This window comes from Dactylosporangium salmoneum (genome assembly GCF_039532525.1).
In the GTDB taxonomy this organism is placed as follows: Bacteria; Actinomycetota; Actinomycetes; order Mycobacteriales; family Micromonosporaceae; genus Dactylosporangium; species Dactylosporangium salmoneum.
Genome location: NZ_BAAARV010000033.1, coordinates 128,838 through 185,787, shown reverse-complemented (window position 1 = coordinate 185,787; position 56,950 = coordinate 128,838). Strand labels below are relative to the sequence as shown.

The window sequence follows — 56,950 nt, the reverse complement described above, 5'->3', positions numbered from 1 at the left end:
CGCTGGTCATCGCCGGCGCCGCCTGGCCGCTGCTGCGCGGCCCGCGCATCGTCTTCACCCCGTCGGGCCTGAGCATCCGCGCGGGCGGCCGCCGCCGCCTCGCCTGGGACGACCTGGTGCCCGTCCCGATCACGCCGCTGCCGCTGACCGTCCGCGGCCCGAAGCTCGCCCTGAGCATCCGCCGCCCGGACCGCCCCGAGCCGGGCTGGCTCCTGGTCCCCCTGGACCTGCTGGCCGTGGAGCCCGTCTTCCTGGGCACGGTCGTGGAGCACTACGTGGAGCACCCGGACCGCCGCCGGGCCATCGGCACGCCGGAGGAGTACGCCCGCTTGACCGGCGCCGCCTGACCCCGCCGGGCCGCCCGGCGACTGTCCCGCTCGCGACACCAAGCCCGAAGCGCAAGCCTTTTGCAAGCGCGGCGGTGGATGCTCGATCCCGTGACCGCTCTGCTGTTGGTGCGCCGGGTGCCCCCGGGCCGCCTGGACCTCACCCGCGCCACGGCGCTGCGGTGGAACGACGCCCTCGCCCGCGACGCCACGCTGCAGTGGTGGGAACTGGTCGACCCGGCCGCCGAGGACGGGCACCCCGCGGCCGCGCTGGCCGCAGTACGACCGGGGGACGCCGCGGTCCGGCTGGCTGGCCTGGCCATCCCGCCCGGCCGGCGCGACCGCGCCGTTCAGGTGCTGCTCGCCCTGGTGGACGCCCTGCGCGCGACCACTGCCCGTACGCTCGAAGCAGCGCCGTCCACCGACCCCCTCGGCCTCGAACTGCAGGACATCCTGCGCGAGGCGGGCTTCCGCCCGGGTCCGGACGGCCGGGAGGTCGTCGAGCTGTAGAGGTGGTACGGCGGGTTGGAGCTGCGCATCCTGGGTCCCCTGGAGGCGATCCGGCCCGACGGCACCGAGGTCGACCTCGGCACCCCGAAGCAGCGCGCCGTCCTCGCCATGCTGGCCACCCATCCCGGCCGGGTGGTCCCGGTGCAGCGCCTGATCGACGAGCTGTGGGCCGACGAGCCGCCGGAGCGCGCGCTGGCGTCCCTGCAGGCCTACGTCTCCCGCGTGCGCCGCGCCCTGGAGCCCGGCCGGTCCTCCCGCGACCGTTCGGCCCTGGTGGTGACCCGCGCCCCGGGGTACCTGTTGGCCCTGCCCGGTGTGCAGGTCGACGCGGCCCGGCTCGCCGCCGCCGTGGAGTCCTACCGGCCGGGCGACGACCCGGCCGCCCTGAACGCCGCGCTGGCGCTGTGGCGCGGCGATCCGCTGCCGGAGCTGGGCGACTCGCCGCTGGCCCAGGCGGAGCGGGCCCGGCTGCAGGAGCTGCGCTTCACGGCGATCGAGTCCCGCGCGGAGGCGCTGCTGGCGCTGGGCCGGGAGGCGGAGGTCGTCTACGTCGGTGAGGCCGCCCTGGCCGAGTTCCCCTATCGCGAGCGCCTCTGGTTCCAGCTCATCCTCGCGCTGTACCGCACCGGCCGCCGGGCCGACGCGCTGGCCGCCTACGCGCGGGCCCGCGGGCTGCTGATCGACGACCTGGGCATCGAGCCGGGCCCGGCGCTGCAACGCCTGGAATCGGACATCCTCCGCGACTCCCCCGCCCTGGGCGGCCCCGCCAGCCCGTCCGGGATGCCGGCTCCGGCGCCCGCGTCGGCCGAGGTCCGGGCCCCTGAGCGAACCGGGCTGGTCGGCCGGGATCGGGAGCTGGCCGCCGTCGACCGGATCCTCGACGCGCCGGGTGGGCGCATCCTCCTCGTCTCCGGCGGCGCGGGCATCGGCAAGTCGGCGCTGCTGCGCGAGGCCGCCGCCCGGGCCGCGGACCGCGGCTACGCGGTCGGCACGGGCAGCGGCGTGGAGGGGCCGCGGCCGCCGGTCTTCCTCCCGTGGGCCCAGGCCCTGCGGGGCATCGCGCGGAGCGCGGACGAGGGCGCCGTCGTGGGGGCGTTCGCGCCCTACGGGAACCTGCCGGCGGTCCTCGACCCGGCGCTCGCCGAGGTGCTGCCGCTGCCCGCCCCCGAGCGCCTGGCCGACGCCGAGCTGGCGCGGTCCCGGCTCTACCGGGGGATCGTCGACGGACTGGTGCGGCTGTCGGCCGCTGTGCCGCTGCTGCTGATCCTCGACGACGCCCACCTCCTCGACGACCCGTCCACCACGCTGCTCACGCTCTGCGCCCGCGCCGTCACCGAGTCGCGGATCACGCTGGCCGTCGGGTTCCGCGCCGCCGGGGCGCCGGACGCGGTGGCCGGGCTGGCGGGGGAGGCTCATGCCGTACACCTGCGGCTCGAAGCCCTGACGGCGGCCGACGTCGCGACGCTGGCCGCGCGGACCACCACGACGCCGGTGGCCGCCGAGACCGTCGGCGTGCTCATGGACCGCACCGGCGGGAACCCGTTCTTCGTCGAGGAGCTGCTGCAGGTGCTCGTGGCCGAGCACGCCCTCGACGCCGAGGCGGCGCGCCGGCACGTGCCGGCCAAGGTGCAGGAGGTGCTGCGGCGGCGGCTCGCGCGGCTGCCCGAGCAGAGCCAGGCGGTGCTCGCGGTGGCGGCGGTGCTCGGGCGGGAGTTCGACGTGCCGGTGCTGCGCGAGATGACCCGGATCGACGAGCTGGAGCTGTACGACACGCTGGACACCGCCGTGGCCACCGGCATCCTCGCGGCCACCGACGACCCGGGCCGGCTGCGGTTCGCCCACGACCTGCTGCGCCAGGCCGCGTACCTCGACCAGGGCCCCCTGCGCCGCGCCCGCCTGCACGCCCGGGCCGCCCAGGCGGTGCGCCGCACCGGCGGGTCGGCGACCGCGATGGCCGCGCACCTGCGCCCGGCGCTGGCGGTGGTGGCGCCGCTGGAGGTCGCGCCCGTGTTCGCGGCGGCGGCCGGGGAGGCCTACGAGCGGACCGCGCACGCCGAGGCCGCCTCGCTGCTGGCGGAGGCATTGGCGGTACTGCTGGGCGCCCCGCAGTCGCAGGAGCGCGACGTGCTGGAGCTGGACCTGCGCGTCCGCCTCGCCTACGTGCACCAGGCCACCGCCGATTACCTGGCCGCGCCGGTCGCCGAGCAGTACGACCTCATGGAGCCGGTGCTGCGCAGGGTGCGGCCGGTGCCGCAGATCGTGCCCGCGCTGTGGGGATACGCGTCGTACCACACCGCGGCCGGCAACCCGGGACGGGTCGCGGACATGGCGCCGCCCGGCGCCGAGGAGCCCTGGGCCCGGATCGTGGCCGACGTGCACGCCGGCTACGCGGCCATGGCCGCCGCCGACCTGGCCGGGGCGCGCCGGCTGTTCGACGCGGCGCTGGCCGCACTGCCGGGCACCGGCCTGCCGGTGTTCCCGATCATCGGCTGGGACCCGATCGCCGGCATCCTGGGGCCGGCCGCCGCCACCGAGAGCCTCATGGGCGACCCGGCGGCGGCCGAGGCGCACCTGCGGGCGGCGCGCAGCCGGCGCGGGGAGCCGTTCCAGGAGATGTACGTCAGCTACTACTCGGCGATCGTGGCGGCCGACCGCCTCGACCCGGCGGCGGTGGAGGCGGCCGCGGCGGCGACCCTGGAGCTGGCCGAGCGGGGCGGGCACCCGGAGTACCGCGGCATGGCCCGCGTGCTGCTCGGCTGGGCGCGCGCCGACGAGCCCGTGCTGGCCCTCGGCGAAGAGGAGCTGGGTTCGACGCTGTGGCGCTACCCGCGGCTGCTGCCGCTGCGCCCGGCCCTGCTGCTGGCCCTCGGGCGGCGGGCGGAGGCCGCCGCGCTGGCCACCGAGCGGCTCGCCACGCCGCTGGACGGGCTGAACCGCTTCGCGGAGCCCGACCTGCGTCGCATCCTGGGAGAGGCGACCGGGGACCGCGGGCAGTTGACGACGGCCCTGCGGCTTGCCCGAGCACTGGGACACGTCCCGGCCGCCGAGCGCGCCGAGGCGGCCCTGGCGGCATACTAGAGCTTGCCTTTTAAACAAGACGGACGTACGGTTTTCTTGAAAAGCCGCTACCCCGCGACCTCGCGCCGCCGAACGCTCGGGAAGACTGGCGCGTGGAAACACGACTTGACGGAAGAGGAGCACACGCCGTGGCGAGCCTCGACTCCTTCGGAGCAAAGAGCCAGCTGAGCGTCGGCGACGCCAGCTACGACATTTACCGGATCGGCCAGGTCGAGGGCGCCGGGCGGCTGCCGTACAGCCTGAAGATCCTGCTGGAGAACCTGCTGCGCACCGAGGACGGCGCGAACATCACCGCCGAGCACATCCGGGCGCTGGGCGGGTGGGAGGCCTCGGCCGAGCCGAGCGTCGAGATCCAGTTCACCCCGGCCCGGGTGCTGATGCAGGACTTCACCGGCGTGCCGTGCGTGGTCGACCTCGCCACCATGCGCGAGGCCGTCGTCGAGCTGGGCGGCGACCCGAAGCGGGTCAACCCGCTCGCCCCGGCCGAGCTCGTCATCGACCACTCCGTCATCGCCGACCTGTTCGGCCGCCCCGACGCCTTCGAGCGCAACGTGGAGCTGGAGTACGGGCGCAACAAGGAGCGGTACCAGTTCCTGCGCTGGGGCCAGACCGCGTTCAACGAGTTCAAGGTCGTCCCGCCGGGCACCGGCATCGTGCACCAGGTCAACATCGAGTACCTGGCCCGGGTGATCATGGCCCGCGGCGGCCAGGCCTACCCCGACACGGTGGTCGGCACCGACTCGCACACCACGATGGTCAACGGCCTGGGCGTGCTCGGCTGGGGCGTCGGCGGCATCGAGGCCGAGGCGGCCATGCTCGGCCAGCCGGTGTCGATGCTCATCCCGCGGGTGGTCGGCTTCAAGCTCTCGGGCGAGCTGCCGGAGGGCACCACCGCCACCGACCTGGTGCTGGTCATCACCGAGATGCTGCGCAAGCACGGCGTGGTCGGCAAGTTCGTCGAGTTCTACGGCCCCGGCGTGAGCGCGGTGCCGCTGGCCAACCGGGCCACGATCGGCAACATGAGCCCGGAGTACGGCTCGACCTGCGCGATCTTCCCGATCGACGACGAGACCATCAAGTACCTGCGGCTCACCGGCCGCGACGAGGCCCAGGTGGCGCTGGTCGAGGCCTACGCCAAGGAGCAGGGCCTGTGGCACGACCCGGCCGCCGAGCCGGACTACTCCGAGCGCCTCGAGCTCGACCTCGGCACCATCGAGCCCTCCCTCGCCGGCCCCAAGCGGCCGCAGGACCGGGTGCCGCTGTCCAGCGCCAAGCCGATCTTCCGAACGGTGCTGAAGGACTACGTCGGCGACGGCGTCGAGGGCCCGGCGGACGAGGCCAGCGCCGAGTCCTTCCCGGCCAGCGACTCCCCCGCCAACCACATCACCGCCAACGGCGACCGCCCGCACGACCTCGTGTCGGCCGCGGCCGGCTCGAACGGCCGCCCCTCCAAGCCGGTCCGGGTCGAGGACTACGAGCTCGACCACGGCGCCGTCGTCATCGCCGCGATCACGTCGTGCACCAACACCTCCAACCCGCAGGTCATGATCGGCGCGGCCCTGCTGGCCCGCAACGCGGTGGAGAAGGGCCTGGCCCGCAAGCCGTGGGTGAAGACCACCCTCGCGCCGGGCTCGAAGGTGGTCACCGACTACTACGCGCGGGCCGGCCTCACGCCGTACCTGGACAAGCTCGGCTTCAACCTCGTCGGCTACGGCTGCACCACCTGCATCGGCAACTCCGGCCCGCTGCCGGAGCCGATCAGCGCGGCCGTCAACGAGCACGACCTGACCGTCGTGTCGGTGCTGTCCGGCAACCGCAACTTCGAGGGCCGGATCAACCCGGACGTGAAGATGAACTACCTGGCCTCGCCGCCGCTGGTGGTCGCCTACGCCCTCGCGGGCACCATGGACATCGACCTGACCAGCGACCCGCTGGGCACGGGCTCCGACGGCCAGCCGGTGTACCTGCGCGACATCTGGCCCAACCCGAAGGAGATCGAGGACACCATCGCCGCCGCGATCGGCGCCGACCTGTTCTCGACCCGCTACGCCGACGTCTTCGCCGGCGACGAGCAGTGGCGCTCGCTGCCGACCCCGACCGGCGACACCTTCGACTGGGCCGGGGACTCCACCTACGTGCGCAAGCCCCCGTACTTCGAGGGCATGGCCACCGAGCCGTCCCCCGTCCGCGACATCGCGGGCGCCCGGGTGCTGGCCAAGCTCGGCGACTCGGTCACCACCGACCACATCTCGCCGGCCGGCTCGATCAAGGCCGACTCGCCCGCCGGCAAGTACCTCGCCGAGCACGGGGTGGAGCGCAAGGACTTCAACTCGTACGGCTCCCGGCGCGGCAACCACGAGGTGATGATCCGCGGCACGTTCGCCAACATCCGCCTGCGCAACCAGCTCGCGCCGGGCACCGAGGGCGGCGTGACGGTCAACCACCTCAACGGCGAGCAGACCACCATCTACGACGCCTCGGTGGCCTACGCCGAGGCCGGCGTGCCCCTGGTGATCCTGGCCGGCAAGGAGTACGGCTCCGGCTCGTCGCGTGACTGGGCCGCCAAGGGCACCATGCTGCTGGGCGTGCGGACCGTCATCGCCGAGTCGTACGAGCGCATCCACCGCTCGAACCTCATCGGCATGGGCGTGCTCCCGCTGCAGTTCCCGGCCGGCCAGTCGGCCGACTCGCTGGGCCTGAACGGCACCGAGACGTTCACCGTCACCGGCGTCGAGCAGCTCAACGACGGCTCCACCCCGCGCACGGTCAAGGTGAGCACCGACACCGGCGTGGAGTTCGACGCGGTCGTGCGCATCGACACCCCCGGCGAGGCGGACTACTACCGCCACGGCGGCATCCTGCAGTACGTCCTGCGCAAGATGATCGAGGCCTAAGGGTCCCGCTCGAAGGCGGCGGGCGTCCACACCGGACGCCCGCCGCTTCGCTATCTGGCGCCGGGGATGGCGTAGCGGTACACCTTCGACTGATCGGCGTGCAGGACGACGAGCGTGTCGCCGCTCATCGACACGTCCTGCAGCAGCGTCGGCAGCTCGGCCGAGCCCACGATCTTGCCATCCAGGCCCACGACGTACGCGCAGAACGTGCCGGTGCCGGGCTTGACGCTCTCGATGACGACCTTGTCGCCGTACCCCGCGTAGACGGTCTGCTGGGCGAGGCCCTCGCCGAGCTGCTTCTGCACGTTGCCCGTGGCCGGGTCGGTGATGGCCGCGTTCTCGACCGAGGTGAACGTGCCCTGGCCGGCGACGAGCTTGCCGTCGCCCATGACGTACCAGTTCGGCTTCTCGGTGCCGGCCGAGGTCCCGTTGATCTGGCGGTTCGACGGGCGGGTCCACTTCGCCGTGCCGTTGGTCGTGTCGACGCCGATGAACGCGTCCTTGGAGCCGGACTGCTTGGCCGCGACGCAGACCACCTTCGGCCCGCACGGGCGCAGGTCCTCGACGGTCGTGCCGGCGACCGCCTTGTACTCCCACGCCTTCGACCAGTCGGCGAGGCGGTAGGCGACGATGGCCCCGTCGTTGTCCGGCTTGAACATGGCCAGGTCGTCGAAGACGAGCCAGGCGTCCTCGCCGCCCTTGTCCACCGTGCCGCTGGCCTTGGCCTTGCCGGTGTTGAGGTCGATGGTCTCGGCCTTCTTCTCGCCGATCATCTGCACCGCGACGCCCGAGTCGGCGACCAGCGACTCCTGGAACGGCACCCGCCTGCTGAAGTCCAGCTCGTAGCTGGACGCGCGCCCGTCGCCCGCGCCATTGCCGGGCCAGTGCATCGACGGGCGGGCGCCGCGCTCGCCCAGCATGTTGGTGGCGGACGGATCGCCGGGGGAGCTCCACTTGGTCGACCCGTCGAGCAGGTTGATCCGCTCGACCCGGGCCTTGCTCCAGTCCCGGATCTCGACGATGGCGTCGGTGCCGAGATACTGGAGGTCGACCCGCGACTCGTCCCACTCCTTCGTCCATTTGTTGGTGTGGGTGCCGATGTCGATGACCGAGCGGGAGTCCTTCTTGCCGTCCCCGCCGAGCTTCGCGTCGTCCTCGCCGTCGACGATGAGCAGGTTGCCCACGACCGCCATGGCGACCTTGGCCGGCTCGGCCTGCAGCTGCACGGTCCAGGACTGGTTGCCGGTCGTCTCGTAGGCGCTGATGAGGGTGGTGCCGGTGCTCACCTGCGCCGTGTACACGGCCCCGGACCCGGCCACCGCGGCGCTCGCGCCGTCGGAGTTGAGCTGGATCGGGGCGCCGGCCTGGAGCCCGTCGACGTTGCCGGGGCCACCGGTGCCGTCGCCGAGGCCGGGCAGGCCCTGCTTGATCGAGTCGACCTGGTCGCCGAACCAGCTGAAGACCTTGGTGCCGCCGTAGAAGCAGCCGGCGATGAGCGCGACCACCACGAGCAGCGCGATCCACGGCCCGGTCCTGCGCCGCGGCGGCGCGACCAGCTGATGCCCGGGCGGGGCCATCACCGGCGGCTGGACCATCCCCGGCGGCGGAGTCATCCCCGGCGGCGAAGTCATCACCGACGGCGGGGTCACCGGGGCGGAGACGGGACGCTGAGGTGCCACCGGGGGCGAGACGGGCGAGCCGACCGGGAACGTCTGCGACGGCGACGTCGGGAACGCGGCGGAGATCGGGAACGCCGCCGAGGCCCCCGGGGACACGGGCACGCCGGAGACCGGCGGCTGCGGGCGCGGCGGCGGCTGCGGGGCGTTGAACTGCGGCTGCTGGGGCTGCGGGCCCGGCTGGGCGCCGACGGCCAGCATGCCGCCATAGGCCACCGGGAGCTCCGGCTGCTCCGGCACCACCGGGGCCACGCCGAAGCGGGCGTGCAGGCGGCTGGCGACCAGCGGGATGCGGCTGGAGCCGCCGACGAGGAAGATGCCGGCGAGCTGACGCACGTCGACGCCGGCCCGCTCGAGCACCCGGCGGGTCTCGTCCACGGCGCGGTCGATGAGCGGGCCGGCCACCCGCTCGAGCTCCTCGCGGGTGAGGTGCAGCGCCTCGTCGGTGCCGGGCACGTGGACCGGGGCGGAGGCGGCCCGCGAGAGCATCTCCTTGGCCGCGCGGACCTCGCTCCACAGCTCGCGGCGGTCGCGGTGCGCGGCGGTGCTGTCCGGGTTGGCCAGGCGCTGCCACAGGTCGGGATGGCGCAGGTTGATGAGCTGCCCGAGGTGGCCGACCAGGGCCGCGTCGATGTCCACGCCGCCGAGGTCGTCGAGGCCGCCCAGGCCGAGCACGCGCAGGCCGCCGTCGAACTCGCGGCGGACCACCGACACGTCCAGCGTGCCGCCGCCGAAGTCGAAGACGGCGAGGGACTGCAGCGGGGCCACCTGCTGGCCGAGGACGCGCAGGCAGTAGGTGCCCGCGGCGATCGGCTCGTCGACGAGCACGACCGGGCCGAGGTTGGCCCGGCGCGCCGCCTCCAGCAGCACGCCGCGGCGCTGGCCGCCCCAGTCGGCCGGGCAGGTGAGCACGGTCGAGCCGACCGGGTTGACGCCCGCCTGCAGCGACTCCTCGGCCGCCCGGCGCAGCAGCGCGGCGAGCATCTCCACGACGGGGACCTCGACGGCGCCGAGCAGCACGGCACCCTCGTCGACGCTGCGCTTCGGGTAGGGCTCGAAGCGCTCGGGGGCCAGGCCGGAGAGGCGCTCGGCGTCCCGGCCGACGGTGAGCCGGCCCTGCTCGTCGGCGTAGATGCCCGACGGCATGACGGGCGAGCCGTCGAACAGCAGCGCCCGGGGTGCCTCGTCGCCGCGGTGCACGACCGCGACGGTGTGGCAGGTGCCCAGATCGATCGCGAGACGATGGGTCGGGGTCGGCCCCACGCGCGCTCACCTCCAAAGACCCCCGGATGCTACGGCAGCGGTACGACATTTCCGATCGGCGGATTGGGGTAGACAAGAAGCCGACAACCCGAGGAGGCAACCCGATGCGCGCGGTGGTGTTCGACGAGTTCGGCGATCGATCGGTACTGCGGGTGCAGGACCGCCCCGACCCCTCCCCCGGCCCGGGCCAGGCGCTCGTGCTGGTCGGCGCGAGCGGGGTCAACTTCATGGACGTGTACCAGCGCACCGGGACCTACCAGGTGCCCCTGCCGGGCGTGCTGGGCAGCGAGGGCGCGGGCACGGTGCTGGAGCTGGGCGACGGCGTGCAGGGCCTGTCCCCGGGCGACCGGGTGGCCTGGACGGCCGTCCCGGGCAGCCACGCCGAGCAGGCGCTGGTGCCGGCCGAACGGCTCGTGCCGGTACCTGAGGACATCACCACCGAACAGGCGGCCGCGGTCATGCTGCAGGGCCTCACCGCCCACTACCTGACCCACGACTCGTTCGCGGTGCGCCCGGGGGCGACGGTCCTCGTGCACGCCGCCGCCGGGGGCATGGGCCAGCTGCTCACCCGGATCGTGACGCACCTCGGCGGGCGGGTCATCGCGACCGCGTCCACGCCGCAGAAGCGGGAGACGGCCGAGGCGAACGGGGCGGTACGGGCCGTGGACTACGCCGGGGCGCTGGACGCGGTGCGCGATCTCACCGGGGGCGCCGGCGTGGACGCGGTCTACGACGGGGTCGGCGCCGACACGTTCGACGCCAGCCTGCAGGCGCTGCGCCCGCGCGGCACGCTGGTGCTCTTCGGGGCGGCCAGCGGAAAGGTGCCACCGTTCGACCCGCTGCGCCTGATGGCCGGTTCCTATTTCCTCACCCGGCCCACCCTCAACCATTTCATCGCCACCCGGCAGGAATTGCGGGAACGCGCGGAAACCCTCTTCCGATGGGTCGCCGAGGGTGTGGTGGACGCCACAATCACCGGCCGCTATCCGCTGGATGGGGTGGCCGAGGCATACGAGGCGCTGGAGGGCCGGCGGAGCACCGGAAAGCTGCTCATTATTCCGTGATCACGATCTCAAATCGCGAACCTGGCCAAATCCGCGAGATGTAGCCCGGCTACACCTTCAATGGTCCTTCGGGACACATCTCGCGGAAGGGTTCGGCAATGAGTCACGTCTCCACGGGGGGCAAGCACGAGGCGCGCGCGCCCGAGGCGGTCTCCACGCCGCTGCACGCCTACCCGAGACGCTGGTACGCCCTGGCGATCATCGCCGTGGCGCAGCTGATGGTCGTGCTCGACGCGACGGTGGTCAACGTCGCGCTGCCGCACGCCAAGGCGGACCTCGGCATCAGCGACTCCAACCAGCAGTGGGTGGTCACCGCCTACACGCTGACCTTCGGCGGCCTGCTGCTGCTCGGCGGCCGCATCGCCGACTACTGGGGCCGCAAGCGCACCTTCGTGTTCGGCATCATCGGCTTCGCCCTGGCCTCGGCGCTGGGCGGCGCCGCGTGGAACGACACCTCGCTCTTCCTGGCCCGCGGCCTGCAGGGCGTCTTCGGCGCGCTGCTCGCCCCGGCCTCCCTCGCGCTGCTCAGCGTGCTCTTCGTGGACGCCAAGGAGCGGGCCCGGGCCTTCGGCGTCTACGGCGCGATCGCCGGCGGCGGCGCGGCCCTGGGCCTGGTGCTGGGCGGCGTGCTGACCGAGTACGCCGACTGGCGCTGGTGCCTGCTGGTCAACATTCCGGTGGCGCTCATCGCGGTGGTCCTGGCCGTGCCGATCGTCCCGGAGAGCCGGGCGCACGGCAACACCCGCTACGACATCCCCGGCGCCGTGCTGGCCACGCTCGGGCTCAGCCTGCTGGTGTACGGCTTCACGAAGGCCGGCGAGACGGACGCGCAGATGCGGCTCAAGTACGGCTGGGGCTCCCCCGTCACGCTGGGGCTGGTCGGCGCGGCGCTGATCCTGCTCGCCCTCTTCGTCGTCGTCGAGGCGCGCATCCGCAACCCGCTGATGCCGCTGCGCATCCTGGCCCAGCGCACCCGCGGCGGCGCCTACCTGGCCTCGACCCTCATCGGCGCCGGCTTCATCGGCTCCGTGTTCTTCGTCAGCCTGTACTTCCAGCTGGTGCTCGGCTACTCCCCGATCAAGTCCGGCGTGCACTCCCTGCCGGTCAGCGTCGGCGTGGTGCTCGCGGCCGGCCTGGCCAGCGGCCTGCTCCCCCGCCTCGGCCCCAAGCCGATCATGGCGTTCGGCGGCGTGGTCGCGGCGATCGGCATGATCCTGCTGACCCGCATCGGCGTCGACACGGCGTACTCCACCACCGTCCTGCCCTCCCTGCTGATCCTCGGCTTCGGCCTGGGCTGCACGTTCGTGCCGCTGGGCAACATCGCCCTGATCGGCGTGGACGAGCACGACGCGGGCGCGGCGAGCGCCGTGGTGAACGCGAGCCAGCAGGTCGGCGGCTCGCTGGGCACCGCGCTGCTCAACACGGTGGCGATCACGGCGGCGACGGCGTACGGGCGCGACCACCTGCCCCGCACCCCCTCCTCCGACGCGATGAACCTGCTGAAGGCGCAGTCGATGGTGCACGGCTACGTGACGGCGTTCTGGTGGGGCTCGGCGCTGCTGGTGGTGGCCGCGATCGTGGTCATCATCTTCATCAGGGCCTCGAAGAAGGACCTGCCCGCGGAGGGCGGCGCGGCTGTCCACGTGGGCTGAAGATTCGGGCATCGCGCCCGGGTCAGCATTTACGGCGCGCCAACCTATAAGTCCGGAATGTCGGGCCGAGGAACGAGGCTCGACATTCCGGTTGAAAAGGACAGACCGACGGCCACCCTCCCCGCCGGTCGCCTCGAGTGCGGCCCGCCCGGTGCCACGAGCCCCGGGCGGGCCGCGCCGCTCAGCGCACGCCGGCGTCGTGCAGCAGCTCCACGATCAGCGGCTCCGGGTCGATGGCCAGCCCCTTGCCGGTGAACCACCGCGCCACGTTGGTGACGTCCCGGGCCAGGAACTCGGCCCCCTTCGGGTTGACCACCACGTCGACGACCTGCGGCAGGTCGATGAGGACCAGCCGTTCCCCCTGCACGAGGAGGTTGTACGGCGACAGGTCCCCGTGCGCCAGGCCGGCCCGGGCCAGCACCCGCAGCGCGTCGACGAGCTGCCACCACAGGGACTCCAGGGCCGGGCGGTCCGGCCGGATCTGGGCCAGCCGCGGCGCGCCGGTGCCGTCGGGCTCGCCGACGAACTCCAGCATGAGCTCGGTGCCGAGCAGCTGCACCGGGTACGGCACGGCGACCCCCAGCTCCCACAGCCGGGCCAGGGCCGCGAACTCGGCCGCCGCCCACTGACCGGCGATCATTTCCCGGCCGAAGGAGGTGCGGCCCTCCATGGCCCGGTTGACGCGGGAGGCCCGCACGCGGCGGCCCTCGAGGTATCCGGCGTCACGGTGGAAGAGCCGGTGCTCGGCCGCCCGGTACCGCTTGGCGGCCAGCAGCGCCCGCCGGCCGGTGTCCGGCACGGCCCGCTCCACGAGGTGGACGTCGGCTTCCTTGCCGGTCTTGAGCACGCCGCGGTCCGTGTCGCGGGCCGCGGCATCGGTGATGACCCACTCGGGCCGGGGCGACGGGCCGTGCTGGACGCCCGGGGCGTCCCAGCTGCTCCACTCGCCGTCGCCGGCCTCGCCGGCCGGGTCGTCGGCCACGTCCCACGCCGTGTCGAAGTCGTGGGAGTGGCGCTTCAGGAAGTTCGGCTCGTCGTCGTCGAAACGGCGGCGACGGGATGGTGCGAAGTCATGGTCGCGCAACGCGAGGTCTCCAGAGTCGAGAGAAGGAAGAAGGCGGGCAGGCGGAAGCGCGCCGTGACGGCAGCCATGCGAACCGACCCCCTCTCTGACTCGAAGTTCACGCCACCTTGCGGTACGACCGGCAAAGACGCAACCGAATTACCAGCGCGACGCCATGACCTCGGCGATCGCGGCGATCACGCCGTCGGCGGTGCGGGTCGGGGCGTAGCGCGGCTCGCTCCAGCGGCGGCCGCGGTGCAGCCAGACGCTGTTCACCCCGGCCGCGTCGGCGCCGCCGATGTCGGCCTCCGGGCTGTCCCCGATGAGCCAGGCGCCGCCGAGCCGCATCCGGGCCCGCTCCGCGGCGATGGCGAAGATGCGCGGGTTGGGCTTGCGGACCCCGGCCTCCTCGGAGATGACCCAGTCGGCGAGGTACCGATCCAGGCCGGTCTTCCTGAGCTTGGCCTCCTGCTGGCGCGACTCGCCGTTGGTCACGCACACCGGCACCCAGCCGGAGTCCTCGGCGATGGCGAGGGCGCAGGCGGTGAGCGGGTCGAGGCGCATCCGCTCCATCACCGCGCCACGGATCTCCTCGACCAGGTCGATCGCGCTGTACCGCAGGCCGTACCGCTCGCGCAGCGCCTCGGCCACATCCCAGGCGGAGCCGATGCCGTCCGCGTCGACGGACAGCAGCCACTCCAGGTCGTACTCGGGCGCGCCGATGCGCGCCAGGAACTCGCACGCCCACGCCCGGAACGCCCCCGCCCTGTCAAGCAGGGTGTCGTCCAGGCCGAGCAACAACAGGGGCACGCGGGCAGGGTACGTGACCAGATTGATATCGAACAGATCCTCATCCTCGCCCACCTGGGCCGTCAGCTCGACAAACCACCGCAAACGCGGACCAATCCCAGGTAAGAAATGTGGCGGAAACGCCCCCGTATGCAAACCGTATGTACGGCTTGCATAATCGGACCTGTGCCCAGGGTGAGTCAGAACCAGCTCGACGCGCGCCGGAACGAGATCCTCACCGGCGCCCGGACCTGCTTCGCCCGTTACGGCTACGAGGGCGCGACCGTGCGGCGGCTCGAGGAGGAGATCGGCCTCTCGCGCGGCGCGATCTTCCACCACTTCCGCGACAAGGACTCGCTCTTCCTGGCCGTCGCCGAGGACGACGCCGCCACCATGGTAGCGACCGTCGCCGAGCACGGCCTGGTCCAGGTCATGCGCGACCTGCTGCACGCCGCGTCGGCGTCCGCGTCGGACACCGGCGAGCCGGACGTGACCGGCTGGCTCGGCAGCCAGCTGGAGGTCTCCCGGCGCCTGCGTACCGACCCCGAGTTCGCCAAGCGCTGGGCGGCCCGCTCCGAGGCGGTCGCCGAGGCCACCCGCGAGCGCCTGCAGCGCCAGCTGGAGGCGGGGGTGCTGCGCGCCGACGTGCCGATCGGCATCCTGGCCCAGTTCCTCGAGCTGGCGTACGACGGGCTGGTGCTGCACCTGGCCACCGGCCGGCCGGTGCAGGACCTGGAGGCGGTGCTCAACCTTGTGGAGGGCGCCGTCCGCCGGAAATGACGACCATGAGTGACCCGCGAGCGCGCGCAGCGGTACCAGGGCAGGGCAAGGTTTGCTCAAGTGTCCGACCGGCGACATGCCCCGCTCGACACCTCCGCCCACACTGAGCCCATGAGGACATCGATCCTTGCGGGCCCCGGCGACACCTGGGGCATCCCGGGCCCGCAGTTCGTGTGGCTGTACCTCGGCCTCGCCGCCGTCGCGGTCGCCGGCGTGCTGCTCTGGCGCCGCGGCTACACCGCCGGCCCGTCGCTGCGAAGCGCGCGCAACCTCACCGCCACCCAGGCCGCGTTGATCAACGGGGATCGCCGCCTCGCCGTCTACAGCTCGCTCGCCGCGCTGCGCGCCGCCGGCGCCGTCGAGAGCGACAAGCGCGGCTACCTCAAGCAGAGCGGCCCGCTGCCGACCAGCGCCTCCGAGCTGGACCGGGTCATCCACGCCGTCACCAAGAACGGGATCAGCACCCTGGGCGTCGTGACCCACGGCCGGGTCCGCGAGGTGCTCGACCGCGCCGAGGCCGAGCTGGGCAACGAGGGCTGGATCCTCGACGCCGCGGCCCGCCGCGCGGTGCGCTCCGGCGCGCTCGTCGTCTTCGCCGTCCTGGCCATCGGCGTGGCCCGGCTCGTCGCCGGGATCAGCAACGGCAAGCCGGTCGGGAACCTCATCGGCGAGCTGGCGGTGGTCGCCATCGCCGGGTTCGCGCTGCTGTCCGTGCCGCGGGTCAGCCGCAACGGCCGCCGGCTGCTGGAGCAGATGCGGCGCGAGGCGAGCTATCTGTCGCCCAAGCAGTCGCCGTCCTGGACGACGTACGGCCCGCAGGCGGCCGCGCTGAGCGTCGGCCTCTTCGGCGTCGGCGCGTTCTTCCTGGCCGACCCGGCGTTCGCCCAGTCGGCCGCGCTGCAGCGCAACATCGCCCAGACCGGCGGCGGGTACTCCGGCTCCGACTCAGGCGGCTCCTCCTCCAGCTGCTCGTCGAGCTCGTCCAGCTGCTCGTCCGGCTCCAGCTGCTCGTCCGGCTCCAGCTGCTCGTCCGGCTCCAGCTGCGGCGGCGGTGGGGGGTGCGGCGGGTGACCGCCCCGGCGTACGGGGTCGGCATCGGCTGGCGCCCGGAGATCGCCGGCTACGTCGCCGCCCTGCCCGGGCTGCGCTTCACCGAGGTCGTGGCCGAGTCGCTGCACACCCACGACCCGGTGCCGGAGGCCCTGGCCGAGCTGATCGCCCGGGGCGTCCGCGTCGTGCCGCACGGCGTCAAGCTCTCCCTGGGCGGCGCCGAGCCGATCGCCGACGCCCGCGCCGCCCACCTGGCCCGCTGCGCCGAGCTGCTCGGCGCGCCCCTGGTCAGCGAGCACATCGCGTTCGTGCGGGCGGGCGGCGTGGAGGCCGGGCACCTGCTGCCGGTCCCCCGCACCCGCGAGGCGGTCGAGGCGATCGTGGCCAACGTGCGGCGGACCGAGGCCGCGCTGGGCGGGGTACCCCTGGCCCTGGAGCCGATCGCCGCGCTCTTCGACTGGCCGGACCCGGAGCTCACCGAGGCCCAGTTCCTGACCGAGATCCTCGACCGCACCGGCTGCCGCCTGCTGCTGGACATCGCCAACGTGCACGCCAACGCCCGCAACCGCGACGAGTCCCCGCACACGCTGCTCGACGAGCTGCCGCTGGAGCGCATCGCGTACGTGCACGTGGCCGGCGGCGAGGAGCGCGGCGGCTTCTACCACGACACGCACACGCACCCCATCCCGCCGGAGGTGCTGACCCTCATCAAGGACCTCTGCGCCCGCACCACCCCGCCCGCCCTGATGCTGGAGCGCGACGGCGACTACCCGCCGGCCGCCGCGCTGACCGCCGAGCTCGACGCCATCGCCGAGGCGGCCGGCTGGCCGGCGATCACGTGAGCGACCTGGCCGCCCGGCAGGAGGCCCTGGTCGCCGCGCTGGTGGCCGGGGCAGAGGTGCCCGAGGGTTTCGACGTGGCCGCGGTACGAGCCACCCGAGCCGCCCTGCGCCGCAAGCGGGCCGGCGAGGTGGCCCGGGCCTGGCCCTTCCTGGCCGCCTCCTACGGCGACGCCTGGCCGGCCACGTTCGCCGAGTGGGCCGCGGGCCGCCCGCCGCAGGGTTCCCTGCGCGACGGCTGGGACTTCGCCCGCGCCGCCGGCAATGCCCTCCCGCCCATGGCCCGGGAGGAGCTGGACGCCCGCGAGCGCGCCTACACCTACGACGGCGCGTCCGCCCCGGTCCCCCGCCGCCGCGGGCTGCTCTCCCGCCTGCGCCGCGCCTGACTCCCCGTACTCCCGTCCGCGTGCTGTTCCCGGCCCGCGCGCTGTTTCCTGCCCCTCGTCCGGCTTCCTGTCCGCGTTCGGACGGAACCGAACGATCTCGGTCGCGGCGGTATCAGGAGTCCCCGCGCGTCCCTCTTTACACCTGAATCGGCGCCGTCCTCGGGACGGCGGCGCCCGCCACGGGGACGGAGAGAACGCCATGCACGGGGACGACGACGCCGACGAGGCGCTCCTGGCCGACCTGCGCCGCATCGCCGCCCTGGTCGACCCCGCACCCGCCGCGTGCATGCCCGCGATCGGTCCGATTTGCGCGGTTGCGCGCAGCGCGCCGAACCACCCGGGCCCCACGCCGAACCACGGACACGCCCCGTGACGCCAACGATGCGAAAGGCAAGCATCGACTCACGGGGGTAGAAACCCATGAAACTCGCCCTGTGCATCGGGATCAACGACTATCCCGGCACCGACAACGACCTGGCGGGCTGCCGCAACGACGCCGACGACTGGTCCGCCGCCCTCGTCGCCCGCGGCTTCGACACCCGCCGCCTCCTCGACGCCGACGCCTCGGGCGCCGCGATCCGAGAGGCCATCCGCGACCTGCTGGCCAGGTCCGCGGCCGGCGACGCGGTCGTCATCACGTACTCCGGCCACGGCACCTGGGTCCCCGACGAGAACGGCGACGAGCCCGACCACCGCGACGAGGCCCTGTGCCCGTGGGACACCGCCGACAACGGCCCGCTGGTCGACGACGAGCTGCACGAGCTCTTCGCCGCCGCGGCGCCCGGCGTCCGCACGGTACTGATCTCCGACTCCTGCCACTCCGGCACCCTGACCCGCCTGCACCACCCGCTGGGCGACCACCCGGGCCGGGCCCGCTTCCTGCCCCCGTCGTCGTTCCTGCCCCCGCCGCAGCGCCTGCGGGCCGCCCTGACCGCCGGCACGCCCCGCCCGCCGGACCCGCGCCCCACGGCCCTGCTCCTCGCCGGCTGCCGCGACAGCGAGTACTCCTACGACGGCGAGTTCAACGGCCGCCCCAACGGCGCCTTCACCTACGTGGCCCTGACCGCCCTGGCCGGCCTGCCGGAGTCGGCCACGTACCGCGACTGGCTGAAGGCCATCCGCGGGCGGCTGCCCAGCCAGGACTATCCGCAGACCCCGGCGCTGCAGGGCACCCGCGCGCAGCTGTCCTGGCCCGTCCTGTCCTGACCCCGCCGCCCGGTCCGGCGGCGGCCGTCGTGCCGCCGCCGGGTCCCGCGCCGACGCTCAGGTCATCGCCCGGCGGTAGCTGGGCGGCATCGGCGGCGTCCACTCGAGCACCTCGCGCGGCCAATGCTGGAGCCGGGCACCCGCCTCGTACGTGCTCTGGGCGAAGTCGAGGATCGCCTGGCGCGGATCGTCCGACAGCCGGACGTCGTCGTAGCTCAGCACGAACTCGCCGAGTCCGGAGTCGAAGGACGCCGACGCCGGGCTGACCGGCTGGCTGCGGACTCCCCGCGGCTCCGGGTACGTGTAGGAGTAGAAGACCGGCTGCTCGACGCGCATGCCGTTGATCCAGGTGCCGCCGGGCCAGAACCCGAGCGAGCTCTGCTCGGCGGTGTAGCTGAACCGGGTGATCGTGTCAGCGCCCGGCGGCGGCTCGGTGGGCCGGCCGGAGAAGCGCGTCGTGGCGAGGTCGAACGAGCCCCAGTAGAACTGCACCGGGCTGGCCTTGCCGGTGAAGAGGGCCCGGAACTCGTCGAAGATCCCCTCGACCTGGGACAGGACGTGCCAGTACCGCTCCGCCTGGGCCGGGTCGTACGTCGCGTGCACGGTGTCCTGGTCGAACGGAATCGGGTCCGGCACCTCCACCGGCACGGTCCAGATCGGCACGTGCAGCCCCAGGTCGTCCAGCGCCGCCATCGTGTCGGCGTAGAAGTCGCGCACCGGCCCGCCCAGCGCGACAGTACGCCGCTCACCACCCTCGGCGTCGATATGCAGCGCGTGGTCGAGGAAGTCGAACTCCATCTCGAAGGTACGGGCACCGTGCGGGATGGCCGCAGTCCGCAGTCCCCTGGCGGAAAGTTCCAGGGCGACCTGCCACCAGTGGTTCGTCATGGGCCGCAACGCCAGCGAGATCTTCCCGACGATCTGGGTGTACATGTGCAGCGTGTCGTACGTGGGCTCCCATTCGGTGATCGGAAGGGCCGCCCAACGTGTCTGCTCACTGGTCATCTCCGGCCTCCCCGGCATTGCGGCATCGGCTCCTGCCATCGGACAAGGCAGCGCTGCCCGAAACGAACCCGATCATGCGCTGAGTCCGCGCGGGGCATCATCCGGTGCCGAGCCGAGCGGGCGGACCGGACCGGGGCCGGGCAGCGTCAGGCGGGGTCGGGGAGCGCGGCGTCGGGGAGCGGCGAGTCACGCAGCGGGGAGTCGATGACGGCGAACTGGGTGCGGTACAGCTCGGCGTAGAGGCCGCCCGCGAGGACGAGCTCGTCGTGCGTGCCGCGCTCCACGATGCGGCCCTCGTCGACGACCAGGATCTGGTCGGCGTCGCGAATGGTGGAGAGGCGGTGGGCGATGACCAGGGCGGTGCGGCCGGTCAGGGCCTCGGCCAGGGCCCGCTGCACGGCGGCCTCCGACTCGGAGTCCAGGTGGGCGGTGGCCTCGTCGAGGATGACGATGGACGGCGCCTTGAGCAGGAGGCGGGCGATGGCGATGCGCTGCTTCTCGCCGCCCGAGAACCGGTAGCCGCGCTCCCCCACGACGGTGTCCAGGCCCTCGGGCAGGGACTCGACGAGGTCGCCGACCTGCGCCCGGCGCAGCGCGGTCCACAGCTCCTCGTCGGTGGCGCCCGGCTTGGCGTACCGCAGGTTCTCCGCGATCGTCTCGTGGAACAGGTGGGAGTCCTGGGTGACGACGCCGATGGTGTCGCGCAGCGACTGCAGGGTCGCGTCGCGCACGTCGACGCCGTCGACCAGGACCGCGCCCGACGTGACGTCGTAGACGCGGGGCAGCAGCATCGCGGTGGTCGACTTGCCGGCGCCGGACGGGCCGACGAGGGCGACCATCTGGCCGGGCGCGACGGAGAAGCTGACGCCGCGCAGCACCTCCTCGGTGACGGTCCGGTCGAGCCCGGCGACGTCCTCGAGCGAGGCCAGGGAGACCTCGGCGGCGCTGGGGTAGCGGAAGTGCACGTCGCGGAACTCCACCGCGGCCGCCCCGGCCGGCAGCGCGCGGGCGCCGGGCTTCTCGGCGATCGCCGGGGTCAGGTCGAGCACCTCGAAGACCCGCTCGAAGCTGACCAGCGCGCTCATCACGTCGACCCGCACGTTGGACAGGGCGGTCAGCGGCCCGTACAGCCGGGTGAGCAGCAGCGCCAGCGCGACGACGGTGCCGGCGGTGATCGAGCCGCGCACGGCCAGCCAGCCGCCCAGCCCGTACGTCAGTGCCTGGGCGAGCGAGGCGACGAGCAGCATGCTGACGAAGAAGACCCGGCTGTACATCGCGGTCTGGATGCCGATGTCGCGGACCCGCCCGGCCCGCTCGGCGAACCGCTCGGCCTCGTCGTCGGGCCGGCCGAAGAGCTTGACCAGCAGGGCCCCGGCGACGCCGAACCGCTCGGTCATGGTGGCGTTCATCTTGGCGTCGAGCTGGTACGCCTCCCGGGTGATCGCGGCCAGCCGCTTGCCGACCCGCCGGGCCGGCAGGATGAACAGCGGCAGCATGACCAGCGACATGACGGTGATCGGCCACGACAGGGTCAGCATCACGGCGGCGGTGAGCACGAGCTGGATCACGTTGCTGACCACGCCCGACAGCGTCGAGGTGAACGCCCGCTGGGCGCCCTGCACGTCGTTGTTGAGCCGGCTGACCAGCGCGCCGGTCTGCGTGCGGGTGAAGAACTGCAGCGGCATGCGCTGCACGTGGTCGTACACCAGGCGGCGCAACGCCAGGATGATGCCCTCGCCGATGCGGGCCGAGTACCACCGCTGGACCAGCGACAGCAGCGCGTCGGCCACGGCCAGCCCGCCGATGACCAGCGCCACGCGGACCACCGCGGCGCCGGCCCCCGGACCGCCCGCATTGATCTTGTTGACCACGTCGCCGGCCAGATACGGCGTGGCCACCCCGATGGCGGCCCCGATCACGACGGTGACGAGGAAGACGGCGATGTCGCGCCGGTAGGGCCGGGCGAAGCGCATGATCCGCCGGGTGGTCTCCCGGCCGAGCCGCTTGTCCTTGAGCTCCTCGGCCTTGCGCAAGGAGCGCAGGGTCTCCCATCCCGCCATGCTGCTCATCGGCGAAGACATGCCGCACACTCCCGAAAGCCGAAGTACCGCCGGGCTAAGTGTGCCCGGCAGGTACGACAACTTTTCGCGAGCGCGGTGGCTTCCCGACGCGGAGCAGGTCTTTGGTCCTAGTCCCCGAGTCCCGAGAGGTCGGCGATGCGGCGCAGCTGGGCGGCCCGCTCGGCGGCCTCCTGCTCGGCGAACGTCCGGCCCGCCGCCGCGGCCAGCAGGGCCTTGATCTCGATCACGGCGTCCCGCGAGCCTTCGAGGACCGCCGCGGCGAGGTCCTTGGCGGCGTCGTCGAGCTCTGCCCGCGGTACCACCACATTCGCCAGGCCGATCTGCGCGGCCTCGGCGGCCAGCACGCGCCGCCCCGTCACGCACAGCTCGAGGGCCTTGGCGTAGCCGACCAGCTCGACCAGGCGCTTGGTGCCGCCGAGGTCGGGCACGAGGCCCAGCTTGATCTCGGCCATGCTGAACGAGACGTCCTCCGCGGCCACGCGGAAGTCGCAGGCCAGGGCGATCTGGAAGCCGGCCCCGATGGCGTGGCCCTGCACCGCCGCGATGGAGATCAGCGACGGGCGGCGAAGCCAGGCGAAGGCCTCCTGGAAGGAGGCGATCTGGGCGTCGCCGTCCGGCGCGGTGGCCAGCGCGCCGAGGTTCGCCGCGGCGGCCTTGGTGTCGAGCCCGGCTGAGAAGGCCCGACCCTCGCCCCGCACGACGACCACCCGCACGTCGCCCGGCAGGTTCCGCCCGAAGTCCCGCAGGTCGGCCCACAGCTTCGGGGTCTGTGCGTTGAGGACCTGGGGCCGGCACAACGTCACCGTCGCGACCGGCCCGTCGAGGTCGAATCGCGCCTCTCCCGAATCGGGATCGGCGCTGGCCGAGGAGAGTTCGGTGTTCACGCCTTCTTGCGGCGCCGGGCGCCGCCGCGCTGACGAAGCTGCACACCAGATTCGGTCAACACGCGGTGCACGAATCCATAGGAACGGCCGGTGGAAGCGGCGAGGGCGCGGATACTCTCACCGTTGGTGTACCGCTTCACGAGGTCCTTCGCCAGCGTCTGCCTTTCGGCGCCGATGATCCGGCGACCCTTCTCGGTGCTGGTGGTGGCGGTGGCTGCCATGCTGATCCCTCACGTCCCAGACAGAGCGGTTGGTGCGGTCCCACCTATTAGACCGCCTCGAACGATCATGCGCTAGATATCGACGGGACGCCAACCGACACGCTGAGCATTGTCGCCTACCCGATACGGTGGTGCGCCGTGATGAGCGAACCACCCGCCGGACCCCGCACCGCTGCGTACCGTGAGCGCCGCGACGCGCTGTGCTGGCTGCTGCTGGGCGTGGCCGGGCTGGCCCTCGCCGGCCTCGCGGTGCAGCTAGACGCGCGTCTGGGCACCGCCAGCGCCCCTTTCCTCGGCCGGTACAAGATCAGGATCGGGGCGGGCACGCTCCTGGCCCCCGCCGTGGCCGCGGTGACGCTGTGGCTCGCCGCGTCGGGCCGGCTCACCCGGCTGAGGTGGCACGAAATTCAGCTTTTCGGGTACGCCGCCGGCCTGGCATGGGCAATCGCTTTGGCGCTTGTCGATGGCTGGTCGGGCCTTACGAAAGCCCTCGGCTCCCCGGAGGAATACCTGGGTGACGTAAGGCAGGTCGGTGACGCGCCACTGACATACCTCAGACATTTCACGGCCGACGCCGTGTACCACTCGGTAGCCTCCCGCGGCCATCCGCCGGGCCCCGTGCTCTTTTTGTGGGCGCTGCAGCAAATCGGGGTCACCGACCACATTGTCCTCGGATTCCTGATCACCGCCGTATCGGTGCTGGCCATTCCGCTGGTGCTCGCCGCGGTGCGCGACTCGGTCGGCGAGGAGGCGGCCCGCCGCTACCTGCCGGTCCTCGTCCTGGCCCCGTACGCGATCTGGACCGCGGTCAGCCTGGACGGCCTGGTGGCGGTCCTCGGCGCCGCCGCCATCGTCTCGGGCCTGCGCGCGAGCCGCCGCAGGGTCCGCGGCTGGGCCGCCATCGGCTGGGCCCTGCTGGCCGGCCTGCTCATCGGCGTGGCGTCGCTGTTCTCCTACTCCGCCCCCTGGCTGGGCCTCTCCCTCGTCTGCGTCTACTTCGCCCGCCGCCGCGCCTCCCTGAACGCGCTCAGCGGCATCGGCGCGCTGCTGCCGGTCCTGGGCGCCCAACTGCTCGGCTTCGGCTGGGCCGACGGCCTGGTGGCGGCGGAGACGGACTACGCGGCGAGGATCGCGCCGTACCGCTCGGTCCTGTGGTGGAGCGCGATCAGCGTGGTGGTGCTCCTCCTCGCCGCCGGCCCGCCCATCTACGCCAGCGCCCGCAAGATCCGCAACACCGCCATGTGGCCGTTCCTGGTCGGCGCGGGCGCCGCGGTCGTCTTCTCGATCGCGGCCGGCCTGGCCCGCGGCGGCGTCGAGCACGCCTGGCTGCCGTTCTTCCCGTGGCTGACGGTGGCGGCGGTGGCACCGGAACGCCCGGGCGGTGACCCGCCCCCGAGCCCGCTGCTGCTGGTGGGCATCGGCGCAATCGTGGCCGTGGTGATCGAGGCCCTACTGATCACACCGTGGTAAAAGCCGATGGCTCCGGTCCGCACAACCAGGGCTCCGTAGCTCCCGTCAGACACCGGTCGGCCCCTGGGGGGCCTCCCTGCCAGCGCCGCCGTGCCAAGATCACCCGACATGTCGGGCGCTGGCGCGCCACGACATGTCGCCTTTATACCCCGGCAGGTGATAAGTCCGACATGTCGTGGCACGCAGTGCCCGACATGTCGGTAATGCCCGATCCCGCCGTTGACGCGCGGCGGGAAGATCGGCCGGCAATCGGCGACACCGAGTAAGCCGCGCCTTGACGAACTCCCCCGCGGCGGGGCGCGTGAAGCACGGAACGGACTGCCCGATATATCAGGCAAATGACCGATATGTCAGTTCACGCGCGACGAGCGAGATCGACCGGCAACCGGGCGACGCGGAGCAAGCCGCGCAACAACCTCTCCGCCGAGGTCGATGAGGTTGGTCCAGACCTGGTTGAGCTCGGCGGCGTAGGCGGACCGCCGCGGCCGGGTTGCTCGGCACCTCGGCAGGCGTGCGCGGGACCTCGGCGCGGAGATACGCGGAACGCCGCCGGCGTTCGGGTCGGTAAGGTCCGGCCACGACTTTCGGATTTATGACCTGACAGGGTATAAGTCCGACATGTCGTGGCACGGAGTGCCCGACATGTCGGAAAAGCGCGCAACGACCGAGTACGACCGATCGAAAACGATCAGGCGAGCTCGACGAGCTCCAGCAGGTCGTCGCTCCAGGCGTCCTCGACCCCGTCGGGCAGGAGGATGGCGCGGTCCGGCTTCAGGGCCTGCACGGCGCCCGGGTCGTGGGTGACCAGGACGATGGCGCCCGGGTACCGCGCGATGGCGTCCAGCACCTGCTCCCGGCTCACCGGGTCGAGGTTGTTGGTCGGCTCGTCGAGCAGCAGGACGTTCGCCCCCGAACACACCAGGGTGGCCAGGGCCAGCCGGGTCTTCTCGCCGCCGGAGAGCACGCCCGCCGGCTTGTCGACGTCGTCGCCGGTGAACAGGAACGCGCCGAGGATCTTGCGCAGCTCGGTGTCGTTCTGTTCCGGGGCGGCCGAGCGCATGATCTGCAGGATCGTGCGGTCGACCTCCAGCTGCTCGTGCTCCTGGGCGTAGTACCCCCGCTGCAGCCCGTGCCCGGGCGTCACCTCTCCGGTGTCGGGAACGAGCTCGCCCGCGAGCATCCGCAGGAGGGTGGTCTTGCCGGCACCGTTGAGCCCGAGGATGGCCACCCGCGAGCCGCGGTCCACGGCAACGCTGACGTCCATGAAGATCTCGAGCGAGCCGTAGGACTTGGACAGGCCGTGGGCGGTCAGCGGGGTCTTGCCGCAGGGCTTCGGCTCGGGGAAGCGCACCTTGGCCACCTTGTCGGCGGCGCGCACCTCCTCCAGGCCGTCGAGCATCCGCTCGGCCCGGCGGGCCATGTTCTGCGCGGCGACCGTCTTGGTGGCCTTGGCGCGCATCTTGTCGGCCTGGGCGAGCAGGGCGCCGGCCTTCTTCTCGGCGTTGGCCCGCTCGCGCTTGCGGCGCTTCTCGTCGGTCTCGCGCTGCTGCTGGTACAGCTTCCAGCCGACGTTGTAGAAGTCGATCGTCGAGCGGTTGGCGTCGAGGTACCACACCTTGTTGACGATCGCGTCGAGCATGTCGACGTCGTGGGAGATCACGACCAGGCCACCCTTGTGGCTGGACAGGAAGCCGCGCAGCCAGGTGATCGAGTCGGCGTCGAGGTGGTTGGTCGGCTCGTCGAGCAGCAGGATGCCGCCGCCGGTGGCGCTGGCGTCGCGGAAGAGGATGCGGGCCAGCTCGATGCGGCGGCGCTGACCACCCGACATGGTGCCGATGGTCTGGCCGAGCACCCGGTCGGGCAGGCCCAGGTTGGCGCAGATCCGGGCGGCCTCGGCCTCGGCCGCGTAGCCGCCCAGCCCGGCGAACTGGTCCTCCAGCTGCCCGTAGCGGCGGATGAGCTTCTCGTCGTCGCCGAGGCGCTCCTCGAGGGCCTTCATCTCGGCGTAGATGGTGTCCAGGCCACGGGCGGACAGCACCCGGTCGCGGGCGGTCACCTCGAGGTCGCCGGTGCGCGGGTCCTGGGGCAGGTACCCGACGGGGCCGCGCCGCTCCACCTGCCCGGCGTGCGGCGTGCCCTCCCCCGCGAGGACCTTGAGCGTGGTGGTCTTGCCGGCGCCGTTGCGGCCCACGAGGCCGATGCGGTCGCCGGGCTGGACGCGCAGGTTGATGTCGCTGAGCAGGATGCGCGCGCCGGCGCGCAGCTCGAGGCCGTTGGCCGTGATCACAGCGGGAACTCACTCTCGGGCAGAGGCAGGAAAAGGACAGACTCCGGACGCAGTAGCGTCGGTCACTCCCTCTGCGCGATCACGACGATATTCTACCGTGCGATCCGGCCAACCCCGCCACACGATTACGTCACAAGATCATCGGGTACCTGCCGCTCAGCAGCACCGGTCGATATCAACCCCCCCGAGGTGTGCGATGGAGTTCAACAACGATGCCGATCTCGACACCAGCCAGGTCAGCGACCAGCGCGGATCCGGCGGCGGAGGCGGCTTCGGCGGCCTGGGCGGCATACCGATCCCGATCGGTGGCGGCCGCGGCGGGCTGATCATCACCGCCATCATCCTGGCGATCGTGTGCTGCGGCGGATACTTCGGCCGCGGCCTGATCGGCGGCGGCGGGGGCGGCAGCAACCAGGGCGACAACACCAACATCAACAAGCAGTGCGACAAGTCCAACCCGGACCGGTTCAAGAACGCCGACTGCCGCAACGTCCTCTACATCAACTCCGTCCAGGCGTACTGGAAGGACGCGATGCCGAAGGCGTTCGGCAAGCAGTACCAGACCGCCAAGACGGTGTTCTTCAGCAAGCAGGTCAACACCGGGTGCGGCGCCGCCGACTCCGGCGTCGGGCCGTTCTACTGCCCGGCCGACAGCCAGGTGTACATCGACCTGACCTTCTACAACGAGCTGTCCAACCGGTTCGGCGCCTCGGGTGAGTTCGCCGCGCCGTACGTGCTCGCCCACGAGTACGGCCACCACGTCCAGAACCTCCTGGGCACCAACGCCCAGGCCCAGCAGGGCGCCCAGCAGGGGGCCAGCTCGGCCTCGGTGCGCCTGGAGCTGCAGGCCGACTGCTACGCCGGCACGTGGGCCAACCACGCCACGGAGACCAAGGACCCGAAGGGCCAGGCGCTGTTCAAGTCCATCACCGAGCAGGACGTGGCCGAGGCCGTGCAGGCCGCCGAGTCCATCGGCGACGACACCATCCAGAAGAAGGCCGGCGGCCGGGTCAACCCCGACGCGTTCACCCACGGCACCTCCGCCCAGCGCAAGAAGTGGTTCCTGCAGGGGTACAACACGGGCGACCCGCGCCAGTGCGACACGTTCCACGCCAGCAGCCTGTGATCGACCGCCTCCGGCAGGTATTCGGCGCGGCCGCTGACCCCCAGCGCGCCGCGCCGATGCGCGCCTACATGCGCGAGCAGTTCCCGTTCCTGGGCATCCCGAGCCCGGCCCGCGCGGCCCTGAGCCGCCCGCTGCTGCGCGGCACGTTCTCGGAGGCGGACCTGCGGGAGACGGCGCTGGCCTGCTGGGCGCTGCCGGAGCGGGAGTACCAGTACTTCGCCTGCGACCTGCTGCGCCGCCACGCCAGGACGCTCACCCCGGCCTCGGTGCCCCTGCTGCGCGAGCTGGTCACCACCAAGTCCTGGTGGGACACCGTCGATCTGCTGGCCGCGCACGTCGCCGGCCCGATGGTCCGGTCCCACCCCGAGCTGGCGTCCACGATGGACGAGTGGACCCGCGCCGGGACCGACCACTGGCTGGTGCGCACAGCGATCCTGCACCAGTTGCGGTACCGCGGAAGCCTCGATTTCGCCCGTCTGAGCGACTATTGCGAGCGCTGGGCGGCCGAGCCCGACTTCTTCATCCGCAAGGCGATCGGCTGGGCCCTGCGCGAGCACGCGAAGACGGACCCGGCCGCGGTGCGCGGCTTCGTCGCCGCGCACCCGGCCCTGTCCCCGCTCTCCGTGCGGGAGGCGCTCAAGAACCTGGCACCAGCAGGAGCACCGCCAGCAGCGCGATGACCGCGCTGGACACCAGCGCCGTCCACATCCGGCCGCGGGCCCCGGTGAGCAGCCGCCCGAGCAGCGACCCTCCCCCGGCGAGCAGCAGCTGCCAGCTGGCCGAGGCGGCGAACGCGGCAGTCACCCAGAGCGCCTGCACCCCGGCCGGGAGCCCGTCGTCGGCCCGGCGCCCGAGGACGAGCGCCCCGAAGTACACGATCGTGGCCGGGTTGAGCAGCGTGAGCCCGAGGAGCGTCAGGTACGCCCCGCCGGGCCGGCCCATCCGCCCGTCCGCCTGCCGCGCGGTCGCCCGCTCGTCCCGGTGCCGCAGCGCGTCCCGGGCCGTCTTCGCCGCGAGCGCGAGGAGCACGACGGCGGCCGCCCACCGCAGCGGGGTGGAGATCGGCGCGATGACGCCGGCGAGCGCGGCCCCGCCGAGCACCGCCACGACGGCGTACAGCCCGTCCGCGGTCGCCACCCCCAGCGCCGCGGCGGCACCCACCCGCAGGGAGGTCCGCGCGGCGAGCGTGACGATGAGCGCGCCGATCGCCCCGACCGGGATCGCGACGCCGTACCCGGCGAGCAGGCCGCTCACGACCACCTCGCCGACCCCCGCGCTCACGCCGGGACCTCCGCTTCGCTCCGGCCCCGACCGGCCCCTCGGCTCCGCCCCGGGCCGCTCATGCCTGCTGCTTGCGGCGCGCCTCTCCACCAACGGCGACGGGCTGTCCGGGCGGCAACGAGATCCGGTATCGACGCATGCCGCGCATCATCGCGGCCCCGCCGATCACCCCGCCAACAATTTTTCTAAACCCCGCGGCGCACCGCGTGCGTCTACTGGGCGGACTTGCCACGGAGGGGAGACGACGCTGGTGCGGGTCGACGATGAACGCGAGTACGTCGAGTACGTGGAGGCCCACCTGCCGCGGCTGTACCGGGTCGCGGTGCTCGTGCTCGGCGAGCGGCACCGGGCCGAGGACGCGGTGCAGAGCGCGCTGACGACGCTGTACCGGCGCTGGTCGCGGCGCGCGGACGTGGCCAACCTCGACGCGTACGTGCACTCGATGGTGGTGCGGGCCTGCCTGTCCGATCAGCGGCGGCCGTGGACGCGGGTGTTCCTGGGCGGCGCCCCGCCCGACATCGGGGTGGACGCCGGGACCGGCGCGGTCGACGACCGGCTGGCGGTGCGGCAGGCGCTGCGGCGGCTGCCCGAGCGGCAGCGGCTCGTGGTGGCGCTGCGGTTCCTGTGCGACATGTCGGTGGCCGACGTCGCGGAGGTGCTCGGGCGGTCCGAGGGCACGATCAAGGCGCAGACGTCGGTGGCGCTGCGCACGCTGCGGGGAATGTTCGATGCGCCGGACCCGGGCGCGCAACTGCCGGCGAGGAGGCCAGCGTGAGCCCCGAGGAAGTGCTGCAGTCGTACGCCGAGCAGGACGTCGAGCCGGGCCGGATGAGCGCCGACGAGGTGCTGCGGACCGCGCGGGCCACCGTGCGCCGCGGCCGGGCGCGGGTCGCCGTCGTGGCCGGCGCCGCCGCGCTGCTGGTGCTGGCCGGGGTGGCGTTCGCGCTGCCCTCGCGGCGGCCCGACCGGGGGCTGCCCGCGGTACCGCCGTCCGCCGGCGCCTCGGCCAGCCCGGCGGCCCGGGTCTGGCCGCCCGCGGTGACCGGATCGGCGGCGCCGCTGACGTGCACCCCGTCGGCGCTGCCCGAGATGCCCGGCGACACGCCCCTCAAGCGGACGGTGGACGCGATCGACCCGACCGGCCGGTGGATCGTCGGCCACTCCTCGCTCGGCCTGCTGGTCTGGCACGACGACAAGGTCACCAACCCGGTCCCGCGCTTCGTGCCCGCGGCGGTCAACGCGTCGGGCGCCATCGGCGGGTTCGAGGTGCAGGCGGACGGCAAGAAGCGCGCCGCGATCGTCCGCGGCGGCGGCATCACCCGGCTGCCCCTGCCGGACGGCGGCGTCTCGAGCCAGGTGTTCGCCATCGACGCCAACGGCGACGCGCTCGGCAGCGCCACGATCGAGGGCAAGGCGACGTGGGAGTACTCCCTGCCGGTGGTGTGGCCGGCGGCGGGCGGCGTGGTCCCGGTGGTCGCCCCGCCGGATCTGCAGCCGAAGGACTCCACCCCGGTCGGCGCGAGCGCCCTGAGCGACGACGGCGTCATGCTCGGCTGGGTGCAGCGCGACCACAGGCTGGTCACGTACCGCTGGAACCTCGACGGCACCGGCACCGTGCTGGAGGACAGCCCGGTCTTCCAGGCCTACCGGGTGGCGGGCGACTGGGTCGTCGGCGAGGGCCAGGTCGGGGCCGACCGGGAGTACTTCGCGACCCACTCGTTCGGCCCCGCCGACGCCACCATGGTCTACACGGCGCACGCGCGCTGGAACCGGCGGACGGGCACGGCCGACGCCATGGGCGCCTTCCAGACGATGAGCCTGAGTGCGACCGGGCGGGCGTTCGGCGTGCGCGACACCGCGGACTTCCGCCCGGCGGTCTGGCACGACGGCACCGTCACGGCGCTGCCGCTGCGCAACCCCGCCCGCGGCGAAGTGCTCGGCGGCGGCATCTCCGCCGACGGCCGGACCATCGTGGCCGGCACCGGCACACGGGAGGGCAAGGACGGCCCGATCGACATCACCCGCTGGACCTGCTGAGCAGACCCAAGCGCGGGCAGCACCGTCACACGGTGCTGCCCGCGCAGGCGTTGAAGCCGGTCAGACGTTGAAGCCCAGGGCGCGCAGCTGGTCGCGGCCCTCGTCGGTGATCTTGTCCGGGCCCCACGGCGGCAGCCAGACCCAGTTGATGCGGATGTCCGAGACCAGTCCGCCGCCGGGGCCGGTGCACAGCGCCTGGCGGGCCTGGTCCTCGATGACGTCGGTCAGGGGGCAGGCGGCGGACGTCAGGGTCATGTCCAGCGTCGCGACGTTCTCCTCGTCGACGTGGATGCCGTAGACGAGGCCCAGGTCGACGACGTTGATGCCCAGCTCCGGGTCGACGACGTCCTTCATCGCCTCTTCGATGTCGGCCAGGACCGCGGTCATGCTTTCTCCTCAGAAGGTTCCGAACCGGCGCGTGCCAGGGCGTCCTTGTAGGCCATCCACGGCAGCAGGGCGCACTTTACGCGCGCCGGGTACTTCGCGACGCCGGCGAACGCCACCGCGTCCTCCAGCAGTTCCTCGTCCGGCTCGACCTGGCCGCGGCCGCCCATCAGCTCGGCGAAGGCCTCGTGCCGGCGCAGGGACTCCTCGACCGTCGCGCCCTTGAGCAGGTCGTGCAGGACGCTGGCGGAGGCCTGGCTGATGGAGCAGCCCATGCCCTCGTACGAGATGTCGGCGACGCTGCCGGCCTTCAGCGCGACCCGCAGGGTCACCTCGTCGCCGCAGGTCGGGTTGACGTGGTGGGCCTCGGCGTCGAAGGGCTCGCGCAGGCCGCGGCCGTGCGGGCGCTTGTAGTGGTCCAGGATGATCTCCTGGTACAGCTGGTCGATCTGCATCAGGCGAAGACCTTCCGGACCCGCTCGACGCCGCGGATGAGGGCGTCGATCTCATCGGTCGTCGTGTACAGGTAGAAGGAGGCCCTCGTGGTCGCCGGGACGCCGAAGCGGACGCAGGTCGGGCGGGCGCAGTGGTGGCCGACGCGGACCTGCACGCCGCCGTCGTCCAGGATCTGGCCGACGTCGTGCGGGTGGACGCCCTCGACGGTGAAGGAGATCGTGGCGCCGCGGTCGACCGTCGACTCCGGGCCGATGATCCGCACGCCGGGGACCGACCGCAGCGCGTCCAGGGCGTACGCCGTGATGGCCTTCTCGTGGGCGACGACGTTCTCCATGCCGATCGCGGCGAGGTAGTCCACGGCGGCGCCGAGGCCGACGGCCTGGGCGATCGGCGGGGTGCCGGCCTCGAAGCGGGCCGGCGGCGGCATGAACGTGGTGCCGGTCATCGACACCGTCTCGATCATCGAGCCGCCGCCCAGGAACGGGGGCATCGCGTCGAGCAGCTCGAAGCGGCCCCACAGGGCGCCGATGCCGGTCGGGCCGAGCATCTTGTGGCCGGTGAAGGCGATGAAGTCGGCGCCCAGCGCGGCGGCGTCGACGGGCACGTGCGGGACCGACTGGGAGCCGTCGAGCAGCACCAGGGCGCCGACCTCGCGGGCCTTGGCCACCAGGAGCTCGACCGGGTTGATCGTGCCCAGGATGTTGGAGTAGTGCACGAACGCCACGAGCTTGGTACGCGGGTTGATCAGCTCGTCGATGCCCGACAGGTCCAGCCGGCCCTCGTCGGTCAGCCCGAACCAGCGCAGCGTCGCGCCGGTGCGCTGGGCGAGCAGCTGCCACGGCACGATGTTGGAGTGGTGCTCCATCTCGGTCACGACGATCTCGTCGCCGGGGCCGAGGCGGAAGCGCGGGTCATCGGCCGTCGCGCTGAACGCGTGGGCGACCAGGTTGATCGCCTCGGTCGAGTTCTTCGTGAAGACGATCTCGGCCGCGGTGGTGGCCCCGACGAAGCCCGCGATCTTCTCGCGGGCCCCCTCGAAGGCCTCCGTCGACTCCGTGCCCAGGGTGTGCACCGACCGGGCCACGTTGGCGTTGTGCCGCTCGTAGTGCTCACGCACCGCGTCGATCACCTGGCGCGGCTTCTGCGAGGTGTTCCCGGAGTCCAGGTAGACCAGCGGGTGGCCGTTGACGGTCCGGTCCAGGATCGGGAAGTCCTTGCGGACACTCTCGACGTCGAATGCGTTCAAAGGTCTGCCCCTAAGCGATGGAGGCCGTGCCGGCGTCGGCCTGGAAGCGCTCGTACCCGGTGGTCTCGAGCTGCTCGGCGAGCTCCGGGCCGCCCTCTTCCACGATCCGGCCGTCGACGAACACGTGGACGAAGTCCGGCTTGATGTACCGCAGGATGCGCGTGTAGTGGGTGATGAGCAGCAGCCCGGTGTTGCCCTGCTCGCGGACCCGGTTGACGCCCTCGCTCACGATCCGCAGTGCGTCGATGTCCAGGCCCGAGTCGGTCTCGTCCAGCACCGCGATCTTCGGCTTGAGCAGCTCCAGCTGCATGATCTCGTGGCGCTTCTTCTCGCCGCCGGAGAAGCCCTCGTTGACGTTGCGCTGGGCGAACGCCGGGTCCATCTGCAGCTGCTCCATCGCGCCGCGCAGCTCGCCGGCCCAGGTGCGCAGCTTCGGCGCCTCGCCGTCGATGGCGGTCTTGGCGGTGCGCAGGAAGTTGGCCACCGAGACGCCGGGGACCTCCACGGGGTACTGCATGGCCAGGAACAGCCCGGCGCGGGCCCGCTCGTCGACGGTCATCGCCAGCACGTCCTGGCCGTCGAGGGTCACCGAGCCGCCGGTGACCTGGTACTTCGGGTGCCCGGCGATCGAGTACGCGAGGGTGGACTTGCCGGAGCCGTTCGGCCCCATGATGGCGTGGGTCTCCCCGGCGCGGACGGTGAGGTCGACCCCGGCGAGGATCGGCTTGAGCTCGCCGTCGGGCAGCTTGACCGAGACCTGCAGGTTGCTGATCGAGAGCTCGCTCACTTGAAGACTCCGTTACTCGGGTTCAGATCGATGTAGACGTCGCCGTCGCGTACCTCGACGGGGTACACCGGGACGGGCTCGGTGGCCGGGAGCCCGGTCGGCTCGCCGGTGCGCAGGTCGAAGCGCGAGCCGTGCAGCCAGCACTCCAGGGTGCAGCCCTCGATCTCGCCCTCCGACAGCGGGACCGAGGCGTGCGAGCACTCGTCGTAGACGGCGTAGAAGTTGTCGTCGTCGGCGTGGACCAGCGCGATCTCGGTCCCCTCGACCGTGACCTGCACAGCCTCGCCCTTGGCCACCTCGGCGGCCGCACAGACACGGATCATGCCCCGGCCTCTTCCAGCCGAGCCTCGATGGCCGCGCCGAGCCGGTCGCGCAGCTGCTCGACCGGGACCTTCAGCAGCAGCTCGTGGAAGAAGCCGCGCACGACGAGCTTGCGGGCCTGCTCGTCCGGGATGCCCCGGGACATGAGGTAGAACAGCTGCTCGTCGTCGAAGCGGCCGGTGGCGCTCGCGTGGCCGGCGCCGGCGACCTCGCCGGTCTCGATCTCCAGGTTGGGCACCGAGTCGGCGCGCGCCCCGTCGGTCAGGATCAGGTTGCGGTTGATCTCGTAGGTGTCGGTGCCGGTCGCCTCGGCCCGGATCAGCACGTCGCCGACCCACACCGTGTGGGCGTCGGCGCCCTGCAGCGCGCCGCGGTAGGCGACGTTGCTGCGGCAGTCGGGCACCGAGTGGTCGACGAGCAGCCGGTGCTCGAAGTGCTGGCCGGCGTCGGCGAAGTACAGGCCGAACGCGTCGATCTCGCCGCCGCGGCCGGCGTAGTCGACGCTGGTGTACTGCCGTACGAGATCGCCGCCGAGGGTCACCTGTACGTGGGTGACCTTGGCGTCCCGGCCGAGCCGGAAGCGCACGTGCTGGGCCTGGACGGCGTCGGCGGCCCAGTCGGTGACGGTGACCAGGGTGAGCCGGGCCCCGTCGCCGACGAGCACCTCGACGTTGTCGGCCAGCGTGACCGAGCCGGTCTGCTCGAGCACGACCGTGGCCTCGGCCAGCGTGCCGACCTCGACGACCGTGTGGCCGAACGCCGTCTCGGTGGTGGTGCCGACCAGCCGTACGACCGCCGGGGTCTCCAGCACCGCCTCGCGGGCCACCGCGACGACGAGGGCCTCGGTCGCGGCGCCGGCGGCCAGCGCGCTGATCCGGTCGAACGGGGTCAGCGCCGAGCCGACCCGGGGGTCGCTGCGGTCCACGGTGGCCACCGTGACACCGGCCGGCAGCTCGCCCGCCTCGACCTTGGGCGCGGTGGCGCCGGGTCCGGCGGTGGCGGTGGCCAGCCCGCGCAGGCGCTTGAGCGGCGTGAAGCGCCACTCCTCCTCGCGGCCGGTGAGCGCCGGGAAGTCGGCGACATCGAACGAGCGCACCTGCTGGGCGCGCGTCTTCGGCGGGACAAGAACGGGGGCGCTCATCCGACAGCGCCCTCCATCTGCAGCTCGATGAGCCGGTTGAGCTCCAACGCGTACTCCATGGGCAGTTCCTTGGCGATCGGCTCGATGAAGCCGCGCACGATCATCGCCATCGCCTCGTCCTCGGTCAGGCCGCGCGACATCAGGTAGAACAGCTGGTCATCGCTGATCTTCGAGACGGTCGCCTCGTGCCCCATGGAGACGTCGTCCTCGCGGATGTCGACGTAGGGGTACGTGTCCGAGCGGGAGATGGTGTCCACCAGCAGCGCGTCGCACTTGACGGTGGACTTGGAGTGGTGCGACCCCTCGAGCACCTGCACGAGGCCGCGGTACGACGTCCGCCCGCCCGCGCGCGCGATCGACTTCGACACGATGGTCGAGGAGGTGTGCGGGGCGGCGTGCACCATCTTCGCCCCGGCGTCCTGGTGCTGGCCCTCGCCGGCCATGGCCACGCTGAGCACCTCGCCCTTGGCGTGCTCGCCGGTCATGAAGACGGCCGGGTACTTCATGGTGACCTTCGACCCGAGGTTGCCGTCGATCCACTCCATCGTGGCGCCCTCGTGGCACACCGCCCGCTTGGTGACCAGGTTGTACACGTTGGTCGACCAGTTCTGGATGGTGGTGTACCGGCAGCGCGCGTTCTTCTTCACCACGATCTCGACCACGGCCGAGTGCAGCGAGTCCGACGAGTAGATGGGCGCGGTGCAGCCCTCGACGTAGTGCACGTACGCGCCCTCGTCGACGATGATGAGCGTCCGCTCGAACTGGCCCATGTTCTCGGTGTTGATCCGGAAGTACGCCTGCAGCGGGATCTCCACGTGCACGCCCTTCGGCACGTAGATGAAGCTCCCGCCGGACCAGACCGACGTGTTGAGCGAGGCGAACTTGTTGTCCCCGACCGGGATGACGGTGCCGAAGTACTCCTTGAAGAGGTCCTCGTGCTCCTTCAGCGCCGTGTCGGTGTCCAGGAAGACCACGCCCTGCTCTTCGAGGTCCTCGCGGATCTTGTGATAGACCACTTCCGACTCGTACTGCGCGGCCACGCCCGCGATGAGGCGCTGCTTCTCGGCCTCGGGGATGCCCAGCTTGTCGTACGTGTTCTTGATGTCCTCGGGCAGCTCGTCCCAGCTCGCGGCCTGCTTCTCGGTGGAGCGCACGAAGTACTTGATGTTGTCGAAGTCGATGTGCGACAGATCCGCGCCCCAGGCCGGCATCGGCTTGCGTCCGAACAGCCGCAGCCCCTTCAGCCGCAGGTCGAGCATCCACTCGGGCTCGTGCTTCTTCCCGGAGATGTCGCGCACGACGTCCTCGTTGAGGCCACGGCGCGCCGAGGCCCCTGCGGTGTCGGAGTCGGCCCAGCCGTACTCGTACCGGCCGAGGCCGGCAAGCTGATCGGCAGTCGTCATCTCACGATCCTTTGCCTATCGGGACGGGCTCCGGGCTGTACCCGGGCCGGAATATGGGTGGTGCAGACGCCGTCGCCGTTGGCGATGGTGGCGAGCCGCTGGACGTGCGTGCCGACCAGGCGCGAGATCACCTCGGTCTCGGCCTCGCACAGCTGGGAGAATTCCGCGGCCACGTGGGCCACCGGGCAGTGGTGCTGACACAGCTGCCCACCGGTGGCGATTGTGGTCGCGCCGGCAGCGTATCCCTCTGCCGTCAGCGCCCGCGCGAGGGCCTCGGCCCGGGCCAGCGGGTCCTCCCCCGCCTCCGCCATGGCCGACCGGCAGCGCTCCTCGAGCCCCGTGACCTGCGCGGCGGCGAACGCGGCGACCTCGGCCGGCCCGCCGTGCTCGGCGATCCAGCGCAGCGCGGCCGTGGCCAGCCCGTCGTAGGTGTGCGGCAGCGTCTCCCGGGCCGCCGCGGTGAGCGTGAACACCCGGGCCGGCCGCCCGCGCCCGCGCCGCCCGCGGTCGGGCCGCTCGCGGCTCTCGACCAGCCCCTCGGCGAGCATCGCGTCGAGGTGCCGGCGGACCCCGGCCGGGCTCAGCCCGAGGGCGAGGCCCAGCTCGGTCGCCGTGGCCGACCCCTGCTGGAGCAGCAGCTCGGTGACCCGGTCGCGGGTGCGCACGTCGAGCGGGGCCGGGCACGCATCCACGCCGCCGGGCGCGGGCGCACCTGGCACCTGCGCACGCGACACCGCGTCAGCGTTTTTCACAACACCAACGTTACGTAATTCGCCAACCGCGGGCAAATCACCGCCCGGGTGATCCACCGCACGGAAGGTAACCCTAACCAAACCCACCCTGCACCCGGCCGGCAACCGCGGGCTGCGCGCCGGCGGCGGCGGCCAGGCGGCCCGACCACCGATATGTAGCCGCGCGTAGTATCGCCGCCGTGGGGCGAATGGTGAGCAGGGTGAACGACTGGCTCGATCGGGACTCGACGCTGCGCGGGGCCGCGCTGGCGCTGCTGATCGCCAACATCGGCATCGTCTGCACCGGCGGGCTCGTGCGGCTCACCGGCTCGGGCCTGGGCTGCCCGACCTGGCCCAGCTGCACCGACGACTCCTACGTGACCACCGCGGCCATGGGCTACCACGGCGTCATCGAGTTCGGGAACCGCACGCTCACGTTCGTGCTCAGCGTGTTCGCCGTCGTGGCGCTGGCCGCGGCGTGGCGGCAGCGGCACAAGGCCCGCACGGCGCTGCGCGGGGCGGTCTGGGTGCTCGCCGGCATCGCCGCGCAGGGGGTGCTGGGCGGCATCACCGTGCGGATGGCGCTCAACCCGTGGACGGTCGCCGCCCACTTCCTGCTCTCCATGGCGCTCATCGCCGTCGCCGTGGTCTTCTGGCAGCGCACCCGGCCGGAGCCGCCGCGCTGGACGGCGCCCCGGGCCATGCAGGCGGCGGCCGTGGTCATCACCGCCGTGTCGGCGGCGGCGCTCGTGCTGGGGACCGTGGTCACCGGCAGCGGGCCGCACTCCGGGGACACCCGGGCCAGCCGCACCGGGTTCGACCCGGAGGCGATGTCGCAGCTGCACGCCGACTCCGTGTTCGTGCTCGTCGGGCTCTCGATCGCGGTGTGGTTCGGGCTGCGGGCCCTCGGCGCGCCGCTGCGGGTCACCCGGGCGGCGGCGATCCTCGTGCTCGTCGAGCTGGCCCAGGGGGTGGTGGGCTTCGTGCAGTACTTCACCGGCCTCCCCTGGCCCGTCGTGATCGCGCACATGCTGGGCGCCTGCCTGGTGTGGACGGCGACGCTCAACCTGCTGCTGGCCGTCCGGCCGCGCCGGGTTCAGGCCGAGGAGCGCGACCACTCGCTGGCCAGCACCGCGTAGCGCAGGTCGTCGGTCCACTCCCCCTTGGCCCAGCAGCTCTGGATCTCGCGGCCCTCCAGGCGGAAGCCCAGCCGCCGCAGCAGGCGTGCGGACCGGTCGTTGCGGCCGTCGACCGAGGCGTGCACGCGGTGCAGGCCCTCCTCGGCCAGCAGGTGGCCGACCACCCGGCGGACGGCCTCGGACGCGTAGCCGCCGCCCTGGAACCGCGGGGCCAGCGTGAAGCCGATCTCCGCCTGGCGCCCCTCGTCGTGGCGGTTCACCCCGACGTCGCCGATCAGGCGGCCGTTCAGGTCCATGGCGTACTGGAACCAGCCCTCGGCCCGCGGGTCCCGCCCGTCCAGGCCCGCGACGAAGTCCTCGGCGGCGGACAGCGGGAAGGCGCGTCCCAGCTCTGGTACCGCGCCACGTCCGGATCCGAACGGTAGGCGGCCAGCGCCGGGGCGTCATCGGCGCGGAAGCGGCGCAGGAGCAGCCGGTCGGTCCTCAACACCAGCCGACTGTACGGCGAACGCCCCCGCCAGCAGCGCCAGCGTCACGGTGGCGAAGACCCGGACCCCGAGCACGTGCAGGTGTTCGGCGTAGTCGGCGCGCAGCGACCCGATGGCCAGCGCGCCGGCGACGCACACCACCGCGGCCACGCCCCAGAAGCGGGCCGGGCGCCGGGCGACGGCGGGCGGCTCGCCGTGCCACCGCCGCAGGAGGTGGCTGCGCCCGATGTACCAGATGAGCAGCGGCGTGAACACCACGCCCATCGCGTCGCTGGCCTGGCGGATCGGCCACCACGCGGCCACCGGGCCCGGGTGCGTGACGAGGTCCCACAGCAGGTGGCTGACGGCGCCGATCAGGGCCGACCAGGCGGTGACGTACCAGCGGTGGCGCACCCGGGCCAGCACCCCGTAGTCGCGCAGCCACCACGGCAGGTGGGCGGCGACCCCGGGCGCGCCCCGGCGGATCACCCACGCCGTGGCGACCGCGGTCGGCAGGCACCACCACAGCAGGGCCGGGATCGTGTGGCCGGGGATGCGCACCCCGATGCCGTCGAAGGCGTAGGCGTAGTCGGGCGCGCAGGCGCCGGTGGCCAGGGCGACACCGTCGAACCAGCGGGGGCGCCAGAGCTTGAGCGGCAGGACGGCGAGCGGGTGCGTCGGCAAGGTCGAGGGCACGGGGCGAATGCTGCCAGCGGCCGGCGCCGTCGCGGTTCACCTCCACCGGATCATCACGAACCTCTCACAGCATTGCCGGGCTGTAAATTCATCTGCACTTTCTGGAGGCTCGCATCATTGGTGTGCAACCCTTCTTCGATGGGGCACACGGAACCGCTCATCATGCAGATCTACTGCCGCCTGGAAGTCGCGGTCACCGATCCGGAGGCCGTCGCGAAGCTCGCCGGCCAGCAGCTTCGCGAGGCTGACATCGACTGGTCACGGCGGGAGGAGGACCTCGAAGAGGCGGTCCACCAGCTCGAGTCCGACCTGACGCAGGCATTGGCGTGCGTCATTGAACACGATCGCATGATCGAACATCTCCCGGGGGTCGAACCGCGGGGCGGACTCGCGTTCACGACATTCGGCAAGCCCGATGACCGCTTCCGTCCGGGGTTCACCGATTTCCTGTAGGCGTGCCGGCGCCGGTCCTGCAGGGCCGGCGCCGGGTGCCCATGTTCCCGCCCCGCGAGCACCCGATGCTCGGTAGGCTCGGCTCCCGGCCGCTCATCACCCCCGGGGATCGCATGGGACCTACTACAAGCCTGTTCGGCGAGGTGCTCGCGCGCGGCGAGGTCGCCGCGGCGGTCGCCGACGACGCCTGGCTGACCGCGATGCTGCAGGTCGAGGCCGCGCTGGCCGAGGTGCAGGCGTTCAGCGGGCTGCTCGAGCAGGACGCCGCCGACGCGATCGGGGCGGCCTGCGCCCGGCCCGAGGCGTTCGCCGTGGCCGCGATCGGCGCGGGCGCGGCGGCGGACGGCAACCCGGTGGCGCCGCTGGTCGCCGCCCTGCGCCGCGCCGTCCCCGAGCCCTGGTCGCAGGCCGTGCACCGGGGCGCCACCAGCCAGGACGTCCTCGACACGGCCGGCATGCTGGTCGCCTCCCGGGCGCTGCGCCCGCTGCTGGCCGACCTGGCCGCGGCCGGCGACCAGGCCGCCCGGCTGGCCCGCGAGCACCGCGACACCCCCATGATCGGCCGTACGCTGCTGCGCCAGGCGGCGCCGACCACCTTCGGGCTCAAGGCGGCCGGCTGGCTGGCCGGCCTGGACGCCGCCCGGCGCCGGCTGGAGCAGGTGCAGCGGGAGCGGCTCGCGGTGCAGTTGGGCGGGGCGGCCGGCACCCTCGCGCCCTTCGGCGAGGCCGGTCCCGACGTGGTCGAGGGCCTGGCCACGGTGCTCGGGCTGTGCGAGCCGGCGCTGCCCTGGCACGCCGAGCGCACCCGCATCGCCGACCTGGCCGGCGCCCTGGGCTGCGCGGCCGGGGCGGTGGCCAAGGTGGCCCGGGACCTCACGCTGCTGGCCCGGAGCGAGGTCAACGAGGTCTCCGACGCCTCCAGCGTCGCCGCCGTCTGCGCGCTGGGCTGCGCCGCCTCCGCGCCCGGCCTGGTGGCCAACCTGCTGGCCGCGATGGACCACGAGCACGAGCGGGCGGCCGGCGCCTGGCACGCGGAGTGGCGCCCGATGCGCGAGCTGCTCATCGCCACCGGCTCGGCCGTCTCCTGGCTGCGCGCGGCCCTGGAGCGGCTGCTGGTCCACCCGGACGTGATGCGCGACAATCTGGCCCGCAGCGGCCTCACCGGCGACCTGACCGCCACCGGACCGCTCGTCGACCGGGCGCTGCAGGCGTTCGGGACCAAACGATGACGGCCTCGGACAACCCCGGATGCCGCTTGGGGCGTTGATACGACTATGGCAACGGTACGGCTACAGGCCCGCGGCATCGCCAAGCGCTACGGCCGCAGGAGCGTGCTGAACGGCGTTGACCTGACGGTGCACGCCGGGCAGGTCGCCGCGGTCGTCGGGGCGAACGGCACCGGCAAGTCCACGTTCCTCAAGATCTGTGCCGGGCTGGTCGGCGCCGACGAGGGCACCGTGACGATCGGGGGCACCGTCGGGTACTGCCCCCAGCAGGCCGGCCTGTTCCAGTTCCTGCGCCCGGACGAGCACTTCGAGCTCTTCGGCGCCGCGCGGAGCACCGGCCGGACGGCGTCACGCCGCGCGGGCCGGCGCATGGCACGGATGCTGTCGTGGGACACGAGCGGACCGGCCACGGCCCGGCACCTGTCCGGCGGGACCCAGCAGAAGCTGAACCTGGTGCTGGCCGCGCTCGGCGACCCTGCACGCTGCTGCTGGTCGGCCTGACGGCGGCACTGACGGCGGTCCGCCTGCGCCGCCGCAGGCACATGCGGCTCAGCCCAGCAGCTTGATCAGCAGGGGGGCCAGGGCCGCCGGGTCGACGTCGTGGGTCTGGCCGTCCAGGACCTCGAAGGTGGCCCAGGGCAGGGCGGCCGCGGTCTCCCGGGCGGCGTCGCACAGCCACGCCGGGCTGGCCCCGCCGGCGATGACGACGGCCGGCACCACCACGGACGCGGCCACCTCGGGCCGTACCCTGCCCGGGGCGAGCGCGGCGTCGTCGTAGGCCAGGGTCGGGGCGATCGCCTCCAGGGTGGCGAAGGCCGGCGAGGCCCGGAACCCGGCGATCGCCTCGGCCGGCATGCCGACCTTGCCCATGAACAGCGCCACGGCGTCCCCGCGGCGGCCGGCGGCGAGCAGCTCGGCCAGCCGCGCCGAGTACGCCGGGTCGGGCCCGACGAACGGCGGCTCGTAGACGGCGAGCGCGGTGATGCCGGAGCCCTGCGCGGCGGCGGCCAGCCCGACCGCGCCCCCGGACGACATGGTGGAGACGCGGGCCGACCCGCCCGCGGCCCCGACGACGGCCTGGAGGTCCTCGACCTCCCGCTGGGGGTCGAACGGCGGCGTGTCGCCGCTCTCGCCCCGGCCGCGCCGGTCGTACGTGACCACGGTGAAGTGCTCCCGCAGCAGGGCGGCGAGCGGGCGCATCGGCCCGGCGGCGCGGTAGCACATGGCGCCGTCGACCAGGACCAGGGCCGGGCCGGCGCCGGTGCTCTCGTAGCCGATGGCGGTGCCGTCGGCCGAAGTGACGGTGGGCATGGGGGCTCCTAACGGTCTCGGGTGAGCTCGGCCAGGTACGCGTCGAAGCGGTCCAGGCTGGTGTCGAACCCGGCCCGGGCCTGGGCGGCGAGGAAGGCGGCCGGGACGTTGGTCTGGTGGGTGACGACCTCGGTGCGGCCGTCGCCGAGGTCGACGAAGGTGACCTCGGTGCGCATGCCGCCCTCGACGCCGGGCTCGATCCAGACGAGCCGGCGCGGGCGGTCGATCTCGGCGTAGACGGCCCGCATGGTGTGCGTGCCGCCGTCGCCGCCGACGATCGTGGTCTCGAAGGCGCCGCCCGGGCGCAGGTCGACGACGATGCCGTCGAGCGGGGTGGTGGTGCCGGCCGGGCCCCAGAAGTGGGTCAGGTGCTCGGGCCTGGTCATGCAGTCGAACAGCAGCTCGGGGCCGGCCTCGTGGATCCGGCTGAACGTGAGCTCACCGACCTCCGTCATGCGGCACCGCCCTGCAGGCGCCGCAGGTGCTCGGCCAGCCGGTCGTGGCGCTCGGCCCACACCCGCCGGTGCCGCTCGATCCAGCCCACCGCCTCGGCCAGCCGCTCCGGCTCCAGCGCGCACGGGCGCGACTGGGCGGCGCGGCCGCGCGAGATGAGCCGGGCGCCCTCCAGCACCTTGAGGTGCTTGGAGACCGCCTGCTGGGTCATCGCGAAGGGCTCGGCCAGCTGGTGCACGGTGGCCTCGCCCTCGGCGAGGCGCTCCAGGATGGCCCGCCGGGTCGGGTCGGCCAGGGCCGCGAAGACGAGGCTCAGCTCGTCGGTGACAACCGCCATGCCCCGACCATATCCACAACCGATCGGTTTAACAACTGATTGGTTGTTATTGCAGCGTGCGGGTGGCCCCCTCGGCCCTCGCGTGCTCCCGGAGCGCCTCCGGGGTGGCGTTGGCGCACAGCACCACGGAGGCGCCGGCGGCCAGCGGGGCCAGCAGCCACTTCACCGGATGCTCGTGCTCGGCGGCGTCGACCAGGAGCCGGTCCCCGGCCCGCAGCCCGAAGCGCTGCCCGAGCTCCGCGGCCACGCCGCCCCACTGGCCGAAGGTCGTCCCGTCGACGCCGGCGGCATCGGTACTCCTGGTCCGCCCGAACGCCGGCACGTGCGCCGGGTGCGCGTCGAGGGCGGCGCGCAGGTCGCGGTACCCCTCGGGCGGCTCCTCGGCGAAGCAGGAGAACCGATGCTTGCCCTCGGGCACGTCCTCCAGCCACGAGCCGACGCGGTCGGCGGCGACGAGGGTCACGTCGAACGGGTCGTCCCCGCCCGGCTCCAGCGACGGCAGGCCGGCGGTCGCCTTGACCCGCAGCGACAGCGCGATCCCGGACGACCAGGCGCCGAGCAGGGCGGCGGCGGTGAGCCAGTGCGGCGGCAGGAGCACCGCGCCCCGGCTGCCGGCGCCCAGCCCGCACTCCCCGCGCAACAGCCCGGCGACCCGCGCGGCCCACTCCCCGAGCGCGGTCGCGGACAGCTCGGTCCGCTCGCCGGTGGCGTCGTCGTAGTACGTCAGCAGCGGCGCCTCGGCCGCCTCCGGAAGGTTCGCCATGCCCTACAGCATCACGACGGCGTCGCTGCGCGCCACCTCCGGGGCGTTCGGGGGCAGCGACTCGTACTTCTTGAGCACCGCGTGGATGACGAAGACGTAGGGCGCGTGGGAGGTCAGCCCGGTCACCCTGGTGCTGATCCGGGTGCAGCCCTTGGCGGGCGCCACCGTCTGCCAGACCCACGGCGGCTGGCTGCCCATGTAGAGGTGCTGGGGCACCGGGGCCAGCCGGTACTCCACGATCGCCGGATCGCCGATGTTCCACCAGCTGACCACGGCCGAGGTCGTGCCGGGCGTGACGTCGGCGCCGTTGACGACGCCCGGGCGCACCACGCCGGTGCAGTCGGTCGGCGTGGCGCTGGGCACGACGGTGGCCCGGGTCCGGCTCGGGAACGGGGACATGGAGGCGATCGGGCCGCGGACCGCGCTGCCGGTGACGTCGACCGACGGGGCGGCGTTGCCGCGCAGGTACACGGTCTTCTCCGGCAGGTTCACCACCTTGCCCGAGCCCTTGCCGGTGGAGGTGTCGCCGGTGCCGCCGCTGAGGCCCGGGAGCATGCTGCAGCCCGCCACCCCGCAGGTCAGGGCGGCGGTCAGCACGAAGGCCGCGCCGATGCACCGTTTCACCCCGTCCACATCGGCGCGCGGGGCCGCTACCTGAGCCGCAGGCGCCGCTCGATGGCGTCGGCCAGGCGGCCGGCCGCGCCCGGGGCGTGGCCGAGGAACAGCGACGGCTCGGTCAGCTCGACCTCGATGACGACGGGGCCGTCCGGCGAGGGCAGCAGGTCGACCCGGGCGTAGAGCAGGTCCTCGGCCGGCGCCGGCAGCGCGGCGAGGACCTCCTTGGCCAGGGCCAGCTCGGCGGCGGAGGGCTCGCGCGGCGAGATGTTCTCGTTCTGGTACAGGTCCCTGGTGCCCTCGTAGGGGCCGGTGAGGATGGCGCCCTTGCGGACGGCGTGGCTGAACGTCCCGTGGAAGAACAGCATCGCGGTCTCCCCGGCGGTGTCGACCCCGGCGAGGTACGGCTGGATCATCACCACCCGCCCGTCGGCCTGCAGTCCGCGCACGAGCTCGGCGGCGCGGTCGGCCTGGGTGGCGAGGTCGTACCGCCCGGTGTCGATGCTGCCGCCGCTGACCGCCGGCTTCACCACGATCTCGCCGCTGCCCGCCGGCCGCCACTGCTCGCCCGGCTCGACCCAGGCGGTGGGCACCACGGGGATGCCGGCGAAGGCGAGGTCGCGCAGGTAGCGCTTGTCGGTGTTCCACTCGATCACGGCGGCCGCGTTGGCCAGCCGCGGCACCCGGTGGGCCCAGGCGACGAACTCGTCGCGGCGGCGGGCGTAGTCCCAGGTGTTGCGGATCACGGCGAGGTCGAAGGCGTCCCAGTCCACGCCCGGGTCGGTCCAGGCGACCGGCTCGGCGGCGATCCCGCGGGCGGCGAGGGCCGGGATCAGCATCCGGTCGTCCTCGTCGAGGTCGGGCAGGTCGGCGCAGGTAACGAGAGGGACCCGGGCGGCGGCCCGGGTCGCGGTGGACTGAGAAGTCTGATCTTGGCTCACCCGGCGACGATACCGCCGGTGGTCCGGGTCGGTCCCGGCGCCGGTCAGCGCGACAGCGTGCGGCGGCCCATCGAACGCCACAGGTCGTTGCTCGGCCGCATCTGCTCGAGCAGCTCGCGCTCCCACCCGTTCTCGATCGTGACCCCGGCCTGCACGCAGGCGGAGCGGGCGATGTCCGTGCCCTCGGCGAACTGGTCCCCCCAGACGCCGTCCTCTCCGACGAGCACGATGCGAGCACCGCGCCGGCCGACGTACTCGATGACCGCCTTGGCGCCGCCGTGGTCCTCCGCGAAGGACTTGATGCCGGTGATCAGGCTGCCCGGCACCGGGCGGCTCAGGGTCATCGTCGTATCGGAACCATCTGCCATGAGCGCCACACTAGAGGGACATCAGGCCACGTGCGGGTGAACTGCGCCGCCGTTGTGATCGTTGTTACGAACAGGTTTACTGATCGCCCGCGCCGCTTCGCCCGGCCAAATCGGTCAATATCCGGATTTTCCTCGCGCTGTCGCGGCGCTCACGGCGAGACGTTCATCACTTCTGGCGAACCGGCGTGGATGTGACAAAAAATTCGGGCGTTTCTGGGTTAAGTGCCGCTTAGACCGGCATTTCGGGCCGGGTTATGGCCCTACTGGATGAGCGCGTCCACGGCCACGGCGACGAACAGCAGCGTCAGGTACGTGACCGACCAGTGGAACAGCCGCATGGGCTTCAGCGGCTCGTCGCGCCGGGCCCGGCCGTGCAGCCGGTGCGCCTCGATCAGCAGCAGCGCGCCGACGACGACCGCGACGATGCCGTACAGCGGGGTCATCCCCATCGGCCAGAGCGCGACGGAGGCGCCGACGGTGAGCCAGCTGTACACCACCGTCTCGAGCCCGACCCGGCGCATGCTGCGCACGACGGGCAGCATCGGGATGCCGGCCCGCGCGTAGTCGGCCTTGAACTTGATGGCCAGCGCGTAGAAGTGCGGCGGCTGCCAGAGGAACACGACCGCGAACAGCATCCAGGCGGTCCAGGACAGCCCGCCGGTGACCGCGGCCCAGCCGATCAGCACCGGGGCCGCGCCGCAGGCGCCGCCCCACACCGTGTTCTGCCACGTGGTCCGCTTGAGCCACAGCGTGTAGACGAGGTCGTAGTAGGCGATGGCGCCGACGGTCAGCGCGGTGGCGAGCACGTTGGTGAACGTCGCCATGAGCACCGTGGACACCGCGGCGAGGGTCAGCCCGAAGATCAGGGCGCTGCGCGGCGACACGGTGTGGGTGGCCAGGGGACGGCGCGACGTGCGCTTCATCACCTGGTCGATGTCGCGGTCGATGTAGCAGTTGAGCGCGTTGGCCGCGCCGGCCGCGAGCGAGCCGCCGACCAGCACGACGAGGACCAGCCACAGCGAGGGCAGGCCGCGCGCGGCCAGGAACATCACCGGGACGGTGGTGATCAGCAGCAGCTCGATGATGCGCGGCTTGGTGAGCGAGACGTACGCCTTCACCACCGCGGCGAGGCTCGCCCGCCGTCCGGCCGCCTCCGCCTGCTGCGCCCGGGCCAGGGCCGCCGCCGACGTGGGACGGACCGGCTCGGACCCGCGCTGATCTACGACTGCGTGGTCGACGAGCTGCGTCACGTCTGGGTTTCCACCTTCCGGCGTCGGCCGCGCCTGTCGCCCGCCGGCCACATCGTGCTGGCCGGCCGGGGTCGGGTGGAGACTGCGGCGGAGCGAGGGTCCCGCCGAGACCAGCGGGCCTCCGCATCGTAGAACAGGATCGGCGCAGGTCGGACGGCGCCCCCGGTGGGCGGGGACCGGGCACCGTTCCGAAGGGCGGGAAGCACCCGGGTAAAGGCGGCGCGCGGCGATTTCGCGCTAAGCTGAATCGATCAAGTTCCGCCCCGGCGCGGCCAGGGAGACTGGCCGGGGCGGATGCGCGGATCGACTACGGTTGCCGCTGGCACCGTCGCCGATGTCCGAAACATGGTCGACTGAGCGTGGTGCCACCCGATCGTGGGTAGGGTCGACCTGATAACCCCTTCGAGGAAAACGCAACCTCCCCGTTCGACAGGAGCAGCCCCGCCGTGAGCGATGAACAGGTCAAGGGTCCCGAGCTGTCCTGGTCCGACGTCGACCGGCGTGCGGTCGACACGGTCCGGGTGCTGGCGATGGACGCCGTCGAGAAGGCCGGCAACGGACACCCCGGCACCGCGATGAGCCTGGCACCGGCCGCCTACCTTCTGTTCCAGAAGGTGATGCGCCACGATCCCACCGACCCGAACTGGCTCGGCCGGGACCGCTTCGTGCTCTCGTGCGGGCACTCCAGCCTGACGCTGTACATCCAGCTGTACCTGGCCGGCTACGGCCTGAGCCTCGACGACCTCAAGTCGCTGCGGCAGTGGAACTCCCTGACCCCGGGCCACCCCGAGCACGGCCACACCGCCGGCGTCGAGACCACCACCGGCCCGCTGGGCCAGGGCATCGGCAACGCGGTCGGCTTCGCGATGGCGGCCCGCCGCGAGCGGGGGCTGTTCGACCCGGAGCCGGCCACCGGCGAGAGCCTCTTCGACCACGACGTGTACGTCCTGTGCTCGGACGGTGACATCGAGGAAGGCATCAGCCACGAGGTCAGCGCGCTGGCCGCGCACCAGAAGCTGGGCAACCTGACCGTCATCTACGACGACAACGAGATCTCGATCGAGGACGACACCAAGGTCGCCAAGAGCGAGGACGTGGCCGCGCGCTACGAGGCCTACGGCTTCCACGTGCAGGTCGTCGACTGGCGCAAGGGCCACGACGCCGGCGACGGGGTCTACACCGAGGACGTCCACGCGCTGTGGGACGCCATCCAGGCCGCCAAGGCGGTGACCGACAAGCCGTCGTTCATCGCGCTGCGCACCATCATCGGCTGGCCGGCGCCGAAGAAGCAGAACACCGGCAAGGTCCACGGCTCGGCCCTCGGCGCCGAGGAGATCGCCGCCACCAAGGAGATCCTGGGCTTCGACCCGTCGCAGACCTTCGAGGTGACCGACGAGGTCCTCGAGCACACCCGCGGCGCCATCGTGCGCGGCCGCGAGCTGCACACCGCGTGGGACGAGCGCTTCGCCGCCTGGCGCGAGAGCGCCGGCGAGCGGGCGGCGCTGCTGGACCGGCTGTTCGCGGGCACGCTGCCCGACGCCTGGGAGAAGGCGCTGCCGGAGTTCCCGCCCAGCGAGAAGGGCGTGGCCACCCGCAAGGCGTCCGGCGACACGCTCGGCGCGCTCGCCGGGGTGCTGCCGGAGCTGTGGGGCGGCTCGGCCGACCTGGCCGAGAGCAACAACACCACGATGGAGGGCGAGCCCTCGTTCCTGCCGGCGGAGTTCGCCACGAAGGCGTTCCCCGGCAACGAGTACGGCCGGACGCTGCACTTCGGCATCCGCGAGCACGGCATGGGCTCCATCCTCAACGGCATCAAGCTGCACGGCCCGACCCGCCCCTACGGCGGCACGTTCCTCGTCTTCTCCGACTACATGCGCCCCGCGGTGCGCCTGGCCGCGCTCATGAAGCAGCCGGTCGTCTACGTGTGGACGCACGACTCGATCGGCCTCGGCGAGGACGGCCCCACCCACCAGCCGATCGAGCACCTGTCGGCGCTGCGGGCGATCCCGAACCTCGCCGTGGTCCGCCCCGGCGACGCCAACGAGACCGCGCAGGCCTGGAAGGTGGCGCTGGAGCGCAAGGACCAGCCGGTCGCGCTGGCCCTCACCCGGCAGAACCTGCCGACGCTGGACCGCACCCTCTACGCGCCGGCCGACAACGTGGCCAAGGGCGGCTACATCCTCAAGGACGCCTCCGACGGGCAGCCGCAGGTGATCATCATCGCCACCGGCTCCGAGGTGCAGCTCGCGGTCAAGGCCCAGGAGCGCCTGGAGGCCGAGGGCACCCCGACCCGCGTGGTGTCGATGCCGTGCCAGGAGTGGTTCGAGGAGCAGGACGCGGCCTACCGCCAGCAGGTGATCCCGACGGGCGTGAAGGCCCGGGTCAGCGTCGAGGCCGGCATCGCGATGTCCTGGCAGAAGTACCTCGGCGACGCCGGCGTGCCGGTGAGCATCGAGCACTACGGCGCGAGCGCCCCCTACCAGGTGCTGTTCGAGCAGTTCGGCTTCACCGTCGACCACGTCGTCGCGGCGGCGCACGCCTCCCTCGCCAAGGTCGGCGAGATCACCGGCAGCACTACCGGCAACTGAGTACCAGAAGGAGACCGCGATGAGTTCCGATCGGCTGGCCGAGCTCGCCGCCGCTGGCGTGGCGATCTGGCTCGACGACCTTTCCCGGCAGCGGCTGAGCAGCGGCGGGCTGGACAAGCTGCGCCGCGAGCAGCACGTGGTCGGGGTCACCACGAACCCCACCATCTTCGCCAAGGCCGTCACCTCGGCCGAGGACTACGCCTCCCAGGTCAGTGACCTCGCCCTGCGCGAGACCTCGGTCGCCGAGGCGATGCGTTCGGTCATGGGCTACGACGTGCGCTGGGCCTGCGACGTGATGAAGCCCGCCGCCGACGCCAGCAAGGGCGTCGACGGCCGGGTCTCGATCGAGGTCGACCCGACGCTGGCCGCCAACACCGCCCGCACCGCCGCCGAGGCCAAGGCGCTGTGGTGGCTCGTGGACCGCGACAACCTCTTCATCAAGATCCCGGCGACCAGGGAGGGCCTGGCGGCCATCACGGCGACCCTGGCCGAGGGCATCAGCGTCAACGTCACGCTGATCTTCTCGCTGGAGCGCTACGAGGCCGTCATCGACGCCTTCCTCGCCGGCGTCGAGCAGGCCAAGGCCAACGGGCACGACCTCTCCAAGATCGCCTCGGTGGCGTCCTTCTTCGTGTCGCGGGTCGACACGGAGTACGACAAGCGCCTCGACAAGATCGGCACGGACGAGGCCAAGGCGCTGAAGGGCAAGGCGGCGATCGCCAACGCGAAGCTCGCCTACCAGCTCTACGAGCGCAAGTTCTCCGAGCCGCGCTGGCAGGCCCTTGCCGACGCGGGCGCGAACCCGCAGCGGCCGCTGTGGGCCTCGACGTCGACGAAGAACCCGGAGTACCGCGACGTGATCTACGTCGAGGAGCTCGTCGCGCCCGGCACCGTCAACACCATGCCGGAGTCGGTCATCCACGCGTTCGCCGACCACGGCGAGGTCCGCCTCGACGCCGTCACCGGCGGCTACGAGGAGGCCAAGCAGGTGATGGACGCGCTGGCCGCCCTGGGCATCGACTACAACGACGTCGTCGACGTCCTCGAGCGCGAGGGCGTGGAGAAGTTCACCGTCAGCGGCAAGGAGATGATCGAGACGGTGCAGAAGGCGCTGGCCTCCGCCGCCTGAGGTTTCACGGGTTCTCGACGCGCCCGTCACCCGCGGGCGCCAGGATGAGGGTCATGCAGGGGGTTTGGGTGTCTGAGCTGCTCGACGACGTGGTCGCGGCCGCTGGCCTCACGGTGTTCGGTGCCGCGCCCGTCGGCGATCGCGCCCTGCTCCCTGCCTCACCCGCGCTGCCCGGCCCGGACCTGTCCGACCGGATCGAGGCCCTGCGTTCGCGGGGCCTCGACCGCGTCGCCCTGCTGGCGACCGGCGCGCCCGCCGCGGCGGCCCGGGCCATCGCCACCACCCTGGGCCTGTCGCTGCTCACCCCGCGGCAGGCCCTGTCCGCGGAGTCGCTCACCCGCACGGCCCTCGTGCTCGCCGGCGAGCCCGACCCCGAGATCGATGCCTACCTGCGGATGTTCGGCGCCTTCCTCGGCGACGAGCTGACCCGCCACCTGGTCGTCGTGGCCGCCCCCGGCTCCCCCTGGGCCGCGCTGGGCGCCGAGACCTTCCTGACGTTCGCGCCGCCCCACTCGGCCCTGAGCCCCTACTCCCTGGTGGCTCCCGGCCTGGCCGGCGCCGACATCGCCGCCCTGCTCGACCAGGCGCGGGCGCTGCTCGCCCCGCCCCTGGCCGCCGCCCGCACCCATCCGATCGGGTTCGGCTCGTACAACGCCGTGCCCTCCCCGCGTCAGCCGGAAGCCCCCGAGTTCCCGCCCGGGCTGGCCCTCGGCGTGGCCATCGGCGAGGCGGCCCGCAACGGGCGGAACAAGCTCGCCGTGTCCCCGGACGGCTCCGGCATCGACGGCCTCGGCGAGTGGCTCGAGTGGCTGTTCGCCGCCGTCGCGCCCCACGTCGTGCCGGTCGTCCTCGAGAACCCGTCCTCCTGGGGCCACGAGGGCCCGGACGTGCTCAGCGTGACCATCGGCGGCATGCTGGGCCGCAACCAGGTCCGCAGCCTCACCCCCGACCTGTCCGTCAACGGCCCGCTCGGCGCGCAACTGCTCGCCTGGGAGCAGGCCGCGCTCGTGGCCGGCGCGCTCGGCCCCGGACCCGCCCTCGTCGAGGGGGCGATCGAGGTGTACGGCGAGACGCGCGCCACGACCGTGATCGGCGCGATCGACAAACTGATGCGTCGCGTGCCCGAAGGTGGGTACGTGGCGGTTGCCGCGCACCTCGACCGCGAGGCCGATGCCGCGGCGGCCGGTGTCCGCGACGCCCTCGCCGGGAGGGTGGCGCGGGCCGTCACGTTCGGCTGGGGGAATCGTCCGCCGCTGCCCGGGCTCGGCGCGCTGATCCAGATCACCGCCGCGACGGGCGACGACGTGCCGGTGCCCGGCCGGCCGTACACGTTCGGCCGGCTCCTGGCCGCCCAGGCGGCGGCCGAGGGGCGCGGGCCGCGGCTCCGGCTCCATCTGACCGACCGGACAACCGGTATCGACCAACTGTTGGCCGCCCTCGGAGGGTGAGACTGATGACCAATCCGCTGCGGGACCCGCAGGACCGGCGACTGCCTCGGATTCCCGAGCCGTGCGCGCTGGTCATCTTCGGCGTCACCGGTGACCTGGCCCGCAAGAAGCTCATCCCGGCCGTCTACGACCTGGCCAACCGGGGTCTGCTACCGCCCAGCTTCGCCGTGCTCGGCTTCGCCCGGCGCGACTGGGGCGACGGCGACTTCGAGGACCTGGCCCGCAAGGCGGCCCAGAACGGCGCCCGCACCACGTGGCGGGAGGAGGTGTGGTCGCGCCTGTCCGGGAACATCAAGTTCGTGCCCGGCTCGTTCGAGGACGACCAGGCCTTCGACCACCTGGCGCAGACGCTCAACGACCTGCACGACGAGTCCGGCATCCCGGGCAACGCGGCGTTCTACCTGTCGATCCCGCCGTCGGCCTTCCCGGTCGTGCTCAAGCAGCTCGAGCGGACCGGCATGTCGGACAACGCGAAGTCCGGCGGCTGGCGCCGGGTCGTGGTGGAGAAGCCGTTCGGCTACGACCTGTCCTCGGCCAAGCAGCTCAACGACCTCGTCGACGACGCCTTCACCGCCCGCGACGTGTTCCGCATCGACCACTACCTGGGCAAGGAAACGGTCCAGAACATCATGGCGCTGCGGTTCGCCAACAACCTGTTCGAGCCGGTGTGGAACTCCAACTACGTCGACTCGGTGCAGATCACGATGGCCGAGGACGTCGGCATCGGCACCCGCGCCGGGTTCTACGACACGGTCGGGACGGCCCGGGACGTACTGCAGAACCACCTGCTGCAGCTGCTCGCCCTGGTGGCGATGGAGGAGCCGACGGCCTTCGACGCCGAGGCGATCCGCACCGAGAAGCTCAAGGTGCTCAACGCCATCAAGGTGCCGACCGACGTGTTCACGCAGACGGTGCGGGGGCAGTACCTGACCGGCTGGGTGGCCGGCGAGCGGGTCCCCGGCTACCTCGAGGAGAAGGACGTCCCGGCGGAGTCGAAGACGGAGACGTACGTGGCGGTGCGCCTGGGCATCCAGAACCGCCGCTGGGCCGGGGTGCCCTTCTACATCCGGGCCGGCAAGCGCCTGCCGCGGCGGGTGACCGAGCTCGCGGTGCTGTTCAAGAAGGCCCCGCACCTGCCGTTCAACGACGCCGACGTGGAGATGCTCGGCAACAACCAGCTGGTCATCCGGGTCCAGCCGGACGAGGGCGTGATGCTGAAGTTCGGCTCCAAGGTGCCGGGCACCACGATGGAGGTCCGCGACATCGCGATGGACTTCCAGTACGGCGAGGCGTTCACCGACGCCAGCCCGGAGGCGTACGAGCGGCTCATCCTCGACGTCCTGATCGGCGACAAGACGCTGTTCCCCGACTCCGCCGAGGTCGAGGCCAGCTGGAACGTGATCGACCCGCTCGAGGCGTCCTGGGCCGGCTCCACGCCCGAGCCGTACCGCGCGGGCGAGTGGGGGCCGCGGGCCGCCGACGAGATGCTGGCCCGCGAGGGCCGCGCCTGGCGCCGGGCGTAGGGCCAACTAGGGAGACATGGACATGATCGGTTTGTGGGACACCACCGGCATCGAGGTGGTCAAGGCCCTGGCCAACGAGCGGCGCAGCGCCGGCGGCCTGACCAGTGGCCTGGCCCTGACCCTGATCGCGGTGGTCGACGAGCGCCAGGTCCGCGAGGCCGAGGCGGCCGCCACCATCGCCGCCTCCGCACACCCGTGCCGGCTGCTCATCATCGTGCGGGCGGACGTGACGCAGCAGCGCTCGCGGCTCGACGCCGAGATCGTGGTCGGCGGCCGGCTCGGGCCGTGCGAGGCGGTCGTGATGCGCATGCAGGGCCGCCTGGCGCTGCACGCCGAGTCGGTGGTCATGCCGCTGCTCGCCCCGGACGTGCCGGTGGTGACCTGGTGGCAGTGCACCCCGCCGGAGCGCATCGCCTACGACCCGCTGGGCGTGGTGGCCGACCGGCGCATCACCGACAGCGCCCAGGCCGAGGACCCGGTCGCCGCGCTGCGCGTGCGCTCGGACGACTACGTGCCCGGCGACACCGACCTGGCGTGGTCGCGGATCACCCCGTGGCGCACCCTGCTGGCCGGCGCCTTCGACGCCAACCGGGTCGGCGTGCGGGCCGCCACCGTCGTGGCCCCCGAGCACGACCCGACGGCGCTGCTGCTCGGCGGCTGGCTGGAGGCCCGCCTGGGCGTCCACCCGACCCGCCGCTCCGGCTCCGGCAGGATCATGGAGGCGGTCGAGCTGCAGCTCGAGGACGGCAACGAGATGAAGCTGACCCGCGACCTCAACGCGGGCGTCGCCACCCTGCAGCGCACCGGCCAGCCGGACCGCATCCTGCCGCTGACCCGCCGCCCGCTGGGCGACGAGCTGGCCGAGGAGCTGCGCCGCCTGGACCCGGACCAGCCGTACGCGGCCGCCCTGGCCGCCGGCACCGGCAAGCGCCGCCTCGACGAGCGCACCGCCCCGCGCGTGCACATCTGGAAGGACCCGGCCCTGGCCGAGCGCCCGGAGGCGTCCGCCGCGGCCTCCCTGGCCCCCGCACCGGAGCCGGCCGCGCTGGTAGAGGAGCATGTGGCGTCGTGACCCAGAGCAAGGTGATCGTCCACACCGAGCCGCGCCTGCTGGCCGAGGCCGCCGCCGCCCGCCTGATCGTCCGCCTGACGGACGCCCAGGCCGAACGCGGCGAGGCCACGGTCGTGCTGACCGGCGGCCGCATCGCCGCCCAGATCTACCAGGCCGTCCGCGACAGCCCGGCCCGCGACGCGGTCGACTGGACGCGGGTGAACCTGTGGTGGGGCGACGAGCGCTTCCTGCCGGCCGGTGACGACGAGCGCAACGAGACCCAGGCCCGCGCCACCCTCCTGGAGTCCCTGAAGCTCGACCCGACCCGCGTCCACCCGATGCCGCCCTCGGACGGCCCGGACGGCGACGACGCCGAGGCCGCCGCCGCCCGCTACGCCGCCGAGCTGGCGCAGGCGGCCCGGCCGGGCTCGGCCGAGCTGCCGCACTTCGACGTGGTGCTGCTGGGCGTCGGCGAGGACGGCCACGTGGCCTCGGTGTTCCCCGAGCACCCGGTCACGTTCGAGACGCGCCCCGTCTCGGCGGTGCGCGGCAGCCCGAAGCCGCCCCCGGTCCGCACCACGCTGACCCTGCCCGCCATCAACACGGCCGACGAGGTCTGGCTGATCGCGTCGGGGGCGGGCAAGGCGAGCGCGGTGGGCCTGGCCCTGGCCGACGCGGGCCCGCGCCAGGTGCCGGCCGCGGGCGTGCACGGCCGCGAACTGACGCTGTGGCTGCTCGACTCGGCCGCCGCCCACGACCTGCCGCCGAAGTTCCGCAGCCTGGTCTGAACGTTCCCTGTTTTGAGCTGCTTGTTTTGAGCGGCTTGTTTTGAGCGGCGCCGTCGCCTCCGGGCGGTCGGCGCCGCTGCATCGATGGGCTGATAGCCTCGCTCCTCGGTGCTGGTCTTCTCCCCTGCCGTCGTGGCCGTCACGCTGCTGGCCGCCGTCCTCCACGCGGTGTGGAACGCCGTCGCGCACCAGGCGCCGGACCGCCTGCTCGGATTCGCGCTGATCAACGTCGCCTACACGGTCATCGGCGGGCTCGCCGTCGCCGTGCTGGGGCTCCCGCCGGCCGGCTCGTGGCCGTACATCATCGGCTCGGCCCTGATCCACGTCGTCTACCAGCTGCTGCTGTGGGCCAGCTACGAGTTCGGCGACTTCAGCCAGGTCTACCCGGTCGCCCGCGGCACCGCGCCCTGGGTCGTCGCCGTGCTGGAGATCGTGCTGCTGCACCGGGCCATGCCGGTGGTCCAGCTGATCGGCGTGCTCACGATCTCGGCCGGCCTGGTGAGCATGGCCCTCGACCGGGGCCGGCCGACCCGCGCCCAGCTGCCGGCACTGGCCGCCGCGGTGGCGACCGGCCTCGCGATCGCCGCCTACACCGTCGTCGACGCCTCGGGGGTGCGCACCACCCCGGTGCTGCTCTACGCCGCCTGGATGTTCTTCCTGCAAGGACCGGTGCTCCCGCTCGTGGCGTTGGCCCGCCGCGGCCGCCGGCTGACCACCGAGGTGCGCAAGAGCGCCGCCGGCGGACTGGTGGGCGGGGTGCTCTCCCTGACCGCGTACGGCCTGGTGCTCTGGGCCCAGACCAGCGGCGCGACCGCCGCCATTGCCGCGCTGCGCGAGACCAGCATCGTCATCGGCGCGATCATCGGCGTGGCGTTCCTCGGCGAGCGCCTGGGCCGGCGGCGCATCGCCGCGGCCGTCCTCGTGGCCGCCGGCATCGTCCTGGTCAGCCTGTAGACGGCGGCCCGGC

The 56,950-nt window shown here is 72.8% G+C and carries 54 protein-coding genes and 1 pseudogene (1 of these 55 running past the window's edge); 28 read left to right on the top strand and 27 right to left on the bottom strand.

Annotated elements, in window-relative coordinates:
* The 4 genes from ABD352_RS22750 to ABD352_RS22735 all read left to right on the top strand — a co-directional run.
* Positions 1-347, top strand: partial view of a hypothetical protein gene (locus tag ABD352_RS22750; protein ID WP_344614463.1) — the 3' portion only. Its footprint begins 382 nt before the window's first position; only the last 347 of its 729 coding nucleotides appear in the window; its start codon lies beyond the left edge, outside the window; the stop codon is at positions 345-347.
* A 90-nt stretch (positions 348-437) separates the two neighbouring features.
* Positions 438-836 carry a hypothetical protein gene (locus ABD352_RS22745; protein WP_344614462.1) on the top strand — a complete coding sequence of 133 codons (399 nt, stop codon included), beginning with the start codon at positions 438-440 and terminating at the stop codon, positions 834-836.
* A gap of 15 nt (positions 837-851) precedes the next feature.
* The gene (locus ABD352_RS22740) at positions 852-3,914 is read left to right on the top strand and encodes an ATP-binding protein (protein WP_344614461.1); all 3,063 of its coding nucleotides are present in this window, start codon (positions 852-854) and stop codon (positions 3,912-3,914) included.
* A gap of 128 nt (positions 3,915-4,042) precedes the next feature.
* The gene (locus ABD352_RS22735; protein WP_344614460.1) at positions 4,043-6,808 is read left to right on the top strand and encodes an aconitate hydratase; all 2,766 of its coding nucleotides are present in this window, start codon (positions 4,043-4,045) and stop codon (positions 6,806-6,808) included.
* 50 nt (positions 6,809-6,858) lie between these two features.
* On the opposite strand, the gene ABD352_RS22730 is transcribed toward ABD352_RS22735, so the two are convergent.
* The gene (locus ABD352_RS22730) at positions 6,859-9,747 is read right to left on the bottom strand and encodes an Hsp70 family protein (protein ID WP_344614459.1); all 2,889 of its coding nucleotides are present in this window, start codon (positions 9,745-9,747) and stop codon (positions 6,859-6,861) included.
* A 104-nt stretch (positions 9,748-9,851) separates the two neighbouring features.
* Between ABD352_RS22730 and ABD352_RS22725 the strand changes: the two genes are divergently transcribed.
* Positions 9,852-10,811 carry a quinone oxidoreductase family protein gene (locus tag ABD352_RS22725; protein WP_344614458.1) on the top strand — a complete coding sequence of 320 codons (960 nt, stop codon included), beginning with the start codon at positions 9,852-9,854 and terminating at the stop codon, positions 10,809-10,811.
* A gap of 98 nt (positions 10,812-10,909) precedes the next feature.
* Positions 10,910-12,463 carry a DHA2 family efflux MFS transporter permease subunit gene (locus tag ABD352_RS22720; RefSeq protein ID WP_344614457.1) on the top strand — a complete coding sequence of 518 codons (1,554 nt, stop codon included), beginning with the start codon at positions 10,910-10,912 and terminating at the stop codon, positions 12,461-12,463.
* Between the two features lie 181 nt (positions 12,464-12,644).
* On the opposite strand, the gene ABD352_RS22715 is transcribed toward ABD352_RS22720, so the two are convergent.
* Positions 12,645-13,547: a serine protein kinase RIO gene (locus ABD352_RS22715; protein WP_344614456.1), complete on the bottom strand. Its 903-nt coding sequence runs from the start codon at positions 13,545-13,547 to the stop codon at positions 12,645-12,647.
* Positions 13,548-13,685: 138 nt separating this feature from the next.
* Positions 13,686-14,336, bottom strand: a complete 651-nt coding sequence (locus ABD352_RS22710) for an HAD family hydrolase (protein ID WP_344614455.1) — start codon at positions 14,334-14,336, stop codon at positions 13,686-13,688.
* A gap of 165 nt (positions 14,337-14,501) precedes the next feature.
* On the opposite strand from ABD352_RS22710, the gene ABD352_RS22705 reads away from it, so the two are divergent.
* The 6 genes from ABD352_RS22705 to ABD352_RS22680 all read left to right on the top strand — a co-directional run bounded on the left by ABD352_RS22705 (position 14,502) and on the right by ABD352_RS22680 (position 18,576).
* Entirely contained in the window at positions 14,502-15,095 is a 594-nt protein-coding gene (locus ABD352_RS22705; RefSeq protein WP_344614454.1) for a TetR/AcrR family transcriptional regulator, read from the top strand.
* Positions 15,096-15,206: 111 nt separating this feature from the next.
* The gene (locus ABD352_RS22700; protein WP_344614453.1) at positions 15,207-16,166 is read left to right on the top strand and encodes a TIGR04222 domain-containing membrane protein; all 960 of its coding nucleotides are present in this window, start codon (positions 15,207-15,209) and stop codon (positions 16,164-16,166) included.
* On the top strand, positions 16,163-16,987 hold the full coding sequence (locus ABD352_RS22695; RefSeq protein ID WP_344614452.1) for an MbnB/TglH/ChrH family RiPP precursor modification enzyme: 825 nt from the start codon (positions 16,163-16,165) through the stop codon (positions 16,985-16,987). Before ABD352_RS22700 ends, ABD352_RS22695 begins: the two co-directional genes overlap by 4 nt.
* A complete protein-coding gene (locus ABD352_RS22690; protein WP_425553602.1) occupies positions 16,984-17,370 on the top strand; it encodes an SCO6045 C-terminal-like domain-containing protein in 387 nt (128 codons plus the stop codon). Before ABD352_RS22695 ends, ABD352_RS22690 begins: the two co-directional genes overlap by 4 nt.
* 199 nt (positions 17,371-17,569) lie before the next feature.
* Positions 17,570-17,743 carry a hypothetical protein gene (locus ABD352_RS22685; protein ID WP_344614451.1) on the top strand — a complete coding sequence of 58 codons (174 nt, stop codon included), beginning with the start codon at positions 17,570-17,572 and terminating at the stop codon, positions 17,741-17,743.
* 47 nt (positions 17,744-17,790) lie between these two features.
* Entirely contained in the window at positions 17,791-18,576 is a 786-nt protein-coding gene (locus tag ABD352_RS22680; RefSeq protein WP_344614450.1) for a caspase family protein, read from the top strand.
* A 57-nt stretch (positions 18,577-18,633) separates the two neighbouring features.
* Here the strand turns inward: ABD352_RS22680 and ABD352_RS22675 are convergent, their stop codons facing one another.
* The 4 genes from ABD352_RS22675 to ABD352_RS22660 all read right to left on the bottom strand — a co-directional run bounded on the left by ABD352_RS22675 (position 18,634) and on the right by ABD352_RS22660 (position 22,767).
* Positions 18,634-19,581, bottom strand: a complete 948-nt coding sequence (locus tag ABD352_RS22675; RefSeq protein ID WP_344614449.1) for a DUF5996 family protein — start codon at positions 19,579-19,581, stop codon at positions 18,634-18,636.
* Positions 19,582-19,727: 146 nt separating this feature from the next.
* Entirely contained in the window at positions 19,728-21,662 is a 1,935-nt protein-coding gene (locus tag ABD352_RS22670) for an ABC transporter ATP-binding protein (protein ID WP_344614448.1), read from the bottom strand.
* 107 nt (positions 21,663-21,769) lie between these two features.
* Positions 21,770-22,546, bottom strand: coding sequence for an enoyl-CoA hydratase/isomerase family protein (locus ABD352_RS22665; protein WP_344614447.1), 777 nt, complete (start codon positions 22,544-22,546; stop codon positions 21,770-21,772).
* The gene (locus ABD352_RS22660; RefSeq protein ID WP_223102223.1) at positions 22,543-22,767 is read right to left on the bottom strand and encodes a helix-turn-helix domain-containing protein; all 225 of its coding nucleotides are present in this window, start codon (positions 22,765-22,767) and stop codon (positions 22,543-22,545) included. Before ABD352_RS22660 ends, ABD352_RS22665 begins: the two co-directional genes overlap by 4 nt.
* 141 nt (positions 22,768-22,908) lie before the next feature.
* Here ABD352_RS22660 and ABD352_RS22655 point away from each other — a divergent pair, with 141 nt between their 5' ends.
* On the top strand, positions 22,909-24,237 hold the full coding sequence (locus ABD352_RS22655; RefSeq protein WP_344614446.1) for a hypothetical protein: 1,329 nt from the start codon (positions 22,909-22,911) through the stop codon (positions 24,235-24,237).
* A 688-nt stretch (positions 24,238-24,925) separates the two neighbouring features.
* On the opposite strand, the gene ABD352_RS22650 is transcribed toward ABD352_RS22655, so the two are convergent.
* A complete protein-coding gene (locus ABD352_RS22650) occupies positions 24,926-26,524 on the bottom strand; it encodes an ABC-F family ATP-binding cassette domain-containing protein (protein WP_344614445.1) in 1,599 nt (532 codons plus the stop codon).
* 196 nt (positions 26,525-26,720) lie between these two features.
* On the opposite strand from ABD352_RS22650, the gene ypfJ reads away from it, so the two are divergent.
* Entirely contained in the window at positions 26,721-27,650 is a 930-nt protein-coding gene (gene ypfJ / locus ABD352_RS22645; RefSeq protein ID WP_344614444.1) for a KPN_02809 family neutral zinc metallopeptidase, read from the top strand.
* Positions 27,647-28,330, top strand: a complete 684-nt coding sequence (locus tag ABD352_RS22640; RefSeq protein ID WP_344614443.1) for a DNA alkylation repair protein — start codon at positions 27,647-27,649, stop codon at positions 28,328-28,330. The genes ypfJ and ABD352_RS22640 overlap by 4 nt, the downstream gene beginning before the upstream one ends.
* On the opposite strand, the gene ABD352_RS22635 is transcribed toward ABD352_RS22640, so the two are convergent.
* A complete protein-coding gene (locus ABD352_RS22635; protein WP_344614442.1) occupies positions 28,287-28,931 on the bottom strand; it encodes a LysE family transporter in 645 nt (214 codons plus the stop codon). The genes ABD352_RS22640 and ABD352_RS22635 overlap by 44 nt on opposite strands.
* Positions 28,932-29,181: 250 nt before the next feature.
* Between ABD352_RS22635 and ABD352_RS22630 the strand changes: the two genes are divergently transcribed.
* A complete protein-coding gene (locus tag ABD352_RS22630) occupies positions 29,182-29,706 on the top strand; it encodes a SigE family RNA polymerase sigma factor (protein WP_344614441.1) in 525 nt (174 codons plus the stop codon).
* Positions 29,703-30,968, top strand: a complete 1,266-nt coding sequence (locus ABD352_RS22625; protein ID WP_344614440.1) for a hypothetical protein — start codon at positions 29,703-29,705, stop codon at positions 30,966-30,968. The genes ABD352_RS22630 and ABD352_RS22625 overlap by 4 nt, the downstream gene beginning before the upstream one ends.
* Positions 30,969-31,028: 60 nt before the next feature.
* Here the strand turns inward: ABD352_RS22625 and ABD352_RS22620 are convergent, their stop codons facing one another.
* The 8 genes from ABD352_RS22620 to ABD352_RS22585 are packed head-to-tail and all read right to left on the bottom strand — an operon-like array spanning position 31,029 to position 37,458.
* A complete protein-coding gene (locus tag ABD352_RS22620; RefSeq protein WP_238011286.1) occupies positions 31,029-31,355 on the bottom strand; it encodes a metal-sulfur cluster assembly factor in 327 nt (108 codons plus the stop codon).
* Positions 31,352-31,807 carry a Fe-S cluster assembly sulfur transfer protein SufU gene (gene sufU, locus ABD352_RS22615; RefSeq protein ID WP_344614439.1) on the bottom strand — a complete coding sequence of 152 codons (456 nt, stop codon included), beginning with the start codon at positions 31,805-31,807 and terminating at the stop codon, positions 31,352-31,354. Before sufU ends, ABD352_RS22620 begins: the two co-directional genes overlap by 4 nt.
* On the bottom strand, positions 31,807-33,054 hold the full coding sequence (locus ABD352_RS22610; protein ID WP_344614438.1) for a cysteine desulfurase: 1,248 nt from the start codon (positions 33,052-33,054) through the stop codon (positions 31,807-31,809). Before ABD352_RS22610 ends, sufU begins: the two co-directional genes overlap by 1 nt.
* A 10-nt stretch (positions 33,055-33,064) precedes the next feature.
* Complete coding sequence (gene sufC / locus ABD352_RS22605) at positions 33,065-33,841, bottom strand: Fe-S cluster assembly ATPase SufC (RefSeq protein WP_344614437.1); 777 nt, start codon at positions 33,839-33,841, stop codon at positions 33,065-33,067.
* Positions 33,838-34,164, bottom strand: coding sequence for a bifunctional 3-phenylpropionate/cinnamic acid dioxygenase ferredoxin subunit (locus tag ABD352_RS22600; RefSeq protein WP_344614436.1), 327 nt, complete (start codon positions 34,162-34,164; stop codon positions 33,838-33,840). Before ABD352_RS22600 ends, sufC begins: the two co-directional genes overlap by 4 nt.
* Positions 34,161-35,303, bottom strand: a complete 1,143-nt coding sequence (sufD, locus tag ABD352_RS22595; protein ID WP_344614435.1) for a Fe-S cluster assembly protein SufD — start codon at positions 35,301-35,303, stop codon at positions 34,161-34,163. Before sufD ends, ABD352_RS22600 begins: the two co-directional genes overlap by 4 nt.
* A complete protein-coding gene (gene sufB, locus ABD352_RS22590; RefSeq protein WP_344614434.1) occupies positions 35,300-36,706 on the bottom strand; it encodes a Fe-S cluster assembly protein SufB in 1,407 nt (468 codons plus the stop codon). Before sufB ends, sufD begins: the two co-directional genes overlap by 4 nt.
* On the bottom strand, positions 36,703-37,458 hold the full coding sequence (locus tag ABD352_RS22585) for a helix-turn-helix transcriptional regulator (RefSeq protein WP_425553601.1): 756 nt from the start codon (positions 37,456-37,458) through the stop codon (positions 36,703-36,705). The genes sufB and ABD352_RS22585 overlap by 4 nt, the downstream gene beginning before the upstream one ends.
* A gap of 200 nt (positions 37,459-37,658) precedes the next feature.
* Between ABD352_RS22585 and ABD352_RS22580 the strand changes: the two genes are divergently transcribed.
* Positions 37,659-38,576 carry a COX15/CtaA family protein gene (locus ABD352_RS22580; protein WP_344614433.1) on the top strand — a complete coding sequence of 306 codons (918 nt, stop codon included), beginning with the start codon at positions 37,659-37,661 and terminating at the stop codon, positions 38,574-38,576.
* Here the strand turns inward: ABD352_RS22580 and ABD352_RS22575 are convergent.
* Together ABD352_RS22575 and ABD352_RS22570 are read right to left on the bottom strand one after the other, a co-directional pair.
* Positions 38,534-38,982: pseudogene (locus tag ABD352_RS22575) on the bottom strand (GNAT family N-acetyltransferase). The gene ABD352_RS22580 and the pseudogene ABD352_RS22575 sit on opposite strands and share 43 nt — an antisense overlap.
* A gap of 37 nt (positions 38,983-39,019) precedes the next feature.
* Positions 39,020-39,739, bottom strand: a complete 720-nt coding sequence (locus tag ABD352_RS22570) for a DUF4184 family protein (RefSeq protein ID WP_344614432.1) — start codon at positions 39,737-39,739, stop codon at positions 39,020-39,022.
* Between the two features lie 162 nt (positions 39,740-39,901).
* Between ABD352_RS22570 and ABD352_RS22565 the strand changes: the two genes are divergently transcribed.
* Genes ABD352_RS22565 through ABD352_RS22555 form a run of 3 tightly spaced genes read left to right on the top strand, consistent with a single transcriptional unit; the run spans position 39,902 to position 41,919 of the window.
* Positions 39,902-40,192 carry a hypothetical protein gene (locus ABD352_RS22565; RefSeq protein WP_344614431.1) on the top strand — a complete coding sequence of 97 codons (291 nt, stop codon included), beginning with the start codon at positions 39,902-39,904 and terminating at the stop codon, positions 40,190-40,192.
* Positions 40,193-40,194: 2 nt separating this feature from the next.
* Complete coding sequence (locus tag ABD352_RS22560; protein ID WP_344614430.1) at positions 40,195-41,421, top strand: lyase family protein; 1,227 nt, start codon at positions 40,195-40,197, stop codon at positions 41,419-41,421.
* Between the two features lie 45 nt (positions 41,422-41,466).
* A complete protein-coding gene (locus tag ABD352_RS22555; RefSeq protein ID WP_344614429.1) occupies positions 41,467-41,919 on the top strand; it encodes an ATP-binding cassette domain-containing protein in 453 nt (150 codons plus the stop codon).
* A 48-nt stretch (positions 41,920-41,967) separates the two neighbouring features.
* Here ABD352_RS22555 and ABD352_RS22550 read toward each other — a convergent pair whose 3' ends face one another.
* The 8 genes from ABD352_RS22550 to ABD352_RS22515 form a co-directional block, all read right to left on the bottom strand.
* Entirely contained in the window at positions 41,968-42,729 is a 762-nt protein-coding gene (locus ABD352_RS22550) for an alpha/beta fold hydrolase (protein WP_344614428.1), read from the bottom strand.
* A gap of 8 nt (positions 42,730-42,737) precedes the next feature.
* On the bottom strand, positions 42,738-43,184 hold the full coding sequence (locus tag ABD352_RS22545) for an SRPBCC family protein (protein ID WP_344614427.1): 447 nt from the start codon (positions 43,182-43,184) through the stop codon (positions 42,738-42,740).
* The gene (locus ABD352_RS22540; RefSeq protein ID WP_344614426.1) at positions 43,181-43,519 is read right to left on the bottom strand and encodes an ArsR/SmtB family transcription factor; all 339 of its coding nucleotides are present in this window, start codon (positions 43,517-43,519) and stop codon (positions 43,181-43,183) included. Before ABD352_RS22540 ends, ABD352_RS22545 begins: the two co-directional genes overlap by 4 nt.
* Positions 43,520-43,565: 46 nt before the next feature.
* Entirely contained in the window at positions 43,566-44,282 is a 717-nt protein-coding gene (locus ABD352_RS22535) for a TIGR03089 family protein (RefSeq protein WP_344614425.1), read from the bottom strand.
* Between the two features lie 3 nt (positions 44,283-44,285).
* Entirely contained in the window at positions 44,286-44,906 is a 621-nt protein-coding gene (locus ABD352_RS22530) for a fibronectin type III domain-containing protein (protein ID WP_344614424.1), read from the bottom strand.
* Between the two features lie 26 nt (positions 44,907-44,932).
* The gene (locus tag ABD352_RS22525) at positions 44,933-45,838 is read right to left on the bottom strand and encodes an ATP-grasp domain-containing protein (protein ID WP_344614423.1); all 906 of its coding nucleotides are present in this window, start codon (positions 45,836-45,838) and stop codon (positions 44,933-44,935) included.
* A 44-nt stretch (positions 45,839-45,882) separates the two neighbouring features.
* Entirely contained in the window at positions 45,883-46,206 is a 324-nt protein-coding gene (locus ABD352_RS22520; protein WP_344614422.1) for a hypothetical protein, read from the bottom strand.
* A 260-nt stretch (positions 46,207-46,466) separates the two neighbouring features.
* Positions 46,467-47,381 carry a heme o synthase gene (locus tag ABD352_RS22515; protein WP_344614607.1) on the bottom strand — a complete coding sequence of 305 codons (915 nt, stop codon included), beginning with the start codon at positions 47,379-47,381 and terminating at the stop codon, positions 46,467-46,469.
* A gap of 605 nt (positions 47,382-47,986) precedes the next feature.
* On the opposite strand from ABD352_RS22515, the gene tkt reads away from it, so the two are divergent.
* The 7 genes from tkt (at position 47,987) to ABD352_RS22480 (ending at position 56,937) form a co-directional block, all read left to right on the top strand.
* Positions 47,987-50,044, top strand: a complete 2,058-nt coding sequence (tkt, locus tag ABD352_RS22510; RefSeq protein WP_425553611.1) for a transketolase — start codon at positions 47,987-47,989, stop codon at positions 50,042-50,044.
* A gap of 19 nt (positions 50,045-50,063) precedes the next feature.
* A complete protein-coding gene (tal, locus tag ABD352_RS22505; protein WP_344614420.1) occupies positions 50,064-51,173 on the top strand; it encodes a transaldolase in 1,110 nt (369 codons plus the stop codon).
* Between the two features lie 53 nt (positions 51,174-51,226).
* Positions 51,227-52,621, top strand: coding sequence for a hypothetical protein (locus ABD352_RS22500; protein WP_344614419.1), 1,395 nt, complete (start codon positions 51,227-51,229; stop codon positions 52,619-52,621).
* A gap of 5 nt (positions 52,622-52,626) precedes the next feature.
* Positions 52,627-54,144 (top strand): glucose-6-phosphate dehydrogenase, encoded by a 1,518-nt coding sequence (gene zwf / locus ABD352_RS22495; RefSeq protein ID WP_344614418.1) that lies wholly within the window; start codon positions 52,627-52,629, stop codon positions 54,142-54,144.
* 22 nt (positions 54,145-54,166) lie between these two features.
* On the top strand, positions 54,167-55,216 hold the full coding sequence (locus ABD352_RS22490) for a glucose-6-phosphate dehydrogenase assembly protein OpcA (protein ID WP_344614417.1): 1,050 nt from the start codon (positions 54,167-54,169) through the stop codon (positions 55,214-55,216).
* Positions 55,213-55,983 (top strand): 6-phosphogluconolactonase, encoded by a 771-nt coding sequence (pgl, locus tag ABD352_RS22485; RefSeq protein ID WP_344614416.1) that lies wholly within the window; start codon positions 55,213-55,215, stop codon positions 55,981-55,983. The genes ABD352_RS22490 and pgl overlap by 4 nt, the downstream gene beginning before the upstream one ends.
* A 108-nt stretch (positions 55,984-56,091) precedes the next feature.
* Complete coding sequence (locus ABD352_RS22480) at positions 56,092-56,937, top strand: EamA family transporter (RefSeq protein WP_344614415.1); 846 nt, start codon at positions 56,092-56,094, stop codon at positions 56,935-56,937.
* The last annotated feature ends 13 nt before the right edge of the window (positions 56,938-56,950 follow it).

Excerpts from the sequence above, each read along its gene's own strand:
- ABD352_RS22725 (WP_344614458.1), top strand. The coding sequence starts at position 9,852 with ATGCGCGCGGTGGTGTTCGACGAGTTCGGCGATCGATCGGTACTGCGG.
- ABD352_RS22720 (WP_344614457.1), top strand. The coding sequence starts at position 10,910 with ATGAGTCACGTCTCCACGGGGGGCAAGCACGAGGCGCGCGCGCCCGAG.
- ABD352_RS22700 (WP_344614453.1), top strand. The coding sequence starts at position 15,207 with ATGAGGACATCGATCCTTGCGGGCCCCGGCGACACCTGGGGCATCCCG.
- ABD352_RS22685 (WP_344614451.1), top strand. The coding sequence starts at position 17,570 with ATGCACGGGGACGACGACGCCGACGAGGCGCTCCTGGCCGACCTGCGC.
- ABD352_RS22680 (WP_344614450.1), top strand. The coding sequence starts at position 17,791 with ATGAAACTCGCCCTGTGCATCGGGATCAACGACTATCCCGGCACCGAC.
- ABD352_RS22675 (WP_344614449.1), bottom strand. The coding sequence starts at position 19,581 with ATGACCAGTGAGCAGACACGTTGGGCGGCCCTTCCGATCACCGAATGG.
- ABD352_RS22670 (WP_344614448.1), bottom strand. The coding sequence starts at position 21,662 with ATGTCTTCGCCGATGAGCAGCATGGCGGGATGGGAGACCCTGCGCTCC.
- ABD352_RS22660 (WP_223102223.1), bottom strand. The coding sequence starts at position 22,767 with ATGGCAGCCACCGCCACCACCAGCACCGAGAAGGGTCGCCGGATCATC.
- ABD352_RS22655 (WP_344614446.1), top strand. The coding sequence starts at position 22,909 with ATGAGCGAACCACCCGCCGGACCCCGCACCGCTGCGTACCGTGAGCGC.
- ypfJ (WP_344614444.1), top strand. The coding sequence starts at position 26,721 with ATGGAGTTCAACAACGATGCCGATCTCGACACCAGCCAGGTCAGCGAC.
- ABD352_RS22620 (WP_238011286.1), bottom strand. The coding sequence starts at position 31,355 with ATGACCGCGGTCCTGGCCGACATCGAAGAGGCGATGAAGGACGTCGTC.
- sufU (WP_344614439.1), bottom strand. The coding sequence starts at position 31,807 with ATGCAGATCGACCAGCTGTACCAGGAGATCATCCTGGACCACTACAAG.
- ABD352_RS22600 (WP_344614436.1), bottom strand. The coding sequence starts at position 34,164 with ATGATCCGTGTCTGTGCGGCCGCCGAGGTGGCCAAGGGCGAGGCTGTG.
- sufD (WP_344614435.1), bottom strand. The coding sequence starts at position 35,303 with ATGAGCGCCCCCGTTCTTGTCCCGCCGAAGACGCGCGCCCAGCAGGTG.
- sufB (WP_344614434.1), bottom strand. The coding sequence starts at position 36,706 with ATGACGACTGCCGATCAGCTTGCCGGCCTCGGCCGGTACGAGTACGGC.
- ABD352_RS22565 (WP_344614431.1), top strand. The coding sequence starts at position 39,902 with ATGCAGATCTACTGCCGCCTGGAAGTCGCGGTCACCGATCCGGAGGCC.
- ABD352_RS22555 (WP_344614429.1), top strand. The coding sequence starts at position 41,467 with ATGGCAACGGTACGGCTACAGGCCCGCGGCATCGCCAAGCGCTACGGC.
- ABD352_RS22550 (WP_344614428.1), bottom strand. The coding sequence starts at position 42,729 with ATGCCCACCGTCACTTCGGCCGACGGCACCGCCATCGGCTACGAGAGC.
- ABD352_RS22545 (WP_344614427.1), bottom strand. The coding sequence starts at position 43,184 with ATGACGGAGGTCGGTGAGCTCACGTTCAGCCGGATCCACGAGGCCGGC.
- ABD352_RS22540 (WP_344614426.1), bottom strand. The coding sequence starts at position 43,519 with ATGGCGGTTGTCACCGACGAGCTGAGCCTCGTCTTCGCGGCCCTGGCC.
- ABD352_RS22535 (WP_344614425.1), bottom strand. The coding sequence starts at position 44,282 with ATGGCGAACCTTCCGGAGGCGGCCGAGGCGCCGCTGCTGACGTACTAC.
- ABD352_RS22520 (WP_344614422.1), bottom strand. The coding sequence starts at position 46,206 with ATGGCAGATGGTTCCGATACGACGATGACCCTGAGCCGCCCGGTGCCG.
- tkt (WP_425553611.1), top strand. The coding sequence starts at position 47,987 with ATGGACGCCGTCGAGAAGGCCGGCAACGGACACCCCGGCACCGCGATG.
- tal (WP_344614420.1), top strand. The coding sequence starts at position 50,064 with ATGAGTTCCGATCGGCTGGCCGAGCTCGCCGCCGCTGGCGTGGCGATC.
- ABD352_RS22500 (WP_344614419.1), top strand. The coding sequence starts at position 51,227 with ATGCAGGGGGTTTGGGTGTCTGAGCTGCTCGACGACGTGGTCGCGGCC.
- zwf (WP_344614418.1), top strand. The coding sequence starts at position 52,627 with ATGACCAATCCGCTGCGGGACCCGCAGGACCGGCGACTGCCTCGGATT.
- ABD352_RS22490 (WP_344614417.1), top strand. The coding sequence starts at position 54,167 with ATGATCGGTTTGTGGGACACCACCGGCATCGAGGTGGTCAAGGCCCTG.